This window comes from Streptomyces sp. NPDC006463 (assembly GCF_042870715.1).
Lineage (GTDB): Bacteria > Actinomycetota > Actinomycetes > Streptomycetales > Streptomycetaceae > Streptomyces.
Map to the genome: position 1 here is coordinate 440,749 of NZ_JBIAHP010000001.1, position 55,438 is coordinate 496,186.

Consider the following 55,438-nt stretch of genomic DNA (forward strand, 5'->3'; position numbering starts at 1 on the left):
GCGAAGGCCGAGGCGGACCCCGAGGCGAAGGCCGAGGCGGACCCCGAGGCGAAGGCCGAGGCGGACCCCGAGGCGAAGGCCGAGGCGGACCCCGAGGCGAAGGCCGAGGCGGACCCCGAGGCCGAGCCCGAGCCCCAACCCAAGGCGGACGCCGAGCCCGAGGCTGGGCCGGAGACGGACGCTGAGCCCGAGGCCGAACCCAAGGCAGAGACGGAGACGGAGGTCGTGTCCGAGGCCAAGCCCGAGGCGAAGGCCGAGCCTGAGGAAGACACCGAACCCGAGGTAGAGGCAGAGGCAGAGCCCGAGGCGGACCCCGAGCCCCAACCCAAGGCGGACGCCGAGCCCGAGGCCAAGCCCGAGCCCCAACCCGAGGCGGACCTCGAGTCCGTCGAGGTCGCACCCGCCGGTCCGGACGAGGCCGAGGACACCGCACCGGCGGCCGACAGCGCGGTCCCCGAGGACGCCGTCGTGCCCGACGAGGCGGACGTACCCGACGACGCTGACGACACGGCCGACGAGGCCCCAAAGACCGCCGGGGCTCCCGACGAGGTCGACGACGAGGCCGAGACCGACGCTCCGGAGGTCGAGACCGAGACCGAGACCGAAGCCGGGCCCGAGGAGAAGGACGACGCCGAGGCTGCGGGCCCGCCCGCGCGGGTGCCCTCCTGGGCGCGGGGGGCCGAGGGCGACTCCGAGAAGACCAGTCAGTTCGTCGCGCTCAAGCCGCTGGATACCCCGGCGCCCACCCCGTCCCCGACCAAGAGCGAGCCCTACCCGTGGCCCGAGGCCAAGGCGCCGACCGTCGCGGCCCCGCTGGCCCCGCTGGACCTGCTGGCCGAGCTCACCAACACCGCTCCCCCGCCGGAGACCCCCCGCCGGACCGTGGTCCGGCGCGTCAAGGTGTGGACCCCGATCCTGCTGCTCCTCGCAGGCGCGTTCACCGGCGCCCAGTTGCTGCGCCCACTGCCCGCCCCGGCGATCGTCGCGGCCGAGCCGGACCGCGCCCTCGACGGGCAGTTCTCCATCCCCTGGCCCGCCAAGGGGCAAGGGGCCGTCCGCGTCCCCGGGTCCGGTGACATCGGGACCTTCGGCGAGCAGAAGCCCGTCCCGACCGCCAGCGTCGCCAAGGTGATGACGGCCTACGTCATCCTCAAGAACCACCCGCTGCGCAAGACCGACCCCGGCCCCTCCATCGAGGTCGACGCGAAGGCCGTGGGGGACGGCACCTCCGAGCACGAGTCCCGCATCGAAGGACTCACCGCCGGTTCGAAGTTCAGCCAGCAGGACATGCTCAAGATGCTCATGATCCCCTCGGCCAACAACGTCGCCCGCCTGCTGGCGCGCTGGGACTCCGGCAGCGACTCGGAGACGGCGTTCGTCGAGAAGATGAACGCCGCCGCCAGGGAACTCGGCATGCGGAGCACCACGTACACCGACCCCAGCGGCCTGGACGCGGGGACCGTCAGCACCGCCGCCGATCAGCTCAAACTGGCCGAGGCCGTCATGAAGGACGAGGCGTTCCGAGCGATCGTCGCCCTGCCCAACGCCACCATCAAGGGGCTGTCAAAGCCCCTCCTCAACAACAACACCCTCCTCACGGCCCAGGGCCTGAGCATCAGGGGTATCAAGACCGGATCCAGCACCCCCGCCGGCGGAACCCTGATGTGGGCGGCGTACAAGTCGGTCGGCGACGAAACCCCGCTGATCCTGGGCACGCTGATGGACCAGCACGTGGACGGTCCGGACCCGGACGGCTCGAACAGCCTGGTCCTGGTGCAGGCGAACAGCAAGAAGATCATCGAAGCGGTACGGGAGGCACTCGCGTCGGCCCCGGTCGTCCGCAAGGGCCAGCAGGTGGGGTACGTGGACGACGGGCTCGGCGGCCGCACCCCGCTGGTCGCCACGAAGGACCTCAACGTGATCGGCGTACCGGGCCAGCGACTGAAGCTCACCCTCGAATCCGGGGCGACGCCGGTCCCGCACACCGCGAAGGCCGGGGCGGAGATCGGCGTGCTGACGGCGGGCGAAGGAGACGGGGCGAAGAGCGTGCCGGTCGCGGTCCAGGGTGCCCTGGCCGAGCCCTCGTTCGGCACCCGACTCACCCGGCTCGGCTAGGCCGTTCCCATCGGACCATGTGGCGGCGGTCCAGTCGTATCAAATGACCGGACCGCGCCACTGCTCTGGTACGCGCTCAGGGCCGGTATCGGCGTCCCCGCGGACACTGCCTGGCCCTCGCCGCCATCTTCGCCTGGTCAGCCAGGTGATCCGAAGGAACGGCCTGGTAGCGCCTGTCCGGCGGATCATGTGCTTACTAGGCTGCGACGATGGAACACGTAACCGATGAGCCTGAGAACTTCGCCGGGTCTGCAGGTCGGGACCAGGTGAATGACTACGACAGTTTCGCCGAGGCGTACTCGGCGGAGAACGAGAACAACCTGGTGAACGCGTACTACGAGCGGCCTGCGATGTTGGCCCTCGCCGGAGATGTGGCCGGCCGTCGGATCCTGGACGCCGGCTGCGGCTCGGGCCCCCTGTCCGCTGCACTACGCGACCGCGGTGCCGTCGTCACCGGAATCGACATCAGCGCCGGGATGCTGGCATTGGCAAGGCGGCGGCTCGGTGACGACGTAGACCTGCACGTGGTCGACCTGAGCGACCGCCTGCCGTTCCCCGACGGTGCGTTCGACGACGTGGTCGCGTCGCTGGTGCTGCACTATCTGGAGGACTGGGGGCCGGCGCTGGCCGAGTTGCGGCGGGTACTCAGGCCCGGCGGCCGGCTGATCGCGTCGGTGGACCACCCTTTCGTGGCCTACACGATCCAGGAACCGCGGCCCGACTACTTCGCGACCACCAGCTATGGCTTCGATTGGACGTTCAACGGGCGGTCCGTCCCGATGAGGTTCTGGCGCAAGCCACTGCACGCGATGACCGATGCCTTCACCACCGCAGGTTTCCGCCTTTCCGTCATCAGCGAGCCGCAGCCCGACCCGGCCGCCCGTGACCTGTTCCCCGACGAGTTCCATGACCTTTCGAGCAAGACCACCTTCCTGTTCTTCGTCGTCGAGGTTCCGCCGTCGGCAAGCGGCTCGGACGACTAGCGGGGCCTGTGACCTGTTGAGCGGGCTCAAGACAGATCCCGGCCCGGGAACCGGCCTGCGCCGGTAGGCGTCACTCGAGGAGTCCGCAAGATCGACTCCATCGGAGGACCCGCGCATGACTGGCACGGCCGCCCGCTACCTGTACCTCACCCGGCACGGCGAGGCCTCGTCTGACGAGAGCGAACTGACGGAGGCAGGCCGCCGCCAGGCCGCCCTGCTCGGTGAGCGGCTCCGGGGGGTCCCGCTGACCGCAGTCCATCACGGGCCACTCGCCCGGGCCGAACGGACCGCACGGCTGGTCGGTGAACAGCTCGACGACGTCCCCCTGCAGCTCAATGCCACGGCCGGCGACTACATCCCGTACCTTCCGGTGCGCGAGGAACTGCCGTCGGAGGCGGCGGACGCCATGCTGGGCTTCTTGAACCAGTTCCCGGCCGAGGAACGTGAGCAAGGGCCCGCGCTCGCGGCGGCGGCGCTCGCGGAGTTCACCGGCCCCGTCGTCGGCGACGAGCCGCGCCACGAACTCGTCGTCACCCACAACTTCCTCGTCGGCTGGCTCGTCCGTGCCGCCCTCGACGCCCCGAACTGGCGCTGGATGGGCATCAACCACGCCAATGCGGCGCTGACTGTCATCCGCTACGCGCCCGGCCGGCCCCCCGCAGTTCTCCTCTTCAACGACACCGGCCACCTCCCCGCCGAGCTCCGCTGGACAGGTTTTCCGCAGGAGCTCCACATCTGAGGTCCCAGAGCCCTCTCCCGGGTCACCTTGCGACCCGTAGGGCGGCGAGGTGGATGGTGGCGGCAACGACACTCCCCAAACAACGGGAACAGCCGCACTGCCCGCCCTCAGCTCCCGCCCTTCCTCCTGGTCAGCGGCGTCCATTGGGCCTTCCGCCGATGGAGTTCAGTGTCCGTGGTCGTGAAAGCCCATTGTGTACAGGGGTGTTGACGGATTGGATGCCAAGGTCAGGGCGGGGGGGTGTGACCGGTGAAGAAGGAAGCGAGTGACGTACATGCTCAACGGCTGCACGCCCTGGCCCGAGGAGTTCGTCGACCGTTACTGGGCGGCCGGGCACTGGCGCGGCAATGCGTTGGACAACCTGTTGCGTGGCTGGGCCCTGCAGTACGGGCCACGGACCGCGCTCGTGCACGCCGGCACCCGCATCCCGTACGCGGCCCTCAACCGGCGCGTGAGCCGCATGGCCGCCGGATTCCGGCTGCGCGGCCTCCGGCCAGGGCAGCGGGTCGTCGTCCAGCTGCCCAACGTTCCCGAGTTCGTCGTCACCGTGTTCGCGCTGATGCGCGCCGGCGCGGTCCCCGTGTTCTGCCCGGTCTCGTACCGCGCGTCCGAGGTGTCCCACCTCGTGCGGGTCGCGCAGGCCGTCGGCTACGTCGGCCCCTCGACGTACCAGGGCTTCGACCACACGGTGATGGCCGCGGACATCGCGGCCCGAGAGCCTTTCCTGCGGCGGGTGTTCACCCTTGAGGCGCCGGGCGTCCCGTCCCCGTACGGCGGCCTCACGACCGACCCGTCAGGTTGCCAGTACAGCCCGCTGGGCTCGATCGACGCCCCGCCCGAGCCGGCGCTCGCGCAGAGCGCCGACCAGGTGGCCTTCTTCCTGCTCTCCGGCGGTACCGGCGCGGCGCCCAACCTCGTTCCGCGCACCCACAACGACTACGCCTACCAGGCGCGGGCCGCCGCCGAGCTGGTGTCGCTCACCGAGAACGACGTGTATCTCGCCGCGCAGCCCGCCGAGTCCAACTTCGCCTTCGGCTGCCCCGGCATCGTCGGCACCCTCTCCGTCGGAGGCACCGTCGTCCTGGTCGAGAACCCGGGACCCGCCGAATGCCTTCCGGCCATCGAACGGGAGCGGGTCACCATCACCTCGGTGGTGCCCGCCGTCGCCCGGCTCTGGCTCGACGCACTCCCCACGGTCCGGGCCGGGCCGAGCAGTCTGCGTCTCGTGCAGATCGGCGGCGCCCTCCTGCACCGGACGACCGCCGAACGGATGGGCCCCGCACTGGGCTGTCGCCTGCAGCAGGTCTTCGGCATGGCCGAGGGGCTGCTCACCCGGGTGGCCGCGACGCTCGGCGCGGCCACGGAAACCATGCTGGGCCTGAAACTGCTGCGCGACTGCGCCGTCAACGCCCTGCCCTTCCGCCCCTGGCACTCGATGGTGCGCGGACGGCTGGGTACGGGGACCCGCCCGGTGACGAGCCTGCTGGCCGTGGACGGCCCGGACATCGATCTGACGATGCTGATGGGTGACACGCCGTCCATCGAGGAGGGGATCGACAACCTGCTGCGCGCATCGCCCGACCGGATACGGACCGAGCTCGAGCACATCGATTTCCACCCTTCACAGCTGTCGTGGGCACGGACCCTGGCGGAGGGCGACCTCGAAGCCCGCCGCCACTTCGCCGCGGGGCTCGCCGCCTGCAACGAGGCGATCATCGCTCCCTACTGGAGCCGGGCGAGGACCCATATGGAGGGGGTACGCAATACCTTCGCGCGGACGCTGCTCGACGGCGGGGTCGAACGGCTGCTGGAGGGGATGTGCGTTCCGCTGGTGCGGTGGCGGGCGCCCGTTCTGGAGATGCGCTACCACCGGAACGTCGAGGTCCGCCTCGGGGGACGGGGGCTCGTCATCGCTCCGACGGTCTTCCTGTGGCGGGACGCGGCGCTGCTGTGGGACCCGTTGGACGGCGACTCGGCGCCCACGCTCGCCATCCCCACCATCGGTGACGCCGAGGCCGGCGCGGCGCTGTGGGGTGCCGGGGAAGCCGCGGACCAGTCGCTGGGCGCACTGCTTGGGCGCACGCGGGCCGCCGCGCTGAGGGTGGCCACGGAGGGGTGCAGCACCACGGAGCTCGCGCGGCGCCTGAACGTCTCGGTGGCGGCGGCGAGCCAGCACGCGACGGTGTTGCGCAACGCCAATCTGATCACCACGAGCCGGCGTGGCAAGTCGGTCGTGCACACCATCACTCCGCTCGGCGCGGAACTCCTGGGAGGCGAAGCGGCCGGCGCATAGGGCCCGGGCACCGCCTCCCTCGTCCCTCGGCCGTCCTCCGTCGGCCGTCGCTACTGGCGCTCCTCCATCCGGATCGCCTTCTCCAGGTCCTCGTGGGCCTGGCCCGGCTCGCCCTGCTGCAGCTCAAGGAGGGCGGCCGCGATGGCGTCCAGCTTGCGCTGGATGGCGTGCTCGGCCCGGCGCTCGGAGTTCTTGAGCAGGGCCAGCAGGAGGAGGGCGACGGCTCCCATCGCGTCGCCCGCGAGGTGCTGCCATTCCATCGGCATGCGGGCCACGTGCACGGCGACGAAACCCGCGACGAGGGCCACGCACAGCATCGAGAAGAGAGCGGAACTCGTGAAGTTGGAGGCGAGCTCGGCCAGCCTCTCGAAGCGGCCGATCCCGCCGTCGTCCTTCTTCCCCTTCTCCGCGGGATGCTGGAAGCTCATGCTCGGCGTCTGCCCCGGCGAGGCCGGGGCATACCCGTCAAGCACATCAATCCACGCGGACGGCCGCAGCCCCGGGAGGAGTCCCCCGGGACCGCGGCCGCCTGCCGCGGCCGTCCGCCGCAGCCTGCTGTCAGGCGCGGGGCGGCACCCGGGACGGGCGGCCGGCGCCGCGCGTCAGGGAGTAGCCGAAGATGCCCGCCAGGGCGCCCAGGACCCCTCCTGCCGCCGTCCAGAGCCAGCGGTCCGACCACCAGCCGCCGGACCAGCCGTCCTCGGGCTCCCGCAGCGACCCGGTCACGGTGGCCGGAACCAGCGGCGTGGCGAGGGCGCCGTCCACGGCGTGGGCGCCGCCCGTCTCCTGTACGGAGGCCTCGACTGCCGCGCGTACCGGCAGGCCGAGGTCCTCCTCCGGCAGGTCGACGACGGTCAGGCGCACGTAGTAGCTGCCCGGCAGCGGGTCGTTGGCCCACTGCTCGGCCGAAGCGCGGACCGTACGCAGGGTGCAGGACAGCTCGACCGAGGCCGCGTCCTTGGCGGCGGCCCTGGTCTGCGTGCCGTAGGTGCACGCCTGCCTGCGGCGCAGCCCGTCGTACACGTCGAGCTGCCAGGTCGCGGCGCCGTGCCGGCTCGCGGATTCGGGCAGCGTGACCGTTGCCTTCACGGTCGCGCGCTGTTGCGCGTCGACGGGGAGGACCCAGTAGAGGTAGTCGCCGGTGGACGCGCCGGCCGTGGCCCGCTGGCCCGGACGCATCGCCGTGGCGGTACGGAAGCTCGTACCGGCCTCGGTCGGGGCGGCGGCCTCGCCCTGTCCTGACTTCGAGCCGGTAGCGGGGCTGGGACTGGCCGTCGCGGTGTCCGCCGCGGCCGTTCCCGCGGCCGTCCCCGCCACCGTGAGGGCGGCGGCCGCGGTCAGCAGGGCGGCGGTCAGTGTGCGTACGGTACGCATCAGTTGGTCCTCCAGACGGAGATGCGCCAGCGTGAGATCCATCCCCACACCACACCGGCCACCAGCCCGATGAGCACCAGGACGGCCAGCAGCCACCAGCCGCGGCCGAGGCCGAAGGAGGCGGCGTCGGACGCCTGGTCGGGTCCGTCGACCACGTCGATGGTCAGCTCGACGGGCATGCCCGGGGTGGTCTTGACGGAGGCGGGGGCGGCGAAGGAGTTGCTGACCTGGATGCAGACGGTCTCCGTCGCCTCCGCGGCCTCCTCGTCCACGCCGTCGATCTCCGCCTTCGGGTAGCGCAGGCCGGTGGAGAGGACGTCGGTACGCCCGTCACCCGCCTCCGAGCCCCGGACGATCTCGCGGCCGTGCACGGTGGTGGCGCGCAGCAGGACGCCGTAGTCGTTGTTGACGGCGCGGTCGGCGGCGATGCTCACCGAGGCGCGCAGCTCCTGGCCGGGACGGACGTCGACGCGGTACCAGCGGTGTTCGCCGAAGGTCTCGCGGTCGCTGTAGAGGCCGGGCTTCAGCTGGGGGGCGCCTGCGCACTGCTTCGCACCCTCGGTGGCCACGGGGTTGACGACCGGGTCGGCGGCCCGGTCTACCAACTGTTTGACCCTGCCGGAGAGTTCGGCGGTGTGCTGCACCGAGGTGTACGTACCGCCCGTGGCCTCGGCGATGCAGGTGAGCTGGGCCCGGGTCTTGGCGTCCGGGACCAGGCCGAGGGTGTCGATGACCAGGTGGATGCCCTTGGCGGCGATGTCGCGCGCCACTTCGCACGGGTCGAGCGGGGCGCAGGTGTCCTCGCCGTCGGTGATGAGCACGATCCGCTTGGTGGCGTCGCCGCCGTCCAGGTCCTGGGCCGCGGCGAGCAGGGCGGGGCCGATCGGCGTCCAGCCGGTGGGGGCGAGCGTCGCGACGGCGGTCTTCGCCTCCGTCCGGTCGAGCGGTCCGACCGGGTACAGCTGCTTGGTGTCCTTGCAGCCGAGCGCCTTGTCCTCACCCGGGTAAGTGGCGCCCAGGGTCCGTATGCCGAGCCGGACTTCGCCGGGGACCGCGTCGATGACCTCGTTGAAGGCCTGCTTCGCGGCGACCATCCGGGACTGGCCGTCGATGTCGGTGGCCCGCATGGAGCCGCTGACGTCGAGGACGAGGTCGACCTTCGGGGGTTCCTTCGCCGTCGGTCCGTCGGCGGCGGTGGCGCTCGCCGGGAAGAGCCCGACGGCCAGGGCGGCGAGCAGGCCGCACGCCCCGGCCGCCAGCCGTTTTGTTGTGATCATCGCCGGATCGTATTGAGGATCGTCCGTCAATCCAAAATGTGCTGCCGGTCCCGGCCTTCGGCCGATCCCCGGGCGCCGGGGTGGGCGCGTCGGCCTTCGCCGCGCGGAATATCCCGGTGCGGGGGACGAAAGGTGCGTTCTAGGGTGCGGGGATGAGCTCCCGCACTTTCCGCATCACCGTCCGTGGCTCCTTCGACGGCCTCACGGCCGACCAGCGGGCCGAGCTGACGGCCGCCGCTCCCGAACACGACGTGCTGCACTCGGCCTTCACCGCCGAGGGGCACCTCTCGTACGACGACGTCGCCGTCCGCCCCTCCTTCACCTTCCGCTTCCTGGACTCGGGCGAGGCGGAGCAGGACATCCTCGACGCGACGGCCCGGGCCGAACTCGCGGCGGAGACCTGGCTGACCGAGCGCGGGTACGGGTTCAAGCGGCTCAGGTCCACGGCCCAGGACCTCTCGCTGGCCCCGCTGGGCAAGCGCGGGCGCCGGGAGGCCGCCCGCAGGGACGGCCGGTCTTGACCGGTCAGTGGGTCTGCCCCTGATCCGTGGCGGCGAAGGTGCCCGCGAGGTGTGTGCGCAGTGCCTGTGCGGTGGGTGGGGAGAGGCGGGCGCCGAGGTAGCCGTCCGGGCGGATCAGGAAGGCCGTCGGCCGGTCGGCCGCGTAGAGGCGGGCGAACTCGCCGCCGGTGTCGCGGTAGGCGGGTGGGCCGGCCCGGCCGGCGGCGGCGGCCGGGGCGTCGGGTTCGAGCACCACGCAGGTCTCCACCCGGCCCCCGGACGACTCCCGTGCCGTCCGAGCGAGTTCGTCGGTCCACCGGCCGTCCTCGGTCCCGCCCGCGGACCCGTTCCCGCCCCCGTACAGCACGAGCAGGTGTCCGCGGTCGCGCAGGACGTCGTACAGGCGCAGCGGGTAGGCCGCGATCGGTGCGGTGAGGCCGGCGCAGTCCGGGGCCCGGTCGCCCGGCCGGGGTCCGGGGCCCTCGCCGGGCGGGTCTACGAGCGGGCTGCCACGGTAGCCGACGAGCAGTTGGGCCTCGCGCATCAACAGCGTCGCCTTGTCCTCCGGGTCGGCCTGCACTCCCTCGGCGGCGTGCCGCACGGTGCGGCTGACGACCTCCTCGCCCACGGGCCGGCGTTCGGCGTCGTAGCTCGCGAGCAGGTCGGGACGGGCGCCGCCGTCGATGGCCAGGGCAAGCTTCCAGGCCAGGTTCCAGGCGTCCTGGATACCGGTGTTCATGCCCTGGGCGCCGGTCGGCGGGTGGATGTGCGCCGCGTCCCCGGCGACGAAGACCCGGCCGTCGCCGTAGCGGTCCACGATCCGGTGGCTGATGCGGAACGCCGAGGTCCAGCGCAGGTTGGAGGCCGTGGTGGGGCGCGGCGAGAGCCGGTCCAGGACGGTCTGGATGTCGGCGAGTCCGGGGGCCCGGCCCCTCTCCAGGCCATGGGCGACACCGTCGGAGTCGGCCTCTTCCTGCCGCGCGGCCGAGAACTCGGGCGGCACCGTCATCGACACCCGGTACCTGCCGGGGCCGGGCAGCGGGATGCACACCAGCGCGTCGTCGATCGTGCCGTCCTCACCCCGGTGCATGGAGCGCACGCCGTACTCGTGCGGCAGGTCCCAGTCGAGTTCGACGTCGCCGAGCATGAACTCCTCGGGGAAGGCTCCGCCCTCGTAGCTGAGCCCCAGCCCCTTGCGGACGATGCTGTGCGCACCGTCGCAGCCGATCAGGAAGCGGGTCCGTACTTCATCCTCCGCGCCGGAAGGGGTGCGCAGTCGGCTGGTCACCCCGTCGGCGTCCTGGGTGAACGAGACCAGCTCGGTGCCGCGCTCGACCGCGGTGGCGAACCGGGCCAGGAACTCGTCGAGGATGCGCTCGGTCTCGTACTGCGGCAGCGCGGCGAACCCGTACGGAACCTCGGGCGGCAGGGCGAGCTCGATGCGCGCCTGCTCGGCGCCGTTGACGTACGCGAGCTGGCCGCGCATCGGGACGGCCGCGTCCAGTACGGTGCGGACCAGTCCCATGCGGTCCCAGAGCTCCAGGGTGCGCGGCTGGATGCCCACGGCCTTCGCGAACGGGAGGCGGGCGGGCAGCCGGTCGACGATCCGACAGGAGACTCCGCGTCTGCGGAGCTCCAGCGCCGCGGTCAGCCCGACCGGGCCGGCGCCGGCGACGAGCACATCGGTTGCGTACGTGTGCGCCATCGACGCCTCCTGGCGAGCGGCCCCGTACGAGTCGGTGTACGTCCATCGTGGCCGCCCGCCCGGCGTCCGGCATCTTTACTCGATCACGAGGTCCACGTCGATGTTGCCGCGCGTGGCACGGGAGTACGGGCAGACCTCGTGCGCCTGCTTGACCAGCAGGGTGCCCGTCTCGCCCGCCAGGGACTCGGGGAGCTCGACGCGCAGGACCACGCCCAGGCCGAAGCCGGCGCCGTCCTTGCCGATGGAGACCTCCGCCGTGACCGACACCTCGCTGGTGTCGACCTTGGCCTGGCGGCCGACCAGGCCGAGCGCGCTGGCGAAGCAGGCCGCGTAGCCGGCCGCGAACAGCTGCTCGGGGTTGGTGCCCTGCCCGTTGCCGCCGAGCGCCGGGGGCATGGCGAGGGCGAGGTCGAGCTGGCCGTCGGAGCTGACGGTGCGGCCCTCGCGGCCGTTGGCGGTGGCGACAGCGGTGTACAGCGCGTCCATCGGAGTTCCTCTCGCAGAAGTGAATCGTTGCGGGGCCGGCGGTCGACCTCGCTCCACCATTAGAGCACGCAATTGAGTTGTGCACAATTCAATGCCTCGCAAGTCCACCCGGGTACACTGGCCCTCATGACCGAGAAGCCGACCGCAACCCACGCCGACCAGGACTTCCTGCGCCTGGACGGCCAGATCTGCTTCGCGCTGAACGCGGCGAGCCGCGCCTTCGGCGGCCTCTACCGGGTGGTCCTCAAGGACCTGGGCCTGACCTACCCTCAGTACCTGGTCATGCTGGTGCTGTGGGAGCACGGCGAGCTGCCGGTCAAGGAGATCGGGCAGCACCTCCGGCTCGATTCCGGGACGCTGTCGCCGCTGCTCAAGCGGCTGGAGGCGGCCGGTCTGGTCCGCCGCGAGCGCAGCGCCGAGGACGAGCGCTCCGTGCACGCCCACCTCACCGAGGAGGGCGCCGCGCTGCGCGCCCGCGCGGCGGAGGTACCGCGGCGGATCGCGACCGCGACCGGCTTCGAGCTGGCCGAGATCCTCGATCTCCAGGCCCGTCTGAACCGCCTCACCGCCGCCCTCGACGCCGCGGTCCCGCAGGAGGCGTGACGCCCGTCCGGCGCGATCCCCGCCGCGTTGCCACACTGGGTCCAGGAGGTACGCGATGGACCCGGTGGCCGCGCTGGACCGGATCGCCTTCCTGCTGGAGCGCGCCCAGGCGCCCACCTACCGGGTGCGGGCCTTCCGGACGGCCGCGGCGGCCCTCCGGCGGATGGGCGAGGACGAGACCGCCGCACGCGTGACGGCCGGTTCCCTGGAAGCCGTGAAGGGCATCGGCCCCAAGACGGCCCAGGTGGTGCGCGAGGCCCTCGACGGGTCGGTGCCGGTGTACCTGCAGACACTGGAGGACGAGGCCGCCGCGCTTCCCGAGGGCCCGCCGACCACCGCGGCCGCCACCGCCCTGCGGGCGGCGCTGCGCGGGGACTGCCACGTGCACTCGGACTGGTCCGACGGGGGCAGCCCGATCGAGGAGATGGGCCGGGCGGCGGCCTCGCTGGGGCACGAGTACGCCGTGCTCACCGACCACTCGCCGCGGCTCACCGTCGCCCGCGGCCTCTCCCCGGAGCGGCTGCGGGAACAGCTGCGGGTGGTGGCGGAGCTCAACGAGACCTGGGCGCCGTTCAGGCTCCTGACGGGCATCGAGTGCGACATCCTCGACGACGGTTCGCTGGACCAGGAACCGGAGCTGCTGGAGCAGCTCGACCTGGTCGTCGGCTCCGTCCATTCGAAGCTGCGGATGGAGGCCCCCGCGATGACCCGGCGGCTGCTGGCTGCCGTGCGCAATCCCCTGCTGGACGTACTGGGCCACTGCACGGGACGGCTGGTGACCGGACGGACCCGGCCCGAGTCGCGGTTCGACGCCGAGGCCGTCTTCGCGGCCTGCGCCGACTCCGGTACCGCGGTGGAGATCAACAGCCGGCCCGAGCGGCTGGACCCGCCCCGACGGCTGCTGCGCCTCGCCGTCGACGCCGGGACCCTGTTCGCGATCGACACGGACGCGCACGCGCCGGGCCAGTTGGACTGGCAGATCCTCGGCTGCGAACGGGCCGTCGAGTGCGCGGTCCCGGCCGGGCGCGTCGTCAACACCTGGCCCGCGGAGCGGCTCCTCGCGTGGACCCGTACTAGGACCGTCTGAGCTGGACCACCAGCAGCAGGACGTCGGCTCCGGCGACGGCCATCACCGCGCGGAACGGGAGCCGGCCCGCCGGGCGCCGACCCGCCAGGAGCACCGTCGCCGTCGTGGCGGCCAGCAGGCCCCAGCCGTACGCCGTCACCCGGCCCGGCGGCCCCACGACCAGCACGGCGGCCGAGGCGAGCACGAGGAGCCCGGCGAGCACGGCCGAGGTCCGCGCCCCGAGCCGCTGGGGCAGCCCCAGGACCCCGGTGGCCAGGTCGTCGGCGATGTCGGGCAGGACGTTGGCGAAGTGCGCGCCCGCGCCCAGCAGGGCCGCGGCGGCCGTGAGCCACGGCGGCGGCCACGGCCCTCCGGGCAGGCCGAGTGTGACGAACGCGGGAAGCAGGCCGAAGGCCAGGGCGTACGGGAGCCATGAGACCGCCGTCCCCTTCAGCTTGAGGTTGTACACCCAGGCGGCCGCCACACACACGAGGTGGACCGCGCCCGCGAGCAGCCCGCCGGCCAGCGAGAGCGGGACGCACACCAGCAGCGCCAGGGCCGCCGCACGGGTCACGGCCGCGGGCCGCACCGTACCGGCCACCAGGGGTTTGTCCCGCCGCCCCGCGGCCAGGTCCCGCCGCAGGTCGGCCCGGTCGTTGCACCAGCCGACCGAGAGCTGCCCGGCGGCCACCGCGCCCACCGCGGCCGCCGCGCCCGGGAGGCTCCGCCCCGCGGCGGCCGCGAGCGCCGCGGTGAAGACGGTCACGGCCGCCGCCGGCAGGGGATGACAGGCCGCCAGCAGTCCCACGGCCGCGGTGCGCCACCGTACGGCGACGGCGTGGGCGACGGCGGGCCTGGGCTGCCGTCCGGTTTCTGCGGTTCGCGCGGGCACACCGCCACGCTATGCCGCGCCGCGCCCGGTTCGCCTGATTCATAACGATGTGTCAGTTGTTTCCTATGGTGAATCAATGACACGTGTCCTGGCAGTGAGCAGCGTGTTCCCGCCGCATCGCCATCCGCAGGCCGAGATCACGGCAGCGCTGGCCCGTTTCCTGCCGTCCGGCTCCGATGCGGCGCTGCTGCGCCGGGTCCACGCCTCGGTGCGCGTGGAGACCCGCCATCTCGCGCTCCCGCTGGAGCGGTACGGGCCGTCGAACGACTTCGGCACGACGAACGCCCTCTTCCTGGAAGCGGCCCTGGAGCTGGCCGGCCGGGCCGTCGAAGGCGCCCTCGCCGACGCCGGTCTCACGGCGCCGGAGATCGACTTCGTCATGTCGACCACGGTGACCGGGCTCGCGACACCCTCGCTGGAGGCCCGCCTCGCCTCGCACACCGCGCTGCGGCCCGACGTGAAGCGGGTACCGCTGTTCGGCCTCGGCTGCGCGGCCGGCGCCGCCGGAGTCGGCCATGTCCACGACTACCTGACGGGCCGGCCCGGCCACGCGGCCCTGCTGCTGTCCACCGAGCTCTGTTCGCTCACCCTGCAGCCCACGGACACCTCCATGGCGAACCTGGTGGCCGGAGCCCTCTTCGGCGACGGGGCGGGCGCACTCGTCGCGGTGGGCCGCGGCCATCCCCTGCACGCCACCGGCGCCGGACCCGCGGTGGTGGCCGCGCGCAGCCGCCTCTACCCGGGCACCGAGCACCTGCTCGGCTGGGACATCGGCCACTGGGGCCTGCGCATGGTCCTCGGCCGTGAAATCCCGGACCTGGTCAGGCTGCACGTGGCCGAGGAGGTCGAGACCTTCCTCGCCGCGCACGACCTCAAACCCGCCGACGTCGACTCGTGGATCTGCCACCCGGGCGGCCCGAAGATCCTCGACACGCTCGCGGACGCGCTGGGCCTGCCCGAGTCGGCGTTCGCGGCGAGCCGCCGTTCACTGGCGGCCGCCGGGAACCTCTCCTCCGCCTCGGTCCTGCACATCCTGGGCGGCTTCCAGACCGCGGGGCCGCCGCCCCCCGGATCGGTCGGTCTGATGCTGGCCTTCGGGCCGGGCTTCGCCTCCGAACTCGTCCTGCTCCGCTGGTGACCGCTGATTGGTGACTCCATGCCCATGTCCTCGTCCATGGCCCCGTCCATGACCCTGTACCTGCTGCTCATCGGCCTGATCGCGGCCGAACGCCTCGTCGAGCTGGTCACGGCCCGTCGCCACACGGCGTGGAGCCTGGCCCGGGGCGGCCGCGAGTACGGCCGCGGCCATTACCCGGCCATGGTCGCCCTGCACACCGCGCTGCTGGTGGGCTGCGCGGTGGAACCCCTGGCCGCCGACCGCCCGTTCATCCCCGTACTCGGCTGGTCCGCCCTCGCCCTCGTCCTGGCGGCGCAGGTCCTGCGCTGGTGCTGCATCGCCACTCTGGGACCGCGCTGGAACACCCGGGTGGTGGTGGTCCCCGGACTGCCACTGGTGGCGGCCGGCCCGTACCGGCTGCTGCGCCACCCCAACTACGTGGCCGTCGTGGTGGAGGGCTTCGCGCTGCCGCTGGTGCACACCGCCTGGCTGACCGCACTCGGCTTCACCGCGCTCAACCTGCTGCTGCTGCGCGTGCGGATCGGCTGCGAGGAGGCCGCACTGACGGACGGCGGACGCCTGCGCGCCCCCGCCTCCGTTCCCACGTCGGGCTCCCGCTCGTGATCGACCTGCTGATCGCGGGCGGCGGCCCGGCGGGCCTGGCGACGGCCATCCACGGCGCACTGGCCGGAATGGAAGTCGTGGTCGTGGAGCCGCGGCCCACCCCGATCGACAAGGCCTGCGGAGAGGGGCTGATGCCGGGGGCGGTGCGCCGGCTGCTTGAGCTGGGTGTGCCCGCGACCGGGCAGCCCTTCCGGGGCATCCGGTACGTCGACGCGGTGACCGGGCGGCACGCCGAGGGGCTGTTCCGCTCCGGACCCGGCCTCGGCATCCGGCGCACCTCGCTCCAGGCCGCGCTGGCCGAACGCGCCGCCCAGCTGGGCGTGCGCGTGGTCCGCCGGCGCGTCGAGGGGATCGGCCAGGACGGCGACAGCGTCAACGCGGCGGGCTTCACGGCCCGTTACCTCGTCGCGGCGGACGGCCTGCACTCCCCCGTCCGGCGCCGCCTCGGTCTGTGCGCGCCACCGGTGGCCGCCCGGCCGGCGCGCTACGGGCTGCGCCGCCACTACACCGCCGAGCCGTGGAGCGACCTCGTCGAGGTCCACTGGTCGGCCCGGTGCGAGGCGTACGTCACCCCGCTCGCGCCCGACCGGATCGGGGTGGCCCTGCTGACCGCGGAGCAGGCCCCGTTCGACGTACAGCTCGCCCGTTTCCCGCTGCTGGCGGCGCGGTTGCCCGCGTCCCCCGGCGCGGCGGTGCGCGGGGCGGGGCCGCTGCGCCAAGCGGCCCGCGTACGGGTGGCGGGGCGCGTGCTGTTCGTCGGTGACGCGGCGGGGTACGTGGACGCGCTGACCGGCGAGGGCTTGACACTGGCCGTGACGGCGGCCGGCGAGCTGGTCCGCTGCGTACGGGCGGGGCGGCCGCAGGCGTACGAGCAGGCCTGGCGGGAGCTGTCGCGCAGCTACCGCACCCTCACCGAGTCCCTGCTCTGGGCGCGCCACCGGCCGCGGCTCGCCCGGCAGATCGTCCCACTGGCGGCCCGGCTCCCGCGCGTGTTCACGGGGGCGGTGAACCTCCTGGCGTGAGCGCGCGCGGTCACGCGTGGAAGCGGCACCCCGCGCCGGGCACGGGGTGCCGCTCGTCCTCCCCACCGGCCCAGGCTGACCCGCCCACTGCCCCGGGTGAGGGCCACAGACGGTCACGTAAAACGCACCTTTGTTATATTTACTGGTAATTCCGCTCATTGCGCCGTTCGGGGCGGGCAGACGGGGGCCCACCCGGCCCACGGAGAAGGGGCGTAGAGCGTGCTCGACGTGCGGAAGTTCTGGCGCCGGCGCGTGCTGCCGCTGGCGCTGACGGTGCCCCTCCTACTGATCCCGGTGGCCGCGGCGGAGGGTTCGGAGCGACCCGTGGTGGACACCGACCGGGGGCAGGTACGCGGCCGGTCCCACGGGGCGTACACCACCTTCGAGGGCATCCCGTACGCCGCCGCCCCGACCGGCCCGCTGCGCTGGCGGCTTCCGGAGCCGGCGCCCCGGTGGGAGGGGGTCCGCGACGCGGGCGCCCCCGGCTCCCGCTGCGTGCAGTTACCGGCAATCGGGCCCGGCGGCCCGAGCGGCTCGGAGGACTGCCTGTACCTGAACGTCACCGCGCCCGCCGCGCCCGCCGGGGCCGCCGCCCGGGGCGCGCGGCGGCCCGTCATGGTCTGGTTCCACGGCGGGGGCTTCGTCAACGGCGCGGGCGACCTGTACCCGGCCGAACGGCTCGCCGTCCGGGGTGACGTCGTGGTCGTGACGGTCAACTACCGGCTGGGTGTCTTCGGCATGTTCGGCCACCCGGAGCTCGGCGGGGCCCCCGGCTTCGCCCTGGCCGACCAGCGGGCGGCGCTGCGCTGGGTACGGGGGAACGCGGAGCGCTTCGGCGCGGATCCACGCAATGTCACCGTGTTCGGCGAATCGGCGGGCGCCCTCAGCGTCTGCGCGCACCTCACCTCACCGGCGTCGACGGGCCTGTTCCACAAGGCGATCGTGCAGAGCGGATCGTGCTCGACCACGATGCCGCCGTGGTCCCTGCTGCCCACGCTCGGTGCGTACGAACCCTTCGTGCCCGAACGGCGCACGGTCGCGGACGGCGTGCTGGCGGCGGCCCGGCTCGGCTGCGGCGGTTCGGCGGCGGCGCTGGACTGCCTGCGCCGGCTGGACACCGGCACGCTCGTGACGCCGGAACTGACGCAGACCTTCTCCAGGGTCTCGTACGGCGGCTCCCAACTGCCCGTGGAACCCCGTCGGGCCCTGGAGGCCGGGCGGTTCCACCGGGTGCCGGTGATGCAGGGAACGACGCGGGACGAGATGCGGGTCTTCGTGGCGCAGTCCCTGGCGGTGTACCCGGTCGGCGACGAAGCCACGTACCGGGCCCGGCTGGAGCGGTCGTTCGGGGCCGGGGCGGCCCGCGCGGTCGAGGCGAGCTATCCGGTATCGGCCTACCCGACGCCGGCGGTGGCGTGGGCCACCCTGCTGTCCGACGCGTCGTTCACCTGCCCGGCCCTGCGGGACAGCGGTGCGCTGGCCCGCCGCGTGCCGACGTACGGCTACCGGTTCAGCGACGGCGACGCGCCGAACTTCACGGGCCTGCCGGAGGTGCCGGGGCTGCCGTACGGGGCCTCGCACGGCTTCGAACTGCCCTACCTGTTCCCGGTGGTGCCGCTGGCGGGCCCGCAGCAGGAGCTGGCCGACCGGATGAGCGGCTACTGGACGCGCTTCGCCCGCACCGGCGTGCCGGCGGCCGCGGGAGCGCCGCACTGGCCACGCTACCGCTCACCGGCCTCGGTACTGTCCCTGGCTCCGGGTGCGGGCGGGATCCGTACGGTGGACGCCCGGGCCGGACACCACTGCGCGCTGTGGGACGCGCGGTGGCCCCCGGTCACCACTTCTCGGTGACGACGACCCCGTCGGCGGTGCGGACCACGAGGTCGCCGCTGTCGCCGTAGACCTCGCGCCGCCAGTCGGCGAACACCTTGGCGATCTGGCGGGCGTCGTCCCCGCGGCCCTTGCCCACGGATCCGGTGCTGAAGGTGATCCTCGCCTCGCCGACGGTGCGGACCTTGCGGACGCGGGTCTCCTTGATGACGACGTCCTCGTAGTCGGCGCGGTGGCCGGCCCAGTAGGCGGTGAAGTCCCGGGTCATGTCGAACCAGTCCGCCGGGCCGCACGGGCCGCCGCCGTTGGTCATCGCCGCGTCGCCCGAGGGCGCGGCGCTGCCGGTCTGCTGATCGGTCGGCGGCCCTGCATAGCCGCCGGTCTCCTGGTCCGTGGGCGGACCGGCGTAGGCGCCCGTCTCCTGATCGGTCGGCGGACCCGCGTAACCGCCGGTCTCCTGATCGGTCGGCGGACCCGCGTAAGCGCCCGTCTCCTGATCGGTCGGCGGACCGGCGTAGCCGCCCGTCTCCTGGTCCGTCGGCGGCCCTGCGTAACCGCCGGTCTGCTCCTCCGTCGGCACGTCGAGCGCGCACTTCTGCGGCGTGAGGCTGGGTACGGGCGCGGGTCCCGCGGCCTGGCCCGCCCCCTTGGTCCCACAGGCCGCCAGTACGGCACACAGCAGTCCCGCCGCCAGCACCCGGCCGGCCGTCTTCGTCGTCATCGTCATCGTCATCGTCCCCCTCGCACCTCAAGAGGCGAATCCACCGGCGGAGGTTCCCTTGGCGCCGGATCGCGGGCTAGCGTGCTGTCATGACCGGCTCCGAGGCCCGCCCTCTGCTCTTCCTGGACGTCGACGGGCCGCTCATCCCCTTCGGCGCGGGCCCGTATCCGCAGGCGGACGACGCCCATCCCCTGCTCGCGAGGATCGACCCCGCGCTCGGGCCGCAGTTGACGGCCCTGCCGTGCGAGCTGGTGTGGGCCACGACCTGGATGGCGGACGCGAACGACTGCGTCGCGCCCCGGCTCGGCCTGCCGAAGCTGCCCGTGGTGGCGTGGCCGGAGTCCGGCGATGACGACGTGCGGGCCGGGATCCACTGGAAGACCCCCGCGCTCCTCGACCACGCGGCGGGCCGCCCCTTCATCTGGGTCGACGACGAGATCACCGACGCGGACCGGGCCTGGGTGGCCTCCCACCACCCCGGCCGGGCCCTGCTCCACCGGGTGGACGCGGGCCGGGGTCTGACCGCCGCCGACCTCGCCGTGCTGCGTGGCTGGCTGGACACCGGGATACCGGACACGGAGGCGGACCGAGGTGGTCATTTCTCCGCCTTCGGGGCCGTGGCCGGGGAGTAGAGGAACGAGAACCGCTCCATGACGTTGTGCCGCTGGGTGTTGTGGAAGGCCGCGATGCGCCAGGTGCCGTCGGTGTCGCGGACCAGGGTGTACGTCTGGACCTTGGACAGCTCGGCGGGGCTGGGCTTGCTGCCGCTGTAGTCGTCGCCCCGGCCCGTCAGGACGGCGGCGTCCTTCCCGAGGAAGCGCAGGTCGAGGTAGGAGGCGGCCAGTTTGGTGCCCTTGACGAAGTCCTCGAAGAGCGCCCGGTGGCCCTCGGTGATGTCGGAGCGGCCCTCGTAGTGGCTGCCGACGTAGGTGGTGTACGTGGCGTTCTCGGTGAACTGGCGGCCGTACGCGTCCGCGTCACCCCGGCCCCAGGCGGCGGTGAGGGCGCCGAGAGTGGCGCAGACGGCCTCGCCGTCCGCGCGGTTCGCGCCCGCCGGGATGACGTCGGCGCAGGCTTCCGTTCCGGGGCGCCGCACCTCGGAGGTGGTGTCGAGGTAGAGATACGCCCCGGCGGCGCCGAGCGTGAGGACGGCGGCGGTGGCGAGCGTGGCCCGCTTGACGGTCTTGACGGTCCTGGTGTTCACGGGATGCCTCTCGATCGGCGCGTGCGGATGGATGACGGCCGCCGCCATATTGATTACACTGAGGCAGCAACTGCACAGATGCAGTATCTGCACACGTGCAGATAAATGGCAAGGGGAGTGGTGTCGCGATGGCGGAGCAGGACGACCGGCGTGCGGTCTTTCGGGACTACATCGATGCCGTGGGGCTGCACGGCATGGCGGGCGCGGAGGCGGCCGGGCTCCAGGCGTCCGAGTGGTACGCCCTCAGCCGCATCACCCTGGCGGGCGGGCTCACTTCGGGCGAGCTCGCGGCCGGGACGGGGCTCACGACGGGGGCCACGACGCGGCTGATCGACCGGCTGGAGCGCGCGGGTTACGTACGCCGTACCGCCGACCCGGCGGACCGGCGCAAGGTCGTGGTCGAGGCCGTACCCGGCACGCTGGCGGAAGTCGAGGCGGCCGTGGGCCCGGCCCGGAGACGGATCGCCGACGTGCTGGCCGGGTACACGCCGGAGCAACTGGACCTGCTCTTCGACTACTTCACGCGCGCGGCCCCCGCGTTCCGTGAGGCGACGGAGGAGATCCGGGCGGCGACCCAGGAGCGCAGGGGCGGCCGCTAGCGTCGTGACCGGGAACGTTCGCCGGGTTGCTCGTCGCGCGGACGAGGGCACCGCCCTCTACGCGATCCACCGCTTCAGCGAGATCCGGCTCGCATGCCTCGATCCTCGGCGGACGGGCGCCCGTCCCCGCCTGCCGTTCCACCACAAGATCAGATAGTCTGCGCGGCCATGGGTGAGCTGATAGTGATCAGGCACGGCCAGACCGAGTGGAGCCTGTCGGGCCGGCATGCCGGCCGGACCGACGTGCAGCTGACCGACGCGGGTGAGGCGGCGGCCAGGGCTCTTGCCCCCAGGCTGGCCAGCCGTCCTCTGGTTGCCGTCTTCAGCAGTCCGCTGAGCCGCGCCATGCGTACGGCAGAGCTGGCCGGCCTGACCAGTGCCAAGCCCGATCCCGACCTGTTGGAATGGGATTACGGCGGCTACGAGGGCCTGACCACCGAGCAGATCAGAGAGTTGAAGCCGGGCTGGGACCTGTGGCGGGACGGCGTCGTTCCAGGCGACGCCGAACATCCCGGCGAGCAGCTCCAGCAGGTGGCCGCGCGCACGGACGCGGTGCTGGACCGCATCCGTCCGCTGCTGAGCGGCGGCGATGTCGCCGTCGTTGCGCATGGCCATCTCGCCCGCGTTCTCACCGTGCGCTGGCTCGGCCTCGACGCGTCCACGAGTCGACTGCTCGGACACCCACATCCGGGCACTCTCAGCTTCCTGGCCACCGAGGACGGGCAGCCGTTCGTCTCCGCCTGGAACGTCCCGTAGCGCAGGCCCGCTGCCTCACGACTGACGCGAGAGACGCCGGAAGCAGATGAGCGCCCCGGCCGAAGCCGGAGCCCGTCAGGTCCAGGACGCGGAGACCAGGGAGCGCTCCGCCGCGGCCAGATAGGCGGCGGCCGCCAGCCAGGCGCGGGCGTAGGCCTCGGCCGAGGAGTCGGCGAGCCGGCCGAACACGTCGCGTGGGCGGCGGTCCGCCTCGGCGGCGAGGGCGGTGGCCAGCTCCGCCGCCGCGGTGAGCCCGGCCCGGCGCAGCGGACCGTACGCGGCGAGGGGTTCGGTGCCCCGCGCTGCCTCGGCCACGGCGCGGCGGCCGCCCGCGACCCCGGTCTCCAGGAGGCGGCGCACGCGCCACAGCGGGGAGTCGGTCAGGGGGTCCGGTCCGATGGGAGCCGGCTCCGGGGCCGGGCAGGCGGTCCGCGGCGGGAAGTGGCCGCCCTGGAGCCGGTCGTAGCCGAGGTCCGCGCGGCCCAGCCATTCCTCGGGCAGCCGCAGCGTGTGCTCGGCGCCGGGCACCGGGCCGACGGCGAGGGGCCGCAGGGTCGCGGCCCGGTCCAGGTCGGGGCGGCCCAGGATCCGCAAGTACAGGCCGGGATACGAGGCGAGGCGGCGCAGGTTCTCCGTGTGCGGCAGTTCCGGGTGGGGGTGGGCGGGCCGCAGCCGGATCAGCGGTCCGCCGGGACGTACCTCGCGGACGAGTAGGTCTTCGCCCGCCGCGCCGACGACCGTGACGTCGCAGCCGAGCAGGGCGGGCTCGGCCACGTCCGCTTCGGCCAGCGCGCGGGCGACCGCCTCGGCCGCCGGCCGGACGAAGAGCGCCGCGGCGGGCCCTTCGCTCCAAGGCGTTCCGCGCAGCGGGGTCGCCTGGACCCCGCGTCCGGCGCCGAGCCTGCCCTCGGGGGAGACGGTCGCGCCGGTGATGCGCAGGCCGCCGCGGGCCAGCCCTGCGTGGTCGAGGGCGGCGCCGCCGAGGGCGACGGAGGCCGAACCCGCGCCGCGGGCCCGGGCCAGGCCGCCCGGGCGCACGTCGGAGATCGAGTAACCGGCGCCGTCGGGGGCAAGCAGGTGGGTGACCACTCCCCCGTACCCGGTGGCGGACAGGACGGGCTCCCGGCACAGGCCGTACACCTGGAGGCTGCCACCCGGCGCGTAGGCGCGGCGGGAGGTGCCGGTCAGGGCGGGGGCGGCGGATCCGGCGGCGAGCAGGGCGGCGGTGCGCAGGAGTTCGCGGAAGGCCGCGGTGAGGTCGCCGAGCCGCTGGGCGGCCCGGCGTTCCCGGGCGGCGCGCAAGCCGCGTACGACGCGCAGGGCGGCCGCCTCGGCGCGCGGCAGCCCCGCGAGGCGGGCGGTGTGCGCGGCGCGCAGCAGCTCGGCCTGGACGACGGCTCCCCCGGCGGTGACGCCGGCTGCGAGGGCCTCGGCGGCGGCCTGCCAGAGGGCGGCCGCCGCGTGCAGTTGCGCGTCGGGGAGCGTGGCCTCGGGCCGGGGCTCGGGCTCGCCCTCGGGCACGGAGACGGACACGGACGCGGCAGCGGGCTCGGATGTCGCCGTCGACCCCTCCGGTTCGGGCGGCGGCGGGACGGCGTCCGCCGACGGTTGTACGTCCGCCAGCGGGGCGGCGCCCAGGGCGGCTGCCCGGTGGAGGCAGCGCGGGGCCAGCAGGCAGGTGCACACGGCCTGTTCGGCGAGGGTGACCGCGCCCGTGGGACCGGGGCGCAGCGTGACCACGGCGTCCTCCCCGAAGCCGAGGACGACCCCGCCGTCCGCCGTCCGCTCGGCGAGGGCGGCGCAGCCCTCGGTGGCGGCGTCCAGCTTCTTGCGCAGCCGGGCGCTGAGCTGCTCCACGGCCTCGGCGAGCACCTCGGGTGCGACGGGCGGCAGTTGGGTGTCGGTGCTGGTCAACGGGATTCTCCACGGAGGCGGTCGCCGACCCAGCGGGCGAGGGCGAGCGGACTGAGGGCGGCCACCGGCATGCCGGCCGCGACGAGTTGCCGGGCGACCGGGACCGAGTACCGGGGCGTACCGGTGTCGTCGAGCGCGGCGCAGCCCAGCAGTTGGGCGCCGGAGGCGGCGAGCGCGCGGACCTCTCCGAGGAGCCCGCCGATCGGGGCGCCCTCCTCGAAGTCGCTGACCACGACGACGAGGGTGCGGCTCGGAACGGTGATCAGCGAGCGGGCGTGCGCGAGTCCGGCGGCGATGTGCGTGCCACCGCCGACACGGACCTCCAGCAGGAGCGACAGCGGGTCCTCGACCCTGTCGGTGAGGTCCACGACCTGGGTGGAGAAGGCGAGGAAGTGGGTGGAAAGGGTCGGTACGCCGCCCAGTACGGCCGCGGTGAGCGCCGACCAGATGACCGACGCCTCCATCGAGCCGGAGACGTCGACGACGAGGATGAGCCGCCAGTCGGTCTCGCGGTTCGCCCGGGTGCTGAAGACCGGCCGTTCCGGGACCACGACCACGCTTCCGTCGGGCCGCCGCCGGGTGTGCGCGAGGTTGGCGCGCAGGGTGCGGGCCAGGTCGAGCCTGCCGCCGGGGCGGCGGGTGGGGCGCGGGGTGGCGAGGCCGGAGAGGGTCGGGCGCAGCCGGGTGGCCAGCTCCTTGGCGAGTTCGTCGACCAGGCGCCTGACCAGGGGGCGCAGCCGGGCCAGTTGGGCTTCGGGCAGCCCGCCGGCGAGAGACAGGACGGAGCTGAGCAGTTCCACGGAGGGGCGTACGGTCGCCGGGTCGAGCTGGGCCAGTACGTCGGTGCGGCCCGCTCCGGCCGCTTCGCCCAGCACCTCCTCCCGTACGTCGGCGCCGAACAGCGCCTCCAGCTCCTGCGACCACTCGCGGGCGGTGGGGAACGAGGCCTCCTGGCCGCCCCCGCCACCGGGGCCGCCTTCGATGCCGGAGGCGCCTTCGCCGCGGCCGGCGCCGTACAGCTCGTCGAGGGCGTGGGCGTAGCGGCGGGCGCCCGCGGAGAGCCGGTCGCGTTCGCGGCCGAGCAGCAGCCGCCAGCGGTCGGCGGGGGTGAGCCGCAGGCCGGTGGGGGCGGGTGCGCGCGAGGCGTCGACAGCTTCGGCGGCTCCGACAGCTTCGAGGGCGACGGCGGCGTCGGCGGCCGTGGCGGTCTGCGGCACCGGGAGCGGCGGCGCGTCCGCGGCGGGCAGCGGGAGTTCCCCCAGAGCGGCGAGTCCGGCGGCGTCGGCGGCGGCCCACAGGGCGAGCAGCGCGGGCGGCGCGTCGAGCGCGAGGTCGATCCGGTCGCCGAGCCGCTCGGCCACCGTGTCCAGCAGCCGGTCGCGGGCGGCGGGGGAAAGGGCGTCGAAGCCGCCGCGCAGGGCGGGCAGGCGGTCGAGGAAGAGGCGGTCGGTGAGGTGCTCGACGCGGTCGAGGAGCGGGGCGAGGGCGGCCGGGGAGGACTGGAGCAGTGGTCCGGCGGCCGTGAGGAGTCCCGCGAGGCGGCGGGTCAGGGCGCGGCGGCCGTCGGCGGTGGCGGCGCCGTCGATCCAGCCGGCGGCGCGGTCGCCGAGCCGGGCGGCCGGATCGAGGTCGAGGAGGACCCGTACGGCCATGGCCGCACCCTGGATCAGCGGGGACGCGGAGGCGGCGAGTGCGGCGAGGGCCGCGTCGGTGCGCAGCCCGAGGTGGTGCGCGGCGGCGCGGTCGGCGAGGGCCACGAGCGCGGCCGCGTCGGCGGCGTCGTCGCTTCCGGCGAGGCCGGGCAGGGACCGGACCGCCGCTTCGAGCAGGTCGCCGCCGAGCGCGGCGGCGACGGTACGGGACTCCGCGCGGGTGCCGGGCAGATGGCCGCGTCGGAGGGACTCCAGGAGGTCGAGGGCGTCGAGGAGTTCGGGCAGGGCCGCGGTCTGCGGCAGGACGGTGGCCGCCTCCTGGAGCCGTACGTCGACCAGCTCGGGCAGGTCGCACCGCGCGGCGGCGGCCAGTCCGGCGAGGATCTGCGCCGGGGTCGGCCCGCCGTCGGCGGCGGCGCGGCGCGCCGTGTCACGCAGGGTTCCGGCGGCCGCCTGGGCCGCGGTGACGCCGCGGACTCCGGCGAGATCGAGGCGGGCCGGGACGGAAGGCGTCCAGGACAGCCGCCACTTGGTACCGAGGGCGGACCCGTCGCCGGTGGCGGCGACCGTGAGGGGTTCGCCGTAGGAGGCGCCGCAGACCAGGAGCCGCTGGAGGAGGACCTCGCGGCGGCCGTCGAGGGCGGAGCGCAGCGGGTCGAGGCGGACCTCACGGGGGGCCGGATCGTCCGGTGCGGGCAGCCGCAGCCGTGCCAGCTCGGCCTCGACGGAGGGGCCGAGGCCGGAGCGGGGCGCGTGCGGGGTGATCCGCCCGCGGGCGGTGCCGACGAGTACCGCCTCCAGCGCGCGGGCCAGCGCCCGGCCGCGGCCGAGGGGTTCGCCCTGGCCGAGGACGGTGGTGACGGCCTCCAGGAGCTCCCCGCGCCCGGGCGCGGGGAGTCCGCGCAGGGCGGCCAGGTCGCAGGCGAGCCGCAGGGTCTCGGCGGCCTCGCCCGTCCCGGCGGTGTGCCCGGCGCGGCGCAGTTCCCGGCAGAGCCCGGTGACGGCGACGGAGGCCGCGTCCCGCAGGCGCCCGGGGTCGCCTGCGGCCTCCAGAACGGCCTGCTGCCAGAGGGGATCCCGGATTCCGGCGGGATATCCGGAGCGGGAGTCGAGCAGGTCGAAGGAGTACGGCACGAACGAGGTGACGGCCGGGTCCGCGCACGCGTCGGCGCCGGTCCCGGTCTCGCCGGAGCGGGGACGGGGCACGGTGCCGGGGCCCAGGAGGGCCGGGGCGTGGAAGGCGCCGATCACCGCCGCCACCCGGTGGCCCGCGGCGGTGGCGGAACCGATGACGTCCCGCATGTGGGCCTCGCGGGCCAGGTCCGTCTCCGGTACGGCAGGCGCGTCCTGGCGCAGGGCCCATCCGACGCCGAGGGCCGCCCGCCGGACGGCCTCCGGGGAGCAGCCGGGTGCCAGGACCTCGACGGCGCGGTCCCACAGGTCGTCACCGTCCCGGCCCGTCCCGGCGGCGGTGAGGCCGTCACCGAAGGTACGGCCGGACCCCGCGGCCGGACCCGCGGGCGGGGTCGCGGCCGGGCCCGTCGCCGGGCCCGCGGGCGGGGTCGCGGCCGGGCCCGGGAGCAGGGCCGTGTCACGGCCCGGGGCGGCGTCCGGCGCGGTCCAGCCGCGGTCGGACAGCGGGAGGTCGCAGCAGACGACGGCCGCGCCGGACCCGCGGGCCCAGCGGATCGCGGCCAGTTCCGGGGAGAAGTCCGCGAAGGGGTAGAAGGCCAGGCGCCCGTCCCCGCCCGTGCCCGCGAGGGCGACCGGGGCGACCGTCTCCGGGTCCGCGAGGTGCTCCAGCCACGGCTGGAAGTCCGTCGGCAGTTCGACGCAGACCACGTCCGCGCCCGACGCGTCCAGCAGGGCGGGGACCATCGCGGCCAGCGCGGGGCTGTGGTGGCGTACCCCGATCAGGTACGGCTCGCCGGACGCGGCGAGGGCGTCCACCGCGGCCCGCGGATCGGTCTTCGTCACCGCAGGCTCCCGCGCAGGTCCCAGAGGCGGCGCCACATCGCCGAGCCGTCCTCGGCCCGGCGGCGCACCGGGCCGTCCCAGTACCCCAGCAGCCGCCCGTGGTCGGCCGGGTCGTCCTTGCGCACGACGCCCAGCAGGTGCCCCGGCAGCAGGTCCAGCACGTCCCCGCCCGGCAGGTACGCGGCCGAGACCCCCAGCGAGGCCGCCACCTGCACGGCTTCGGCGGTGGACATGACCGTACCGGGGCGCTCCACGTCCCAGCCCTCGGCGGAACGCCCGGAACGCAGGTCCCGGAAGACGGTGACGAGCGCGTCGAGCACCGCGTCGTCGACGGCGAAGGCGGCGCCGGCCCGCTTGACGGCGGCGACCGCCTGGCGGCGGATCAGCGTGGCCTCGGCGTCCGCGTCGGCGATCGGGGCGACGGTCTCGAAGTTGAAGCGCCGCTTGAGGGCGGCGGACATCTCGGAGACGCCGCGGTCGCGCAGGTTGGCGGTCGCGATGACCGTGAAGCCGGGCGCCGCGGAGACCACCGCGTCCTCGGTGGCGGTCAGTTCGGGCACGCTGACCCGCCGGTCGGACAGGATGGACACCAGCGCGTCCTGCACCTCGGGCAGGCAGCGGGTGATCTCCTCGACGCGGACCACCCGCCCCGTCCGCATCGCGGAGAGCACCGGCGAGTCGACGAGGGCTCCCGCGCTCGGCCCGCCGGCCAGCAGCAGCGCGTAGTTCCAGCCGTAGCGGAAGGCGTCCTCCGTGGTTCCGGCCGTTCCCTGCACCGTGAGGGCGCTGGTGCCGCAGACGGCGGCGGCCAGCAGCTCGCTGAGCATCGATTTGGCGGTGCCGGGCTCGCCGGTGAGCAGCAGCCCGCGTTCTCCGGCGAGGGTGACCACGCACCGCTCCACCAGGGCCCGTTCGCCGACGAACTTGGGGGCGATGGCGAGCTTGCCGCCGCCCTTGGGCAGGGTGAGCTCGCCGCCGTCGCTGCCGCAGACGAAGGTGACGACGGCGCGCGGGGTCAGCGCCCAGCCGGGCGGGCGGGGGCCGGGGTCCTGGGCGGCGAGGAAGGCGAGTTCGGCGGCGTACCGCTCCTCGGCGGGCAGCGCCTGCCGGGCGGGTACGGGCTGTTCGGTGACGGTCATACGGAGTCCTTGTTCTGGGGAAGTCGTGCGAGGGGTGTCAGCGGCGGCGGGCGCGGGTGCGCTTCACCTTGAGTTCCTCGAAGCGCGGTACGTCGCCTTCGCGGACCCGCTGCCAGGCCCGGCGGTAGAGCTCCGAGGCCGGTTCGGCGGGCAGCAGCATGCCCGGCAGGGGGTGGCCGTACATCGGGAGCTTCCACCGCTCCACGGGCAGCGCCGGGGATGCCATGTCCGCCCACCCACCGGGCAGGAACAGCGAGCGCCCGGCCCGGCTCCGGCCGGCCGACACCACGAGGTCGGTGGCGGCCAGCTCGGCGCGGGCGGCCTTGAGGCGGGCCGGCTTCCAGCCGGTCCAGCGGGCGGTGTTGCGGTCGGTGGGGTCGGGCATGGCGAGCAGCGCGAGGTACAGGGCGGCCGCGTCCGCGCCCAGCCCGTGCTCGGCGGCGACCTCGGCGACCAGGTCGGGGACCGACCGGCTCGGGTCCTGCGGCCACCACGTGCCGTCCTTGTCGACGTCGCCGGCCGCCGGGGCGCCCGGGTCGGCGAGCAGGGCGGCGAAGCGCGGGTCGTGCGCGGCTCGCAGCGCGGCCTCGACTCCCGAGATCCGCTGGTCGTCGCCGCGCAGCAGCGGCAGGTAGGGGTCGGAGCCGGTGGAGTCCAGCAGCGCCGGGCGCAGCGCGGGCTTGGGCTGCCCGTCGTGGGTGGCCATGACGACGGCGCCGTACCGCTCGTAGTCCTCGCCGGTCTCGGTGGGCGTGCCCGCCGCCTTCCGGAAGTCGGACAGGCTGGTGAAGTGCCCGACGCAGAGCAGCAGTCCGGGCGCGGCGAGCCGCTGCCGCACGGCGGTCAGGGCGGGCGGCAGGGCGGCGCGTACGGGATCACCCGCGGGCAGCCGGTGGGCCAGCCAGGCCGCCATGGCCATGGTCCCGGTCAGCACGGCCGAGTTGAAGGGCTCGGTGGCCGGCTGGACGGGCTCCGCGTGGTCGCCCCGCACCGTCCACTCCACGTCGGCGGAGAGCTCGCGCGACGCCGCCGGGTCGAGGACGGCGGGCAGGGCACGCTGGGCGGCCCAGCCGCCGCGCACGGCCCGTGTGGCCTCGGCGAGGAGCCAGTCGGGCACTCGCGTACGGCGGCCCACGCGCCGGTTCCACACCTCGGCCGCGGCGGCCGCGTCCGGTCCCTCGGTCCACAGCCGTGCCGGGTCGGCGGGCAGGAGCGCCGCGACCACGGCCCGCCGTACCCCGCCGTCGAGGCTCTTGAGCTCGTTGCGGGCGTGCGCGGCCTCGGTGGCCTTGACGCCGAGGGCGGTCCGCAGGTCGGCGGGCAGGAAGTTGCTCTCCCAGCTGTCGACGTGGGGCAGGCCGGCGATCACCAGCCGGGCCAGGGCGCCGGGGACTCCGGTGAGACGGGCGAACTCCTCGGCGGCCTCGGGAACGAACGGCGCGGGCCCGCGGCGGGCGGCCTCCTGGAGGAAGGCGGCCAGCCAGCCCGCGTCGCGCGACGGGTCACCGAGCGGAGCCTCGCCGCGCACGGAGTAGGGCCCGGGGACGGTGAAGCGGCCGGTGGGGTCGTGGAGCAGGGCGCCGAACTCATGCCCGTCGGGCACGGATTCGCTGTGCTCGGTCAGGGCGATGACGGCGCCGCCGCCGAGCGGGAGCACGCTGCGGTGGTAGAGGCTGCGTTCGATGCCGTCGGGGGTGCGCAGGTGGCGCTGGTCGAGGTGGAGCAGGACGCGGCGCCAGCGGTCGGCGGAGGCTCCGGCCGAGGCCAGGCCGAGGGCGTCGACCGCGCCGAGCAGGCCGAGGAGGGCCTCGCGCTGCTCGTCGGTGGCGCCGACGGCGACGGCCCGGTAGGCGACGGCGGCCGGCTGGTCGAGCAGCGGCGTCCACTGCAGGCTGGAGTACGGCAGCGCGGGCACGTCGAAGTGGAGCCGGCCGGGCACCTCGGCCGCGTCGGTCCGCGCGCGAGCGGCGGAGAGCTCGCGCAGGAGGCGGTGGGCGACATCGGAGTCCGCGCCGTTGCGGTAGTACGAGGTGCCCGTGAGTCCGCTCAGCGCCTCGTCGAGGATCCGGTCGGTGGGGCCCTGCACGGTCTCCTCGGCGGGGCCTGCCTCCGGGTGGAGCCGGGCGGCGACCGCGTCCAGGGACTTCTGCTGGGTGAGGGCGAAGCGCAGGACCTCGACGATGCCGCCGACCAGCCTGGGGGCGGTGACCCGGGGCAGGGCCGCACGCACCAGGTCGGGCAGGTCGGTGGCCTTGTCCGCCGCCGCGGCGGCCTTCAGGAGGGTGCCGATGGTCTCCCGGTCGGCCGTGCGCAGCGCGGCGGAGCCCTCCGGGTCGCGCGGGCGCAGGGCGTACCAGTGCGAGACCGGCGGGAGGTCCACGCTGCCGGTGGCGAAGGCCGCCTTGCGGTGGTCGCCCCGTGATTGGGCGGTGACCACGCCCTCCGGGTCGCTGATGCTCAGCTCGCGCCAGCGGTGCGACAGGGCGCGCGGACGGTCGTCGCCGGGGAAGGTGAGCGCGGCGATCGGGTAGTCGCCGCCTTCGGGCACGGTGACGGTGCGGCCCCCGGTGTCGGTCCCCTGCCAGCCGTGGCCGGGGATCTTGACGGCGCGCCAGCCGAGCAGGCCGTCGGCGGGCGCGCCGAGGACCGAGCCCTCGACTGTGGGCGCGGGCCGCAGCCAGCCGGAGTGGCCGGTGGCGACGTCGTCATCCGGGTGGGCGCGCAGCGCGTCGGAGAGGAATCCCGGCAGGGAGAACCGGCCCAGCGCGTTGCCGGCGGGGTCGTACTCACGCCATCCGCTTCCCGTGTTCTCGCCGGACCCGTCGCCTTCGGAGGACTGGTCGCGCCGTTGCCACACCCAGTACGAGGTGCCGTCGGACAGCACCGGCAGCTCGCTCGGCAGGGCGGTGTCCCCGCGGTGCAGGACGCCGCCGCCGGTGGTGCGGCCGCCGTCCGGGAGCGGCAGGGAGACGTGCTCGGTCCGCAGCGCCCAGTGGTTGCGGTCGGTGTCCACGGTGAAGACGGTGCCGGGCGAGGAGTGCCAGTAGCCCTCGGTCCGGTCGGCGCTCCACGCGGACCAGAAGACCAGCAGGTCGCCGTCGACGTAGTGGAATCCGTACCGGTAGTTGGACCCGGTGGGGACGCGCAGGTCGTGCGTGAGGACGGTGGTGTCGGCGTCGATGACGCGGACCTGGGTCTGGTTGGCGACGATCAGGTACGGCCAGGCCTCGACGACGGTCAGTCCCTGACGCCCCTGGCCGGGTGTCAGATCGGCGACCGCGCTCTCCCAGGCGGGCCAGACCAGCTCCTCGAAGAGACCGGTGCGCAGGGTGCGGGCGAGGGTCTCGCCGAGATCGGTGGCGGCCGCGGCGGTGACCTCTTCGGGAGCGAGTTCCAGGGCTTCGGCGGGCAGCCAGGTCAGCCGCTGGATGGCGTCGGGGACGCCGGGCAGGCCGGCCGCGGTGGAGGCGCGGGCGACCCCGCGCATCCACTCGGTCAGCAGCGGGCGGGTGCCGGGCGAGGCGGCGACGCGCCGGACGGCGGTGGTCCCGCCGGCGGCGTCGCCGAAGGCGTTCAGGGCACGGTGGAAGGCGGGGTGGAAGCGCGTGTCGGCGGCGACCGCGGCCAGGTCACGGCGCTGGTCGGCCATGGCCCAGTCGCGCAGGTTCAGCTGGTTGTGCTGGTACCGCTTGTCCTCGGGGTCCGGATCGGCGACCGGGACCTCCAGTGTGAGCAGCAGGTCGAGGAGGTCGGCGTCCTCGACGCCCACCCGCAGGCCCGCCTCCCGTCCGGGGCGGGCGAGTTCGGTGCGCAGCTGCGCCGCGCAGCGGGTGACGACGTCGAGCAGGGCGGGGGGTGTGGGGCGCGTGCCCCAGCCCGCGTGGCGGGCGGCGTGGAAGCGCTCCAGCCAGCCGGCGGTGCCGTCGGCGCACCGCTGCTCCGCGGGCAGGTCCTGCGATTCCAGCCCGGCGGTGGCGCCGGACTCCTGAAGGATGTCCAGCCACAGGCGGGTGAGTTCGACGCTGTCGCCGCCGCCGGGCGGGGTCAGGGTCAGGAGCGTGCCGCGTACGGAGGGAACGCGCCGGGCGAGCGCGACGAGCGCGCCGCGGTGGGCCTTCCACCAGCCGGTCGCGGCGCGCAGGGTGGCGGGCAGCGGCAGCAGTTCGGCGAGGTAGTCCTGCTCGGGCTCGGTCCCCGTAAGGCCGGCGGCGCGGGCCAGCCGGCGCAGCTCGGTGGCGGCCTGCGCGGAGGGCGGCAGCCCGCCCGCGGTGCGGCGCACGCACAGGCGGCGGAAGCGCTCGTGGGCCTCGGCGGGGCTGACGCGGACGGCCAGTTCCTTGCCGTAGCCGGTGAGCACCTTGACCGGCAGGGCGCCGGCCAGCGCGAATTCGAGGAAGACGGCGTCCAGGCGGTCCTCGTCGACGCTCAGCCCGTGCTGGGCCTCCGCGGTACGGGCGCGGCCGAACAGCTGGGCGGCGTACGTGGTGTTCTCGACGGCGAGGAAGATACGGGCGGCCTGCTCGTGGAAGACCGGCAGGAAGTGCGGGACGGCGGCGGCGAGCCGCCCGGCCAGCTCGTGGCAGGCGTCGAGGGCCGCCTTGGGCTTCGTCTTGGCCTGCCGGGCGATGCGGTCGAGTTCGGGCACGACGGCGAGGGCGTGGTGGCCGTCCTCGGGGTGGTGGACCAGGACCCATTCGGGGAAGCCGAGTGCCTGGCGGTGGCCGAGGCCGACGACGGGCGGCTCGCCCTCGTCGGGCACCAGGCCCAGGAAGCCGGCGGCGAGGTCCTCGGCCGGGCCCAGTTCGGCGGCGGCGAGCCGGACGACGACGCGGTCGTCGCCGAGGGCGGGGTGGCGGTAGGCACGCGCGGTCAGGTCGACGGCGGTGGGGCCCGCGCCCTCGGTGCCGTGCGGCAGTACCGCCCCGGCCTTGAGCAGCAGTTCGGCCTCGCTCACGGACACGCCGTCCTTCCCCATCGTGGTGCTGTCGGTGGTCATGGTGTTTTCGGTGCTGGTGTCGGTGGTGCTCACGCGTCCCCGCCCTCCTCGATCTTGCGCCCGGCGTACAGCGCCGCGGCCATCCGCATCCCCTCGGACCAGGCGACCGGTCCGACCTCGGCCAGGGGCACCGCCCGGCCGTCCTCGCCGTGCCAGGTCAGTGCGCCGGTGGTGGTCTCGTCGTCGTAGTAGGGCTCACCGATCCACACGGCGGCCTCCGTGCCCCGGCCGGTGTCGCGGACCTTGCAGGTGGCGTAGCCGCCGGAGACCCGGTAGCCGAGGCCGGTCGCCCGGGCGGCGAGGCCGAAGCGGGTGGGGAACACCCCGCCCGCGTAGTCGCGTACCTCGGTGGCGGTGGGCGCGAGCCCGGCGGGCTTGCGCCACGTGGCGCGGTGGATCTGCTCGACCCGCTGCACGATGCCCAGTTCGGCCGCGAAGTCCCGTACGTCCTCCAGGTCGGGCAGCAGCACCGGGTGCGGCAGGGTCACCGTGCGCGGGGACAGCCGTACGGTCTCGCCGTCGAGGTTGACCACCTTCAGCTCACCGGACTCGGTGGCGTCCCGCAGGAAGCCCACCTCGTCGGGGTCGTCGCCGACCACGGCCAGGTCGCGCAGGGCGCTCTGCCAGGCCTCGTCCGGCCACACGCGGGCGAGCAGTGCGGTAGGCACGGGCAGCGAGGACACCATCCAGGTGTCGACCTGGGCGACGCAGGCGGCCGCGTGCCGGTCGAGCCATTCGCCGAGCCTGCGCAGCCGGTCCACCTCGGGATGGTCCTTCAGTGCCTTGGGCAGGGTCTTCAGCTGCCGCCCCGCCGACCGGCCGGTGGTGGGCCGTGCCGCCACCCGCCCTTCCACCAGGGCGATCTCGTACCCCTCGCCTGCCGCCACCCATGCCATCAGCCCGCGTCCCTCCGCCTGTCCCGGCCATGTCCGCGCAGCCCTGACACGGGGGTCCAAGCCCCCTGAGCTGCGGTATGCCGGGAGACTAGCGAGCGGCACTGACAATGCCCGCCGGAGGGTGGGGGGTCGGTTCCATGTCCGGTTCTGGGTAGTGTTCAGAGGACATTGACGCGAGGTCGGTTCGGGGTGGGGCTCATGGTTCGTCAGATACGGGTGCCTGCCGCGGTCCTGCTGGCGTCGCTGCTGCTGACCGTGGCCGGCTGCTCCGGTTCGGCCCCGTCGGGGACTGGCCCGGACGCGAAGCCCTCCGCTCCACGCGTCACCCCCAAGGCCTCCGTGCCGGCCGACGGCAAGCCCGTCGGCGGGGACGTGCTGCCGGGCATGGTCACGACGGCGGTGGCCCGGACCCAGCTGGCCGCGCTGAAGGTGGCGCCTGCCGGGACCATGGCCGGGTACAGCCGCGACAAGTTCACGCACTGGGCGCAGCAGGGCGACAGGTGCGACACCCGTGAGGTGGTCCTCCAGCGGGACGGCACGGACGTGGCACGGGACTCCGAGTGCCGCGCCGTCTCCGGCACCTGGAAGAGCTTCTACGACGGGGTGGTCGTCACGGACGCGGCGAAGATGGACATCGACCACATGGTGCCGCTCGCCGAGGGCTGGCGCTCGGGCGCGGCCGGCTGGGACTCCGCCCGGCGCAAGGCCTTCGCCAACGACCTGACCCACCCCCAGCTGCTGGCCGTGACCGCGGCCTCGAACCGTTCAAAGGGCGACCAGAGCCCGGACCTGTGGCAGCCGCCGGACAAGGCCGCCTGGTGCCCGTACGGGCGGGCCTGGACCACCGTCAAATCCACCTACGCGCTGACCGTCACCGAACCGGAGAAGAAGATGCTCGCCACCATGCTGGACACCTGTACCTCATGACCGACGGACAGCAGTGGCAGGACCGGGTGCTCGCCGGGCCGGGCGGCGCGATGACCGACGAGGTCGGCGTCATCACCGGCCCGCTCACCCTGCGCACCACGGCGGCGCCCGGCGGCCTGGCCCGGTTCGACGTCCAGTACACCGACGCCGACGAGTGGTACACGCTCACCGGCAGCCCCCTCCCCCACCACGGCGCCCCCGCGGCCCTGCACGCCGCGGCCCTCACCGCGATCCGCGCGGGCCACGGTGCCCAGGCCCCGGGCACCGCCCCCGCCTGAGCGGCGGCGCGGCTCGGCGGCCGGGCGGCGGCGGTGCTACGGGAATCAGGCCTCGTACTCGGTCAGGTCGATGCTGTGGACCTGCAGGAGGTAGTGGTGCTCGGGTTCGGTCGTGTCGCGGTCCAGCACCATGCCGAGCTTGCGGATCACGTTCTCGGAATCGTCGTTGCCCGCCCGGTTGACCGCGATGACCCGGTCGAGTCCGCGGTCCTGGAGCGCGAACTCCAGCGTGGCCTGAGCGGCCTCGGACGCGTAGCCCTGGCCCCAGTACTGACGGCCGAGCCGCCAGCTGATGTCCACCGCGGGCATCACCTCGGGCAGGTACTCGGGCACCGAGAGGCCGACGACGCCGATGAGCTCGCCGGATCCGAGGAGCTCCACGGCGAAGAGCCCGAAGCCCTCCTCGTCCCATTCCTCTTCCCAGCGCTCGATGTCCTCGGCGGTCTGGTCCAGGTCGCGGGTGGAGCCGTCACCGATCCAGCGCATCACCTCCGGGTCGGCGTTGATCTCCGAGAGGGGGACGAGGTCGTCGTCGGTCCAGCGGCGGAGGAGGAGTCGGGGGGTGCGGATCTCGGTCATGCCCCACATCCTGCCGAAAGTCGGCGGACCAGCGGTAATCGGCCATTGGCGCCGCGGTGCGGATTCGTGGCGATCACGGTGGGAATGTCTTTCGCAGCTCGCCCCGGGCCCCCGCGGTCCGTGGGGAAACCGCGACCGAGGAGTGCCCCCGCCATGCCCTTCGACCCGTCGGACGAGAGCCGGTACGACCGCACGCGCCTGCGGCAGTGGGCGCGCGGCCACGCCCGCTCCGCCGGAGTGGACCGCCGGGACCTGCTCAGGCTGTTCGCGGCGGGGACCGCCGCCGGATCCCTGGGGCTGGGCGCGGCCGGCTCGGCCTCGGCCGCGACCGACGCCGCCGGCGCCACCGCCGCTGCCGATGCGGCCGCGTCGCCCGGGATCGTCAAGCCGCTGCCGCCCGAGCTGTTCACCATCCGCGGCACCAACGCGGAGACGAACTTCGCCGCCCTGCGCGGCACCGGCCCGCTCACTCCCGTCGACCGGTTCTTCGTACGGAACCACACCTCCACCCCGCTGATCGAGGCCGGCGGATGGAGGCTGAAGGTGTGGGGTGACGGGCTGGCGGGCGGCCCGGTCGAGTTCTCGTACGACCGGCTGCGCGCGCTGCCGGCGGTCGAGCGGACGCTGTTCATCGAGTGCGCGGGCAACGGCCGCAGCTTCTACGCCACCCAGCAGGGCCAGCCGGTCAGCGGCACCGCCTGGACCCTCGGCGGAATCGGTGTCGGCCACTGGCGCGGGGCGCGGTTGTCGGACGTACTGCGGCTGGCGGGGGTCACGCGCGGGGCGGTCGACGTACTGCCGCGCGGGCTGGACGACGAGGTGGTCACGAACGGGGTGAACCTCGGGCGGGTGCGGCGCCCGATGCCGGTCTCGAAGGCTCTGGACGACGTACTGCTCGCCTACGAGATGAACGGGCGGCCGCTGCCGCCCGACCACGGCGGCCCGGTCCGCCTCGTGGTGCCGGAGTGGACCGGGATCTCGTCGGTCAAGTGGGTCGGTGACATCGAGGTGAGCGGCCGGGCGCTGTACTCGCCGTGGAACACCGACACCTACCGGCTGTTCGGGCCCGGGTATCCGGCGGAGGGCGCGCCGTTCACCCGGCAGACCCTCAAGAGCGCCTTCGAGCTGGAGCTGGGAGCGACCGTTCCCGTGCACCGGACGCGGCTGCTGACCGGCCGCTCCTGGTCGGGCGCGGCCCCCGTGCAGCGCGTGGAGGTCAGCACCGACGGCGGGCTCCGCTGGCAGCGGGCCCGGTTGCACGACGCGCCGCGCCGGGGCAGTTGGGTGCGCTGGTCGCTGCCGTGGACGCCGCGGGCCACGGGCGCCACGGCGCTGCTGGCCCGGGCGACCGATGCCACCGGGCGCACGCAGCCCGCGACGGCCGCCCCCAACACGCAGGGCTACCTCTTCGACGCGGTCGTGCGGCACCCGGTGACGGTGGTCTGAGCGGGGGGCGGCTCACGGCGTGTGGACGCGGACCTCCGGTGCGTTGGCGGACGGGCCGTCCAGGACGGGCTGGGGCACGCCTCTCAGGTGCTGGTCGAAGAAGGCTCCGACGTAGCGCCGGGTCAGCTCGACGGAGCGGGCGCCGGACAGCGGGGCCTGGGGGTCGGGGAGGCCCAGCTGGTCGCCGAAGACCGGGAAGTCGCTGAAGGTGAAGTGGCCGGAGTCCGCGAAGGTGATCCAGCGCTTCCAGCCGTCGAGCTTCGGCCATTGGAGGTCCCAGTTCTGGTTGCCGCCGGGGCCCCGGTTCTGCGTGCCGAGCAGCATGAAGGGGCGCCCGCCGAGCCCGGTCTCGGGGACCGGCGTCGCGAATCCGCCGTCCATGTTGACGCCGGCGCGGACCCTCGGATCGGTCGCCATCGCGGCGGCCGCCGAGGCGCCGCCGATGGAGTGGCCCGCCATCGCGATGCGGCTCGCGTCGATGAGGCCGGCGTGGCGCCAGGCCGGGTCGCGTCCGGTGAGCCGGTCCAGGAGGAAGGAAACGTCGCGGGCACGGGTGTCGCTGACCGCCCGCATGCCGCCCGCCGCCTCCACCTTCTCGCAGGCCAGGCATTCCAGCACGCGCCCGCCGGGGAAGGCGGTCCCCGCGCTCTCGTACGCGTGGTCGACCGCGGCGACGACGTAGCCTCGCGAGGCCAGGTCCTCGGCCAGCGCGGTGAGGGTGGCGCGCGGGACGGTGAAGCCGGGTGAGAGCACGATCAGCGGATAGCGGCCCGCGACGGGACGGGCGTGGGACCGGGAGTGGGCCGCCGTACCGGCCAGGGTCTCGACCGGGATCGCCTTGTCCAGCTCCCGGTCGACCAGCAGCAGCCGGGCCTCCTCGCGGGTGAGGTAGCGCACGGGACCGCCGGTGCCGCGCTGCGCCGGATAGCGCATCGTCACCATCAGCTCGCGCGGGCCGGACTGCGACCAGGGGTCGGTCCGGCTGCGGTCCACGAGGTGGAGCGTCTCCTGTCCCACGGAGAAACGGCCGGTGGGGCGCGGGAGTTCCAGCGTGGTACGGCGGCTCTCGGCCGCGGACGGGGCATCGGCGGCCGCCGAGGTGCCCGCTGCGGCGAGCGGGAGCGGCATAAGAAGGGCGAGTAAGACGGCGGCGGATGCCGCTCGGCGTCGGTTCATTCATCGAACCTACTGAGCCGGACCTGTCGGATCGTCAACTCGCAGGAGGACGATCACCTCCCACCTGGGAAGGGCGCGGCTCACCCTGAAGTAGTAGTCCCCTCGGTGACGCTGATGGCGCGGAGCTTCTCCCGCAGGTAGGCGTGGGAGTCGACCGGGTCGTGCACCACGCGCCCTACGGGGGCGGGCAGCGACTCCACGCGGGTGTGCGGATCGCACTCGTAGAAGTAGACGAGCGAGATCAGCTCCTCGGCCGGCGCGTCGGCGGGCGGCGGCAGTACGCGGTGGCGGCCCGCTCGCCATCGGTCCCCCGTCCAACGGGCCATCAGGTCACCGATGTTGACCGTGAGTGCGGCCGGGTCGTACGGGGCGTCCTGCCAGCCGTCGGCGTCGGTGTGGATCTGCAGCCCGCCCGCGCCCTGCTGGCGGTCGAGGATCGTGACCGTGCCGAAGTCGGTGTGTGCCCCGATGCGGAACTGGCCCGGCAGCGGCCGGCCGACGACCTCGGTGCCCGGGTACCAGTTGAGGTTGAAACCCCAGGTGGGGTGGGAGGTGTGGCGTGTGAAGTGATCCTCGTCGAGGCCGAGGGCGGTGGCGAGCAGTTCCAGCAGCTCGTCGGAGAGGGCCCGCATCAGGCTCAGGTACTCGGTCACCAGCGGCCGCAGCGCGGGAACCTGTGCCGGCCAGGTGTTGGGGCGGAACCATTCGGCGTCCACGTCGGGCACACCGGTGGGTTCCTCCGCGGCCCAGGACCAGGACTCCTTCAGGTCGGGCGGCGATGCCGTTCCTTCCGCATAGCTGTTGGCCTCGGCGCCCGGGCCGAGCCAGCCCCGCCCGCCGACGGCGACCGCGTACGGCGCCTTCACCGGGGCGGGCAGCCGGAACAAGCCGCGCGCCGCCTCCCGGATGCGGGCGGGCAGCGCGGGGTCCACCCCGTGGCCGGTCACCAGCAGGAAGCCCGCCGCCCGCAGCGCCTCGTCGACGCGGGCCGCCGTACGCGCGCGGTCGTCGGGTCCGCCGGACCGCCACGGCCCGAGATCGATCACGGGAACCTGGGATTGCGCCACGGGAGACCTGCCTTCCGAGCCTGCGGGGGCGTCCGGATCAGAGGCTATCGCCCGGGCGGCCCCTCCGTCGCGAGGACGCCGGATCATCACGCTTACCGGTGGTGACGGCCGACACCCGCGGCGGTGACCACGTAGAACATCCCGAAAAGGACCAGAATGGGACGGGGACCGTAGGGCCGGAGCTCATGAGGGACGGAGCGAGTCGTGGAGATTTCGACGAAGGAGGTCTTCGGAGCTCCGTGCTGGGTGAGCCTGATGGCGCGCGACCTAGAGGCGGCGCAGCGCTTCTACGCCGCGGTCGCGGGCTGGAAGTTCCGGCGCGCCCGACTCGGCGACGCCTTCTCCGTCGCCGAGCTGGACGGCGTTCCGGTGGCGGGCATCGGAGCGCTCGCCTCCGACCTGGGGGTCGCCGTGGCGTGGACCCCGTACTTCGCCGTCGACGACGCCGACACCGCGGTGGACCGGATCCGGGAGCGCACCGGCACCATCGCGGTCGGCCCGGTCTCCTTCGTCTCCGGCGGCCGCGCGGCGCTCGCCGCCGACCCCGACGGCGCGGTCTTCGGCATCTGGCAGGGCTCCGTCTCCGCCCACTGGCGGGTGGGCAAGGGCCCCGCGCCGGCCTGGCTGGAGCTGCGGACCAGGAACGCCTTCGACGCGGCGATCTTCTACGGTGCGGTGCTGGAGTGGGCCACCGGCCGCTCCGGCTGCTGCGAGGTCTCCTACGAGGAGGACCAGGTCGTGCTGCGGCAGGGCGGGGAGCCCGTCGCCCGCCTCAACAGCGGACCGGTCGAGCTCGCCTCCTACTCCCCGCACACCAGGCCGCGCTGGCACGTGCACTTCCGTGTCCCCGCGCTCCGCCCCGCCATCGAGGCCGCCGAGGCATTGGGCGGGCGGGCCGTCTCGGACATCACGTCGGACGCCACGGAGCGCTGGGTGGCGCTCCGTGACCCCGACGGAGCCCTCTTCACCCTGACGACGTCCCTCGCGGCGGACCCCGGCTGACCCCGGCTGACCCCGCCGCGGGTCACGGTGGCGTCAGGGTCACGGTGGCGTCAGGGGGGCGCAGGAATCTCAGGGGAGCTCAGGGACGAAGGGGAGGTAGTCCTCTCCGTTGGCGGCGGGGATCACGGTGTAGCTGGCCTCTGGCAGCTCGTTCCACATCCCGGGGAGATTGCCCAGGGGCTCGGAGACCACGAGCCGCGTCGCGTCGGAGACCTCGCTGAGGAAGTCCAGCTCGGGGTGGAGGTGACGGACCGTATCGGCCCTGCTGCTGTAGAACAGCGATCTCGACTTCCCCTGGCTGGAATAGCGGAACGCCCACAGCCGCTCGCCGTCGCTCACCGCGACCGTCATCTGGAGGGGGTCGATCACACCGTGTTCCTTGCCTAGCCGCTCCACCAGGCCGACCACCTGGGCGACGGCCCCTGGAACGTCCTGGTCGAGGCCGTAGGTGACCGCCAGGTAGAACATCACCTCGGAGTCGGTGGAGCCCTCGATGCACGGGAAGAGGGCCGGGTCCACGGCCATGCAGAGGTCCCGTTGCAGGCGGTGGAAGTCGGCGATCGCCCCGTTGTGCATCCACAGCCACCGTCCGTGCCGGAAGGGGTGGCAGTTGGTCTGTTGGATCGCGGATCCGGTGGAGGCGCGGACATGGGCGAAGAACAGCGGCGAGCGGACGTGCCCGGCCAGCTCCCGCAGGTTGCGGTTGTTCCAGGCCGGCGCGATGTCCTTGAAGACGGCGGGTGTGCCGTCACCGCTGCCGTCCGCGCTGTACCAGCCGATGCCGAAGCCGTCACCGTTGGTCGACTCGACGCCCATCCGCGCGTTGAGGCTCTGATTGATGAGCGAGTGCTCCGGACGGTAGAGCACCGCGTCGAGCGTCAGGGGCGAACCCGAGTAGGCGAGCCAGCGACACATGGACACCATCCCCTTTTGAGCCTGGTCCGAGCCTAAGCCAGTCGGCGGGCCGGGGCGCGTCTGGCCGTCCGTACGGGTCACGCTCGGTGACGCTTCGAGATGCGGGCGCAGAGCACTGCTGGTTCGCTGAATCCGCCCGCTCTCCCCCACAGATCCAAGGAGCGATCAATGAGCGTTTCAGGCGAGTCCCGCGGCCGGTCCCAGCAGATGCGCGCGAAGGCCCAGGAGCTGAACGAGGCGGCCGACCGTTCGAAGGACGCGGAGGAGCGGCAGCGCCTTCGGGACAAGGCCCGCCGCCTCATGGAGCAGAGCCAGCAGGAGAGCGGGATGGAGGACCGGGGCATGGACCCCATGTAGCCCGTGCCTGCAGGCAGACCGGCCGGTGGCCGCCGCGATCCCCCATCGCCGCGGCCACCGGCCGGTGCGGCCTCAGGCTCCCGTCGGCACGGTCCAGTCGCGGTCGACCCCCCCGGACAGCTCCAGGCAGCTCCGGAGGCGCCGGCTCGGCGCGCGGCCGAGGCCGCCGGTGCCATCGACCACCTGGTCCTCGGCTCCGCCCTGAAGACCTTCACGGCGGGATTCACCCGCGCCGCGACCGGAGCCGGCCCGGCCGGGCCGGGCGACCACGGATTCGAGCTGTACGCGCGGCGAGCCCACGGGCATGGAGCGGCCCACCCCGGGTAGCCGCGTGTCATGACGGGCGGCGAACAGACACGCGAAGGTGTACGGCGCGAGGGTGCGGGGCGCCAGGGCGTACGCACCGCCGCCCAGGGCGGCATGGGCCGAGAGGTCGTGGCCCGGTGCGGACTGGTGACGCGCGGTGTGCTGTACGTGCTCGTCGGTGTGCTCGCCCTGCGCGTGGCGTTCGGTGACGGCGGTCGGGAGGCGGACCGCAAGGGCGCGCTCGAAGAGCTCACGGAGCAGCCCTTGGGCGGCGTCCTGGTGTGGGCCGTCGGAATCGGCCTGGTGTGCATGATGCTGTGGCGGCTGTCGGAGGCGGTGTTCGGCGCGGCGGGCCCCGACGGCGACAAGGCCACCAAGCGGCTGGCGTCGGCGGCGCGGACCGTCTTCTACGGGGCCGCCGCGTTCTCGGTGCTGTCCTTCGCGGCCGGGTCCGGCGGTCAGCGGTCCAGTGACGAGCAGTCGCGCGACGTGACGGCCAGGGCGATGGAGCTGCCGGGCGGCCCGTGGTGGGTCGGCGCGGCCGGTGCGGCGGTCGCGGTCGGGGGCGTGGTGATCGTCGTACAGGCGGCCCTGCGCACGTTCCGCGAACAGCTGGCGATGGACCGGACGCCCGAGGCGGTCCGCGACTCGGTCGAGTTCCTCGGCGTCACCGGCGGCGTGGCCCGCGGCGCCGTCTTCGCCGCGGCCGGCGCCTTCGTCGTGTACGCCGCGGTGCGCTACGACCCGGCGAAGGCGAAGGGCATCGACGACACCCTTCGCGCTTTCACCCAGACCCCGGCGGGACCGTGGCTCCTCGTGCTGGTCGCCGCCGGGCTGATGCTGTTCGGGCTGTTCTCCTGGGCGATGGCCGTCTGGTGCCGGGTCTGAGGGAGTCGGGTCTGAGGGAGTCGGACTCCCCCACTTCGACGACAGGACCTAGAGGCGGACCGTCCACTGCGCGGTGGAGCGCAGGGTGCGGGCGATCCTGGGGTCGCGCACCGAGGGTGTGCGGTCCTCCGCGGTCACCGACAGCCGGTGCGTGCGGAAATCGAACAGCCACAGGTCGGCCACCGCCACCTCGGTCCGGCCCTCGAACCTCTTCAGCTCCCTGCCGTCCAGGTACCACTTGACCACGAGCTGGCGCCCGTCCGCGCCGGCCAGCTTCGGCACGGCCGCCCTCGCGGTGTGGCGCGCCCGCAGGGTGCGGTCGGTCGGGGTGAGCGGCGCGACGGTCTTGGCGTGCTGGTAGAAGCCGCCGATCATCGCCTCGACACCGGGGAGGTTGAAGGGCTTGCCGAGGACCCGCATGATCGAGTTGTCCGTGGGCCGGTACAGGCCGGAGACGTAGTAGCCGCCGCCCTCGTACGTGCCGACCGTGCCGCCGTCCGGGGACGGCTCGCCGAGCCAGCGGTACCACTTGGCCCGCTGTCCGGCCATCGGGTCTGCGGCCAGGGTGGAGGTGTTGGAGTCGCCGGGCTCGGGGCCGGTGTACTTCTCGTAGCCCGGTACGCCCACGTAGAAGTACTCGTCGGCGAGCTTGCCGAGCGAGTGGCCGGTCTCGTGGATCGCGACCTGGCCGGACTTCGCGTGGCCGGCCGAGGCGGTCGAGATCCCCTCGTAGCCGAGGGTGGCGCTGCGCTCGTTGTAGCCCGCTCCGCCGTACTTGGTGCTGTTGGCCAGCACGATGACCAGGTCGGCGGCCGGCGCCTTGGCCACGTACGCGTCGACCTTGGGCTGGTCGATGCAGAGCAGCCGCTCGATCTCCTCGCACCAGAAGTACGAGCCGAGGGCGGTGTCGCGGACGGTGGCCGGGTCCGGGTCGCCGGAGACACCGGATTCGCGGGAAACGGCGTCGACGGTCCACACGTTGAAGAGGTTCCGGTAGGTGGTGTACGGCTCGACGGCCGTCACCTCGTCCCATTTCTGCCGCGCGTCGGCGTGGAAGCGCTCCAGTTCGGCGGCGGTGTAACCGTCGCCGATGACGACGACGTCGAGGCGGTCGGCGGTGGAGCCGTTGTCGATCATCTTGGTGACCTCGCCGTCGGCCTCCCGCTCGGCGGCCGAGAGCCCGCCCGCGCTCTTCGCCGCGGCACCGGCGGCCGGGACACGGGTGTGACCGGATCCGGCGTCGCCGCCGTGCTCCGGCCCCGGTATCTCGACCTCCACCCCCGTCCCCACCCCGGGCTTGGGCGGCGCGTCGGCCCCGCGCGCGGGGCCGGCAGCCAAGAGTACGGCGGTGGCGCAGGCCGCCGCGACGGCTCCGCGCAGAGCGGCGCGGACGGCCGGACGGCCGGACGGATGTCTGGCTGGACGCATGAAGTCATCCCCCTGGAAAGGAAATTAAGCAACTGGATAAGCCTGTTGAATCGGTTGCTTAAATTAGGTCGCGCGGGGGGCGTGCGCAATGGCCTGTTCCCGCTGAATACTTGGGAGTTCGAGCAACCAGGGGGAATCCATGGACGAACCGGCCCGTATCGGACTCAGGGTTCAGCGCATGCGCGGTGAACTCGGTCTGACCCAAAGACAGTTGGCGGAACCCAACTACACCCCTGCCTACATCTCCACGCTGGAGTCGGGCAGGGTCCGCCCCTCGGAGACCGCGCTGCGCTTCCTCGCCGGACGCCTGGGCACCACGTACGAGGAACTCACCACCGGCCGCCCCCCGCATCTGGCCACCGAGGTGCGGCTCGCCCTCGCCGAGGCCCAGCAGACGCTCGCGACCGGCGCCGCCGACGAGGCCGCCGTCCGCTACCGGCAGCTGCTCGGCGAAGCGGAGGAACTCGCGCTGGCCCCCGAGCAGGCGGAGGCGCTCCTCGGACTGGGCGACTGCGCCCTGGAATCCGGCGAGCTCCAGGCCGCGATCCGCCACTTCGAGGCGGCCGAGCGACTGCTGGCCGATGAGCCGCTGCCCCGCCGCGCCCGCCCCATCCGCGGCCGCGCCGTCGCGCACCTGCTCGCCGGGGAGCTGCGCTACGCCTGCTACCTGCTGGAGTCCACCATCGACGAGCTGAGCACGAGCGGACTGGCCGACCCCGAGGCCCTGGTCCTGCTCTACGCGGCGGCGATCGGGCCGTACATCGACATGGGCGCCCACGCCCGCGCCGCCCATGCGGCCGAGCTCGCCCTCGCGCTGGCCCCGCAGGTCAGCGATCCGGCGCTGGTGGCGGGGATGCACCGGCAGGTGGCTCGGACGTTCCTCGCGGAGGGGCGGGTGGCCGACGCCGACGCCTCACTGGCCAAGGCCCAGGCGATCTACGGGCAGCTGCGGCTGCGGACCGACATGGCGCACTGCCACTGGATGCGCGGCTACGTACAGGCCCAGAACGGTGAACTCGATTCGGCCGAGAGGGAGTTGCGTACGGCCCGGGAGATGCTGTCAGCCCGGCGGGCCGCCCTGTACACGGCGCAGGTGGAGGTGGAGCTGGCCGACGTACTGCGCCGGCTCGGCCGGTACGAGGAAGCCGCCGAGCTGCTGTCGGCGCTGCTGGAGCTGGGGGACAGTCACGGCGCCGTGCACGCGGGCGGCGCGCACCGGCTCCTCGGCCTGATGGCCGAGGAGCGAGGCGAGGCCGAATCCGCGGAGGAGCACTACGTGCAGGCGCTGGCGCTGCTGGAACGCAGCGGGGCCACGGGCGACCTGGCCGATCTGTGCCGGATGCTGGGCGACCTGCTGCGCCGGACCGGCCGGACGGAGGCCGCCCTGGACGCGTACCGCACGGGCCTGGGCCACCGGGCGGCGCCGGGCACGACCACCTTGGGCCCGGCGCCCGTGGCGCCCGCGTTCCGAGCGGCCCGGGTCAGTGGTTCTCGGTGGGCCGGAGATCACGCGGAATGAGCGACCAGGTCGTCACCGCGGCGGCGACCGCGAGGCCGCCGGCCATGAGGAACGCCGGGGTGATCGCGAGGGTGTAGGCGTGCGAGGCGGTGTCGAGCAGTGCCTGGCCGAGGGCGCCGCCCAGCCGTTCGGCGGTGTGGGCGGCCTCGCCGACGGAGTCCCGGACAGCGGCGGCGCTCGGGCCGTCCAGGTCGAGGGCGGGCAGGTTGCCCCGGTAGAGGGCGGCCGCGGTCGAGCCGAGGATGGCGACGCCCATGGCCGAGCCCAGCTCGTAGCAGGTCTCCTCGATGGCGGCGGCGCTGGAGACCTCGTCCGCGGGCGCCGCGGAGATCAGCGTGACCGAGGCGACCGTGGTCGCCGTGCCGGCGCCGAGGCCCATGACGGTCAGGGCTGCCGCGAAGGCGGGGTAGTCGAGTTCGGTGAACTGCTGCAGGGTCCAGGGCATGGCCATGCCCGCGGCCAGGACGACCAGACCGGCGCCCAGCACGTGCCGGATCGCGAAGCGCTGCATCAGGGCGGGGGCCACCATCGAGGCACAGATCAGGGCGAGCGGCGCGGGCAGCAGCCGAAGACCGGCCTCCAGCGGGGTGTAGCCCTGGCCGTACTGGAACCACTGGGTGACCAGGAACAGGATCGCGCCCATGCCCACCATGGGCAGGAAGATCGCGGTGGCCGCGACGCTGAAGGCGGGCTTGGCGAAGAGCCGCACCTGGAGCAGCGGGTTGTCCACGCGCAGCTGGCGGCGTACGAACACGGTGAGCGCGACGGCGGCGAGCAGGAGCAGCGCCCAGGGAAGCGGGTCACCGACGCCGCTCTTGCCGAGCTGCTTGATGCCTCCGGCGAGGGCGAGCATGCCGACGATGGACTGGCCGACGCCCCACCAGTCCCACGCGCCGGTGCTGCGCGGGGCGCGCGATTCGGGGAGGTAGCGCATACCGGCCGCCATGATCACGGCGGCGACGGGGAGGTTGAGGAGGAAGGCGGAGTGCCAGCCGTAGTCCTGGACCAGCAGTCCGCCGATGACCGGACCGAAGGCCATGCCGCCACCGAAGACGGCCGCCCAGACGGCGAGGGCGAAGGCGCGTTCCCTGGCGTCGGTGAAGACGCTGCGCAGGATCGACAGGGTGGCGGGCATGATCGCCGCGCCGCCGACTCCGAGGAGGGCGCGGGCCGCGATGACGTGCCAGGCCTCGGTGGACAGGACGGCTATGAGCGAGGCGAGCGAGAAGATGCCGAAGCCGGCCATGAGCAGCCGCTTGCGGCCCCAGCGGTCACCGAGCGCACCGGCGGTGACCAGCATGCCGGACAGGGCGAGGGCGTAGACGTCGATGATCCACAGCTGCTGTACGGCGGACGGCCGGAGGTCGCCGACGAGCGAGGGGAAGGCCACGTTGAGGATCGTGGTGTCCATGGAGATGAGCAGGAGACTGCCGGAGAGGATCGCCAGGACGATCCACCGGCGGGGGTCCTGCGAGGGGGTGTGCATGGGGTTCCGATCAGGGTTGCGCGGTGTGCGGGGGCGCGGTGAACCGCGTCCCGCTGAGGAAGGACGTCAGGACCAGGTGGCCGATCTGCCGGGGGGCGAGGTGCCCGTCGCGAACGCCCTCGGCGGCCGCGTCGAGCAGACCCCAGAGCGAGTACCAGATCCAGTACGGCGGCAGGTCGGTGCGCAGCCGCCCGAGCCGCTGGCCGAGGGCGAGGAAGGCCAGCGCCCGCCGGTCCTGCCGGTCGACACCGGCACGGAACTCGGGGTCGGCGAGCACGGTGGCGTCCCGCGAGGTGAAGCCGTACAGGTGCGCCGCGGGCATCAGGGCGATGACCAGCTCCTCCAGTGCCGCGTCGAAGGCGGCGTCGTCGGCGGTCTCCGGCAGGTCTGCGGGGGTCAGACACTCGTCGACCACCTGGATCGCCCGCACCGCTACCGCCTTCAGCAGGGCCTCGCGGGTCGCGTAGCGCCGGCTGAGCGTGGCGCGGCTGGTCCCGATCCCGGCGGCGATCTGCACCATCGAGGCGCTGTGATCTCCGGCGAGGACGCGCGCCGCGCCGTCCAGCAGTTCGTTCTCATGCACGATAGTGAGCCTCCTTCGCCTCGAACGATACAAAATTGTCTCACGCGAGGCAAACGTGACCCACTTCGGGCGAACGGCATGGCTGCACAGCGCCCGGGTAGGCGACCCCACGGGCACACCCATCGGGAGACCGCATGCGCGACGACGGCAAGGACGTCGAACGGGGCGACGGCAGGAACGAGACCGAACAGGAACGGGCGGACCGGCAGTGGCAGGAGTTGGTGCAGGAGATCCGGGTCGCCCAGACCGGCGTGCAGATCCTCTTCGGCTTCCTCCTGACGGTGGCGTTCACCCCGCAGTTCCAAGGCCTGGCCCAGACCGAGAAGACGATCTACATCGTCACCGTCGTCCTCGGGTCCCTGGCGACCGGCGCGCTCATCGGGCCGGTCGCCTTCCACCGCATCGTCTCGGGCCGCCGCATCAAGCCCCAGGCCGTCGTCTGGGCCTCACGGCTCACCTTCACTGGCCTCGTCCTGCTGCTGGCCACCCTCACGACCGCGCTCTTCCTGATCCTTCGGGTGGCCACGGACAACACGGTCGTGCCGTGGCTGGTCGCCGGTGTGCTGGCCTGGTACCTGCTGTGCTGGTTCGTCCTGCCGCTGTGGGCGCGCAGCCGCTACACCAGCGAGCACTGACGCCCGGCCCCGCTCTCCGCCCGGTCCTGGTCGGCGCCCGGTCCTCGGCCCGTCCCTGGTCGGCCGGTCCTAGTCGCCGGTGGTGCGGGCCCGCGCGCCCGAGCGGGTACGCCCGGCGGTCTGGGCCCGCTGCGGGTGGCGGCGTACGTACTCGCGCTCCAGCTCGTTCATCCGCTGCGTGTGGGTGACCAGAGCGTCGTCCGACCCGTGCAGCAGGGTCTCGTGGCGCGTGCGGTGGATGGCCTCCAGCTCCTTGAGCAGTCGGCCTTCCTCCAGTTTCCGCGCCGACGGACCGCCGTCGTGCTCCGTCATGGCACGCACACCTCCTCCGCGCTCGGGTCGGCCCTCACCGAAGCGGCCCTCCGCTTCCATCATCACCCGCGCCGCGCCCCACGGCCCGGCCGACCGGTTTCCGGTATTCCCCGCTCCTGCCCCGGCCGGCTCAGCAGATGCGCGGCAGCTGCTCCCCGATCGGCAGGTCGACCACCCGGGTGCCGCCGAGGCCCGTGCGGGCCACGACGAGGCCGGGGTGTGCGCTGACCGCCTCGCCGATCACCGCCGCGTGACGGCCCAGCGGGTGGGCGCGCATGGCGTCGAGGACCGCTTCGGCGTGCTCGCGCGGGACGAAGGCCACCAGCTTGCCCTCGTTGGCCACGTACAGCGGGTCGAGGCCGAGGATCGCGCAGGCGTTGGCGACGGCGGCGGGGATCGGGACACGGCCCTCGTGGATGACGACACCAGTGCCGGAGGCGGCGGCGATCTCGTTGAGGGAGGCCGCCAGACCGCCGCGGGTGGGGTCGCGCAGGACGTGCAGGTCCGCAGTGACGGCGAGCATCGTCCGGACGAGACCGCCCAGGGCCGCGCAGTCGCTCTCGACGTCCACGCCGAACTCCAGGCCCTCCCGGACGCTCATGATCGCCACCCCGTGGAGGCCGATCTCGCCGCTGACGATCACGACGTCGCCGGGGACGACGCGCTGGGGCCGCAGGTCCACCCCGTCGGGGATCAGCCCGATGCCCGCCGTGTTGATGTACACCCCGTCGCCGTGGCCCGACTCGACGACCTTGGTGTCGCCGGTCGCCACCTCCACCCCGGCCGCGCGCGCGGCGGCTCCCAGGGCTTCGGCCACCCGCGCAACGACGGAGACCTCGACGCCCTCTTCGAGGATGAACCCGCAGGACAGGTAGGCGGCCCCGGCTCCGCTCATGGCCAGGTCGTTGACCGTGCCGTTGACCGCCAGATCGCCGATGCTGCCGCCGGGGAAGAACAGCGGCCGCACGACGTAGGAGTCGGTGGAGAAGGCCAGCCGGAGCCCGCCGAGCGAAAGGGCGGCGGAGTCCCCTAGCTGGGCCAGTACCTCACCTCCGAACGCGGGGGCGAAGAGGTGCTCGACGAGTTCGGCCGAGAGCGCGCCGCCGCCGCCGTGGCCCATCACCACGCGGGGCCGGTCGCGCAGGGGGGCCGGGCAGGTCCAGCCGGTGATGTCGAGCGGGGCCTTGGACCGTACGGTCTCGGGCCGTGCGCTCGCGGGCAGTGCAGTCTCAGGCAACGGGGCTCGCCTCCGGCGATACGGCGGTCGTGGCGGGAGTGAGCTCCAGCCGTCGGTACAGGTAGTACGCGGCGCACGCGCCCTCGCTGGAGACCATCGTGGCGCCGAGCGGGCTGCGCGGGGTGCACAGCGTGCCGAAGGCCTCGCACTCGTGCGGCTTGAGCAGCCCCTGGAGCACTTCGCCGCTGCGGCACTCGGCCGGCTCCAGGGTGTTGATCCCGGTCACCGAGAAGCGGTGCTCGGCGTCGTACTCCCGGTAGCGGGCCGACAGCCGCCAGCCGCTGTCCGGGATGACGCCGATGCCGCGCCAGGCGCGGTCGGTGACCTCGAAGACGTCCTCCAGCATGGCCAGGGCCGCCGGGTTCCCCTCCGGGCGCACGGCGCGCGCGTAGGCGTTGTCGACGGTGTGCTCACCGCGCTCCAGCTGCCGTACGGCCCGGCGGACGCCTTCGAGGATGTCCAGCGGCTCGAAACCGGTCACGACGATCGGAACGCGGTGGCGGGCCGCCAGCTCGGGGTACTCCCCCACGCCCATCACGCTGCACACGTGGCCGGCCGCCAGGAAGCCCTGGACCCGGCAGCTCGGCGACCGCATGATCGCCTCGATGGCCGGGGGGACGCGGACGTGCGAGACCAGCAGGCTGAAGTTGCGGATGCCCAGCTTCTTCGCCTGGTACACCGTCATGGCGTTGGGCGGTGCGGTGGTCTCGAAGCCGATGCCGAAGAACACCACCTCGCGCCCCGGATTGTCCTGCGCGATCCGAAGCGCGTCGAGCGGGGAGTAGACGACCCGTACGTCGCCCCCCTCGCTCCTCACCTGGAAGAGGTCGCGGCCGGTGCCGGGGACGCGCAGCATGTCGCCGAAGGAGCAGAAGATCACGTCCGGACGGGAGGCGATCTCCAGAGCCTTGTCGATGACCTCCAGCGGGGTGACGCACACCGGGCAGCCCGGACCGTGGATCAGTTCCACCTGCTCCGGGAGCAGCTGGTCGATGCCGTGCCGGATGATGGTGTGTGTCTGGCCGCCGCAGACCTCCATCAGGGCCCAGGGGCGGGTCACGGTGGCGTGGATGTCGTCGAGCAGCCGGCGGGCGAGCTCGGGGTCCTGGAACTCGTCGATGTACTTCACTTGCGGATCTCCTCCTGCCGGACCTCGCCGTGCGGTGCCGCTCCGGCCGGAACGTCAAGGCCGTCCGGTTCGTCGGCGAAGGGCCAGGGGGCACCTCCGGCCGCTGCGGCCGCCTCCCAGGGATCGCCGAACTCCTCCTGCAGCATGCCGAGTTGGGCGAAGAGTTCGAGGGTCTGCTTGGCCGACTCCTCGTCGAGGCGCTGAAGGGCGAACCCCACGTGGACGATGGCGTACTCGCCGACCTGGAGGTCCGGCAGGTACTCCAGGCAGACCTCCTTCTGCACGCCGCCGAAGTCGACGGTCGCCATGCGGGTGCCGTCCCTCTCCCCGATGTCAAGCACTCGGCCGGGTACCGCCAGGCACATGGGCTTCTCCTTCGCTAGGGGTGGTGTTCCGTGGGGTGGACCGCTGCCGCCACCATGAGCTGGCCGAGGGACAGTCCGCCGTCGTTCGGCGGGACGCGGGTGTGCCGCAGGACGGTGAAGCCCTGCTCGCGCAGGGTGCGGGCGCACGCCGAGGAGAGCAGGGTGTTGGCGAAGACGCCGCCGCTGAGGGCGACGGTGTCCAGGCCGTGCCGCTCGCGGGCGAGCCCGCAGACCTCGCCGACGAGGGCGGCCACGGAGGCGTGGAAGCGGTGGGCGATCACCGCCGTGGGCACGCCCGCCCGTCCGTCGGCCGCGACGGCGGCGAGCACGGGCGCCGGGTCGGCGGTGACGGGAGCGGCGGGAGCGGCGGCGGTCGCCCCGCCCTCGCCGTCCTCGGGATCGCGCAGGCCGAAGGCGTACGCGCCTCCGGCGGGCGCACCGGAGGCGGCGAGCGCCGCGGACTCCAGCTCGATCGCGGCCTGCGCCTCGTAGCCCGAGCGGTGGCACACACCCGCCAGGGAGGAGACGGCATCGAAGAGCCGTCCCATGCTGGAGGTGGGCACGCAGTTCAGATTGCGCTCCAGCTGCCCGCGCAGTACGCGCAGTTCATCCTGCGGGCAGGCGGCGACACAGGGCAGGTCCGGCGCCCAGTCGATGCCCGCGGCGCGCAGATGGGACAGGGCCATGCGGTACGGGCGGTGCACGGCGGCGTCTGCGCCCGGCAGAGGAACGTAGGCGAGGTGGGCGAAGCGCGTGTACCCGGCGTAGTCGGCCAGGAGGAACTCGCCGCCCCACACCGCACCGTCGTCGCCGTAGCCGGTGCCGTCGAAGGCGACGCCGATGACCTTCCGGCCGGCGCCCCGGCCGTGTTCGGCCATCGCGGACGCGATGTGCGCGTGGTGGTGCTGTACGCGGATGAGCGGCCGGCCGGTGGCGGCACGCCGGGCCCACTGGCCGGAGCGGTAGCCGGGGTGCCGGTCGGCGGCGAGCAGGGCGGGCGTGACGCCGGTGATGGACTCCAGCTGCCGCTCGGCCCGCTCGAAGGCGTACTGGGTGGCGAGGTCGTCCATGTCGCCGATGTGCGCGGACAGCCAGGCCCGGCGCCCTTCGCCGAGGCAGAAGGTGTTCTTCAGGTCTCCTCCGGCGGCGAGGGCCGCCGGGACCGGCAGCGGGAGCGGCACGGGCAGCGGGGCGTGGCCTCGGGAACGCCGCAGGGTCAGCGGCTCGCCGTCGCAGACGCGCACGACCGAGTCGTCGCAGGGCACATGGATCGGGCGGTCGTGCGTGAGCCAGGCGTCGGCCAGGTGGGCGAGCCGGTCCAGGGCCTCGTCGTCGTCGGTGACGATGGGCTCGCCGGAGAGGTTCCCACTGGTCATGACGAGCACGCGGGGGCCCGGCGGGTCGCCGGGCAGGCCGAGCAGCAGGTGGTGCACGGGCGTGTACGGGAGCATGACGCCGAGGTCGGGGCAGCGCGGGGCCACTTTCTCGGCCAAGGCGTCCAGGGCGCGCGGAGCGTCGCCGGCCCGGCGGCGCAGCAGCACGATCGGCCTGACCGCGCCGGTCAGCAGGGCCCGTTCCTCCGGGCCGATGTGGGCGAGGGGCTCGATGTCGGTGAGCTCCCGGGCCATGAGCGCGAACGGCTTGTCCCCGCGGTCCTTGCGGCGGCGCAGCTCCGCCACTGCGTCGGCGTGGGTGGCATCGCAGGCGAGGTGGTAGCCCCCGAGTCCCTTCACCGCGAGGATCGCCCCGTCGGCCAGCAGCCGGCGGGCCCCGGCGACCGGGTCGGCTCCGGTCACCTCGCGGGGCGGGTGTCCCGCCAGGAGTCGCAGCCGGGGCCCGCAGGCCGGGCAGGCGACCGGCTGGGCGTGGAAGCGGCGGTCGGCGGGGTCGGCGTACTCGCGGGCGCAGTCGGGGCACATCGGGAAGCCCGCCATGGTGGTGTGGGCGCGGTCGTAGGGCAGGCCGGTGACGATGGTGAAGCGCGGCCCGCAGTGCGTGCAGGTGATGAACGGGTGGCGGTGGCGGCGGTCGGCCGGATCGGCGAGTTCGGCGAGGCAGTCCGCGCAGGTGGCCACGTCCGGGGAGACCAGGGTGCGGGCGGGGCCGCCGGTCCGGGAGGCGACGATGGTGAACCCGGCGCCGCCGGCCACGGGCACCTCGCAGTGCTCTACGGCGTCCACCACGGCCAGCGGGGGCGCGTCCGCCGCGAGCCGCTCGCAGAACTGCGAGACCGCGTCCGCCGCGCCCTCGACCTCCGCGACGACGCCGTCAGGGGTGTTGGTGACGTGCCCGGCGAGGCCGAGGCCGGTGGCACGGGTGTACACGTACGGGCGGAAGCCGACGCCCTGGACCACGCCCCGGACGATGATCCGGCGGCGCTGGACGGCCTCCATCAGCGGGTCTGCACCACGGGCTGCGGGGTCCCGTGCCGGTGCCCGTGCCCATGCCCGTCGCCGTGATCATGATCGTGCCCGTCGCCATGACCGTGCCCATGCCCATGTCCATGCCCATGTCCATGCCCATCTCCATGTCCATGTGCGTGCGGATCGCGCGCCATGACCGGCGTGTGCGCCGCGGCGCCCGCGCCGACCGCCAGCGCCCGGTCGAGCAGCACGCCCACGCCCTCCCCCGCGCGGGCGGACGTCAGCGCCACTTCCACGCCGGGATTGACGCGCTGGACGTTCGCGCGGAAGGCCGCCTCGTCGAACTCGACGGCCTGCGCGATGTCGGTCTTCGTCACCACCACCAGCTGGGCCAGTCCGAAGGCGGTCGGATACTTCAGCGGCTTGTCCTCGCCCTCGGTGACCGAGGCGAGGACCACGCGCAGGGACTCGCCGAGGTCGTAGGAGGCCGGGCAGACGAGGTTGCCGACGTTCTCCACGAAGAGGATCCGGGTGTCCTCGGGCAGCCACCCGTCCAGGTGCCAGCCGAGCATCCCCGCCTCCAGGTGGCACAGCCCGTCGGTCAGCACCTGCTTGACCGGTACGCCGGAACGGGCCAGGCGTACCGCGTCGTTCTCGGTGGCGAGGTCGGCGGTCAGCGCGGCCACCGGCACCCCCCGCTCCCGGGCGAGCAGCAGTTCGCGCTCCAGCAGCGCGGTCTTCCCGCTGCCCGGGCTGGAGAGCAGGTTGACGACCGCGGTTCCGCGCGCGGTGAGTTCGGCGCGCAGGGTGCCCGCCACCTCGTCGTTCTTGGCGAGCACCGCCTGCCGTAGATCGACCACTCGGCACATGGTTCAGGCCTCCTCGGAGATCGGTTCGCGGGTACGGGCACAGGGCGGGCCGTCCTCCCAGTCCACGCTGACGATCTGCAGCTCACGACCG

Annotated in this window: 50 protein-coding genes (1 of these 50 cut by a window edge); 22 read left to right on the plus strand and 28 right to left on the minus strand. The window is 73.8% G+C overall.

Features of this window, described 5'->3' with window-relative positions; genetic code table 11:
* The 4 genes from ACFYOB_RS02190 to ACFYOB_RS02205 all read left to right on the plus strand — a co-directional run.
* Window positions 1–2,115, plus strand: a 2,115-nt coding sequence (locus tag ACFYOB_RS02190; protein WP_388553242.1) for a serine hydrolase, incomplete at its 5' end; no start/stop codon positions are given.
* 209 nt (window positions 2,116–2,324) lie between these two features.
* Window positions 2,325–3,098 (plus strand): class I SAM-dependent methyltransferase, encoded by a 774-nt coding sequence (locus tag ACFYOB_RS02195; RefSeq protein WP_388553246.1) that lies wholly within the window; start codon window positions 2,325–2,327, stop codon window positions 3,096–3,098.
* Window positions 3,099–3,213: 115 nt separating this feature from the next.
* Window positions 3,214–3,837: a histidine phosphatase family protein gene (locus ACFYOB_RS02200; protein WP_388553248.1), complete on the plus strand. Its 624-nt coding sequence runs from the start codon at window positions 3,214–3,216 to the stop codon at window positions 3,835–3,837.
* A 274-nt stretch (window positions 3,838–4,111) separates the two neighbouring features.
* Window positions 4,112–6,130, plus strand: a complete 2,019-nt coding sequence (locus ACFYOB_RS02205) for an AMP-binding protein (RefSeq protein WP_388554008.1) — start codon at window positions 4,112–4,114, stop codon at window positions 6,128–6,130.
* Window positions 6,131–6,180: 50 nt separating this feature from the next.
* On the opposite strand, the gene ACFYOB_RS02210 is transcribed toward ACFYOB_RS02205, so the two are convergent.
* The 3 genes from ACFYOB_RS02210 to ACFYOB_RS02220 all read right to left on the minus strand — a co-directional run bounded on the left by ACFYOB_RS02210 (window position 6,181) and on the right by ACFYOB_RS02220 (window position 8,781).
* Window positions 6,181–6,558: a hypothetical protein gene (locus ACFYOB_RS02210; RefSeq protein WP_388553250.1), complete on the minus strand. Its 378-nt coding sequence runs from the start codon at window positions 6,556–6,558 to the stop codon at window positions 6,181–6,183.
* Window positions 6,559–6,688: 130 nt separating this feature from the next.
* Window positions 6,689–7,504: a hypothetical protein gene (locus ACFYOB_RS02215; protein WP_388553252.1), complete on the minus strand. Its 816-nt coding sequence runs from the start codon at window positions 7,502–7,504 to the stop codon at window positions 6,689–6,691.
* Entirely contained in the window at window positions 7,504–8,781 is a 1,278-nt protein-coding gene (locus ACFYOB_RS02220; RefSeq protein ID WP_388553254.1) for a VWA domain-containing protein, read from the minus strand. Before ACFYOB_RS02220 ends, ACFYOB_RS02215 begins: the two co-directional genes overlap by 1 nt.
* 152 nt (window positions 8,782–8,933) lie before the next feature.
* Here ACFYOB_RS02220 and ACFYOB_RS02225 point away from each other — a divergent pair, with 152 nt between their 5' ends.
* The gene (locus ACFYOB_RS02225; protein ID WP_388553257.1) at window positions 8,934–9,302 is read left to right on the plus strand and encodes a DUF6204 family protein; all 369 of its coding nucleotides are present in this window, start codon (window positions 8,934–8,936) and stop codon (window positions 9,300–9,302) included.
* A 4-nt stretch (window positions 9,303–9,306) separates the two neighbouring features.
* Here the strand turns inward: ACFYOB_RS02225 and ACFYOB_RS02230 are convergent, their stop codons facing one another.
* The gene (locus tag ACFYOB_RS02230; protein ID WP_388553259.1) at window positions 9,307–10,986 is read right to left on the minus strand and encodes an FAD-dependent monooxygenase; all 1,680 of its coding nucleotides are present in this window, start codon (window positions 10,984–10,986) and stop codon (window positions 9,307–9,309) included.
* A gap of 75 nt (window positions 10,987–11,061) precedes the next feature.
* Entirely contained in the window at window positions 11,062–11,472 is a 411-nt protein-coding gene (locus ACFYOB_RS02235; RefSeq protein ID WP_388553262.1) for an organic hydroperoxide resistance protein, read from the minus strand.
* Between the two features lie 126 nt (window positions 11,473–11,598).
* On the opposite strand from ACFYOB_RS02235, the gene ACFYOB_RS02240 reads away from it, so the two are divergent.
* Both ACFYOB_RS02240 and ACFYOB_RS02245 read left to right on the plus strand, forming a co-directional pair.
* A complete protein-coding gene (locus ACFYOB_RS02240; protein ID WP_388553265.1) occupies window positions 11,599–12,075 on the plus strand; it encodes a MarR family winged helix-turn-helix transcriptional regulator in 477 nt (158 codons plus the stop codon).
* Window positions 12,076–12,130: 55 nt separating this feature from the next.
* Window positions 12,131–13,162: a PHP domain-containing protein gene (locus tag ACFYOB_RS02245; RefSeq protein WP_388553268.1), complete on the plus strand. Its 1,032-nt coding sequence runs from the start codon at window positions 12,131–12,133 to the stop codon at window positions 13,160–13,162.
* Here ACFYOB_RS02245 and ACFYOB_RS02250 read toward each other — a convergent pair.
* Window positions 13,149–14,033 carry a UbiA family prenyltransferase gene (locus ACFYOB_RS02250; RefSeq protein WP_388553271.1) on the minus strand — a complete coding sequence of 295 codons (885 nt, stop codon included), beginning with the start codon at window positions 14,031–14,033 and terminating at the stop codon, window positions 13,149–13,151. The two genes, ACFYOB_RS02245 and ACFYOB_RS02250, sit on opposite strands and share 14 nt — an antisense overlap.
* 76 nt (window positions 14,034–14,109) lie before the next feature.
* Here ACFYOB_RS02250 and ACFYOB_RS02255 point away from each other — a divergent pair, with 76 nt between their 5' ends.
* From ACFYOB_RS02255 to ACFYOB_RS02270, 4 genes are all read left to right on the plus strand, one after another.
* Complete coding sequence (locus tag ACFYOB_RS02255) at window positions 14,110–15,171, plus strand: type III polyketide synthase (protein ID WP_388553274.1); 1,062 nt, start codon at window positions 14,110–14,112, stop codon at window positions 15,169–15,171.
* 48 nt (window positions 15,172–15,219) lie between these two features.
* Entirely contained in the window at window positions 15,220–15,774 is a 555-nt protein-coding gene (locus tag ACFYOB_RS02260) for an isoprenylcysteine carboxyl methyltransferase family protein (protein ID WP_388554010.1), read from the plus strand.
* Window positions 15,771–16,796: an NAD(P)/FAD-dependent oxidoreductase gene (locus tag ACFYOB_RS02265; RefSeq protein ID WP_388553276.1), complete on the plus strand. Its 1,026-nt coding sequence runs from the start codon at window positions 15,771–15,773 to the stop codon at window positions 16,794–16,796. Before ACFYOB_RS02260 ends, ACFYOB_RS02265 begins: the two co-directional genes overlap by 4 nt.
* Before the next feature lie 219 nt (window positions 16,797–17,015).
* A complete protein-coding gene (locus tag ACFYOB_RS02270; protein ID WP_388553278.1) occupies window positions 17,016–18,647 on the plus strand; it encodes a carboxylesterase/lipase family protein in 1,632 nt (543 codons plus the stop codon).
* Here ACFYOB_RS02270 and ACFYOB_RS02275 read toward each other — a convergent pair.
* Window positions 18,631–19,359, minus strand: a complete 729-nt coding sequence (locus tag ACFYOB_RS02275; protein ID WP_388553280.1) for a hypothetical protein — start codon at window positions 19,357–19,359, stop codon at window positions 18,631–18,633. The genes ACFYOB_RS02270 and ACFYOB_RS02275 overlap by 17 nt on opposite strands.
* Window positions 19,360–19,436: 77 nt before the next feature.
* Here ACFYOB_RS02275 and ACFYOB_RS02280 point away from each other — a divergent pair, with 77 nt between their 5' ends.
* Window positions 19,437–19,979, plus strand: coding sequence for an HAD domain-containing protein (locus tag ACFYOB_RS02280; protein ID WP_388553282.1), 543 nt, complete (start codon window positions 19,437–19,439; stop codon window positions 19,977–19,979).
* Here the strand turns inward: ACFYOB_RS02280 and ACFYOB_RS02285 are convergent.
* Complete coding sequence (locus ACFYOB_RS02285; RefSeq protein WP_388553284.1) at window positions 19,943–20,551, minus strand: SgcJ/EcaC family oxidoreductase; 609 nt, start codon at window positions 20,549–20,551, stop codon at window positions 19,943–19,945. The genes ACFYOB_RS02280 and ACFYOB_RS02285 overlap by 37 nt on opposite strands.
* A gap of 128 nt (window positions 20,552–20,679) precedes the next feature.
* On the opposite strand from ACFYOB_RS02285, the gene ACFYOB_RS02290 reads away from it, so the two are divergent.
* Together ACFYOB_RS02290 and ACFYOB_RS02295 are read left to right on the plus strand one after the other, a co-directional pair.
* Window positions 20,680–21,150, plus strand: coding sequence for a MarR family winged helix-turn-helix transcriptional regulator (locus ACFYOB_RS02290; protein WP_388553286.1), 471 nt, complete (start codon window positions 20,680–20,682; stop codon window positions 21,148–21,150).
* A 168-nt stretch (window positions 21,151–21,318) separates the two neighbouring features.
* Window positions 21,319–21,906 carry a histidine phosphatase family protein gene (locus ACFYOB_RS02295; protein ID WP_388553289.1) on the plus strand — a complete coding sequence of 196 codons (588 nt, stop codon included), beginning with the start codon at window positions 21,319–21,321 and terminating at the stop codon, window positions 21,904–21,906.
* A 75-nt stretch (window positions 21,907–21,981) separates the two neighbouring features.
* Here the strand turns inward: ACFYOB_RS02295 and ACFYOB_RS02300 are convergent, their stop codons facing one another.
* The 5 genes from ACFYOB_RS02300 to ACFYOB_RS02320 are packed head-to-tail and all read right to left on the minus strand — an operon-like array spanning window position 21,982 to window position 34,480.
* Window positions 21,982–23,826 (minus strand): hypothetical protein, encoded by a 1,845-nt coding sequence (locus tag ACFYOB_RS02300; protein WP_388554012.1) that lies wholly within the window; start codon window positions 23,824–23,826, stop codon window positions 21,982–21,984.
* A complete protein-coding gene (locus ACFYOB_RS02305) occupies window positions 23,817–27,449 on the minus strand; it encodes a DUF5682 family protein (RefSeq protein ID WP_388553292.1) in 3,633 nt (1,210 codons plus the stop codon). The genes ACFYOB_RS02300 and ACFYOB_RS02305 overlap by 10 nt, the downstream gene beginning before the upstream one ends.
* Window positions 27,446–28,588, minus strand: a complete 1,143-nt coding sequence (locus ACFYOB_RS02310) for an AAA family ATPase (protein WP_388553294.1) — start codon at window positions 28,586–28,588, stop codon at window positions 27,446–27,448. Before ACFYOB_RS02310 ends, ACFYOB_RS02305 begins: the two co-directional genes overlap by 4 nt.
* A gap of 37 nt (window positions 28,589–28,625) precedes the next feature.
* A complete protein-coding gene (locus tag ACFYOB_RS02315) occupies window positions 28,626–33,563 on the minus strand; it encodes a DNA-binding protein (protein WP_388554015.1) in 4,938 nt (1,645 codons plus the stop codon).
* Window positions 33,564–33,613: 50 nt separating this feature from the next.
* Complete coding sequence (locus ACFYOB_RS02320) at window positions 33,614–34,480, minus strand: DUF4132 domain-containing protein (RefSeq protein ID WP_388553297.1); 867 nt, start codon at window positions 34,478–34,480, stop codon at window positions 33,614–33,616.
* Between the two features lie 198 nt (window positions 34,481–34,678).
* On the opposite strand from ACFYOB_RS02320, the gene ACFYOB_RS02325 reads away from it, so the two are divergent.
* Complete coding sequence (locus tag ACFYOB_RS02325) at window positions 34,679–35,407, plus strand: DUF1524 domain-containing protein (RefSeq protein ID WP_388553299.1); 729 nt, start codon at window positions 34,679–34,681, stop codon at window positions 35,405–35,407.
* Complete coding sequence (locus tag ACFYOB_RS02330; RefSeq protein ID WP_388553301.1) at window positions 35,404–35,685, plus strand: hypothetical protein; 282 nt, start codon at window positions 35,404–35,406, stop codon at window positions 35,683–35,685. The genes ACFYOB_RS02325 and ACFYOB_RS02330 overlap by 4 nt, the downstream gene beginning before the upstream one ends.
* A gap of 45 nt (window positions 35,686–35,730) precedes the next feature.
* On the opposite strand, the gene ACFYOB_RS02335 is transcribed toward ACFYOB_RS02330, so the two are convergent.
* Entirely contained in the window at window positions 35,731–36,264 is a 534-nt protein-coding gene (locus ACFYOB_RS02335; RefSeq protein WP_388553303.1) for a GNAT family N-acetyltransferase, read from the minus strand.
* Window positions 36,265–36,417: 153 nt separating this feature from the next.
* Here ACFYOB_RS02335 and ACFYOB_RS02340 point away from each other — a divergent pair, with 153 nt between their 5' ends.
* Window positions 36,418–37,710: a sulfite oxidase gene (locus ACFYOB_RS02340; RefSeq protein ID WP_388553305.1), complete on the plus strand. Its 1,293-nt coding sequence runs from the start codon at window positions 36,418–36,420 to the stop codon at window positions 37,708–37,710.
* Window positions 37,711–37,722: 12 nt separating this feature from the next.
* On the opposite strand, the gene ACFYOB_RS02345 is transcribed toward ACFYOB_RS02340, so the two are convergent.
* Window positions 37,723–38,886 carry an alpha/beta hydrolase family protein gene (locus ACFYOB_RS02345; RefSeq protein ID WP_388553308.1) on the minus strand — a complete coding sequence of 388 codons (1,164 nt, stop codon included), beginning with the start codon at window positions 38,884–38,886 and terminating at the stop codon, window positions 37,723–37,725.
* A gap of 80 nt (window positions 38,887–38,966) precedes the next feature.
* Window positions 38,967–39,953, minus strand: a complete 987-nt coding sequence (locus ACFYOB_RS02350) for an isopenicillin N synthase family dioxygenase (RefSeq protein ID WP_388553310.1) — start codon at window positions 39,951–39,953, stop codon at window positions 38,967–38,969.
* A 255-nt stretch (window positions 39,954–40,208) separates the two neighbouring features.
* Here ACFYOB_RS02350 and ACFYOB_RS02355 point away from each other — a divergent pair, with 255 nt between their 5' ends.
* Window positions 40,209–40,955, plus strand: coding sequence for a VOC family protein (locus tag ACFYOB_RS02355; protein WP_388554018.1), 747 nt, complete (start codon window positions 40,209–40,211; stop codon window positions 40,953–40,955).
* 69 nt (window positions 40,956–41,024) lie between these two features.
* On the opposite strand, the gene ACFYOB_RS02360 is transcribed toward ACFYOB_RS02355, so the two are convergent.
* Window positions 41,025–41,870 (minus strand): class II glutamine amidotransferase, encoded by an 846-nt coding sequence (locus ACFYOB_RS02360; protein WP_388553313.1) that lies wholly within the window; start codon window positions 41,868–41,870, stop codon window positions 41,025–41,027.
* A gap of 168 nt (window positions 41,871–42,038) precedes the next feature.
* Here ACFYOB_RS02360 and ACFYOB_RS02365 point away from each other — a divergent pair, with 168 nt between their 5' ends.
* The gene (locus ACFYOB_RS02365) at window positions 42,039–42,227 is read left to right on the plus strand and encodes a DUF6381 family protein (RefSeq protein WP_388553317.1); all 189 of its coding nucleotides are present in this window, start codon (window positions 42,039–42,041) and stop codon (window positions 42,225–42,227) included.
* Window positions 42,228–42,299: 72 nt separating this feature from the next.
* Here the strand turns inward: ACFYOB_RS02365 and ACFYOB_RS02370 are convergent, their stop codons facing one another.
* A complete protein-coding gene (locus ACFYOB_RS02370; protein ID WP_388553319.1) occupies window positions 42,300–42,533 on the minus strand; it encodes a hypothetical protein in 234 nt (77 codons plus the stop codon).
* A 30-nt stretch (window positions 42,534–42,563) separates the two neighbouring features.
* Between ACFYOB_RS02370 and ACFYOB_RS02375 the strand changes: the two genes are divergently transcribed.
* Window positions 42,564–43,421, plus strand: a complete 858-nt coding sequence (locus tag ACFYOB_RS02375; protein WP_388553321.1) for a DUF1206 domain-containing protein — start codon at window positions 42,564–42,566, stop codon at window positions 43,419–43,421.
* Window positions 43,422–43,469: 48 nt separating this feature from the next.
* On the opposite strand, the gene ACFYOB_RS02380 is transcribed toward ACFYOB_RS02375, so the two are convergent.
* Window positions 43,470–44,849, minus strand: coding sequence for a M64 family metallopeptidase (locus ACFYOB_RS02380; RefSeq protein WP_388553323.1), 1,380 nt, complete (start codon window positions 44,847–44,849; stop codon window positions 43,470–43,472).
* A gap of 139 nt (window positions 44,850–44,988) precedes the next feature.
* Between ACFYOB_RS02380 and ACFYOB_RS02385 the strand changes: the two genes are divergently transcribed.
* Window positions 44,989–46,368, plus strand: a complete 1,380-nt coding sequence (locus ACFYOB_RS02385; RefSeq protein ID WP_388553325.1) for a tetratricopeptide repeat protein — start codon at window positions 44,989–44,991, stop codon at window positions 46,366–46,368.
* Here the strand turns inward: ACFYOB_RS02385 and ACFYOB_RS02390 are convergent.
* Entirely contained in the window at window positions 46,331–47,854 is a 1,524-nt protein-coding gene (locus ACFYOB_RS02390; RefSeq protein WP_388553327.1) for an MFS transporter, read from the minus strand. The genes ACFYOB_RS02385 and ACFYOB_RS02390 overlap by 38 nt on opposite strands.
* Before the next feature lie 10 nt (window positions 47,855–47,864).
* Window positions 47,865–48,437 carry a TetR/AcrR family transcriptional regulator gene (locus ACFYOB_RS02395; protein ID WP_388553330.1) on the minus strand — a complete coding sequence of 191 codons (573 nt, stop codon included), beginning with the start codon at window positions 48,435–48,437 and terminating at the stop codon, window positions 47,865–47,867.
* 134 nt (window positions 48,438–48,571) lie between these two features.
* On the opposite strand from ACFYOB_RS02395, the gene ACFYOB_RS02400 reads away from it, so the two are divergent.
* Entirely contained in the window at window positions 48,572–49,072 is a 501-nt protein-coding gene (locus ACFYOB_RS02400) for a DUF6328 family protein (RefSeq protein ID WP_388553333.1), read from the plus strand.
* 69 nt (window positions 49,073–49,141) lie between these two features.
* Here ACFYOB_RS02400 and ACFYOB_RS02405 read toward each other — a convergent pair whose 3' ends face one another.
* The 7 genes from ACFYOB_RS02405 to ACFYOB_RS02435 form a co-directional block, all read right to left on the minus strand.
* On the minus strand, window positions 49,142–49,384 hold the full coding sequence (locus ACFYOB_RS02405; RefSeq protein WP_388553335.1) for a DUF6158 family protein: 243 nt from the start codon (window positions 49,382–49,384) through the stop codon (window positions 49,142–49,144).
* Window positions 49,385–49,514: 130 nt separating this feature from the next.
* Window positions 49,515–50,606 (minus strand): hydrogenase expression/formation protein HypE, encoded by a 1,092-nt coding sequence (gene hypE, locus ACFYOB_RS02410; RefSeq protein WP_388554021.1) that lies wholly within the window; start codon window positions 50,604–50,606, stop codon window positions 49,515–49,517.
* 7 nt (window positions 50,607–50,613) lie between these two features.
* Window positions 50,614–51,750, minus strand: coding sequence for a hydrogenase formation protein HypD (hypD, locus tag ACFYOB_RS02415; protein WP_388553337.1), 1,137 nt, complete (start codon window positions 51,748–51,750; stop codon window positions 50,614–50,616).
* Window positions 51,747–52,115 (minus strand): HypC/HybG/HupF family hydrogenase formation chaperone, encoded by a 369-nt coding sequence (locus tag ACFYOB_RS02420; RefSeq protein ID WP_388553339.1) that lies wholly within the window; start codon window positions 52,113–52,115, stop codon window positions 51,747–51,749. Before ACFYOB_RS02420 ends, hypD begins: the two co-directional genes overlap by 4 nt.
* A 14-nt stretch (window positions 52,116–52,129) precedes the next feature.
* Window positions 52,130–54,508: a carbamoyltransferase HypF gene (hypF, locus tag ACFYOB_RS02425; protein ID WP_388553342.1), complete on the minus strand. Its 2,379-nt coding sequence runs from the start codon at window positions 54,506–54,508 to the stop codon at window positions 52,130–52,132.
* Window positions 54,508–55,347, minus strand: a complete 840-nt coding sequence (gene hypB, locus ACFYOB_RS02430; RefSeq protein ID WP_388553344.1) for a hydrogenase nickel incorporation protein HypB — start codon at window positions 55,345–55,347, stop codon at window positions 54,508–54,510. Before hypB ends, hypF begins: the two co-directional genes overlap by 1 nt.
* Before the next feature lie 3 nt (window positions 55,348–55,350).
* Window positions 55,351–55,438, minus strand: partial view of a hydrogenase maturation nickel metallochaperone HypA gene (locus ACFYOB_RS02435; protein WP_388553347.1) — the 3' portion only. 308 nt of this gene lie beyond the right edge of the window; only the last 88 of its 396 coding nucleotides appear in the window; its start codon lies off the right edge, out of view — the gene reads right to left on this strand; its stop codon occupies window positions 55,351–55,353.

Bases quoted from the DNA above. Each gene is read 5' to 3' on its own strand.
- ACFYOB_RS02380 (WP_388553323.1), bottom strand. From the start codon at position 44,849: ATGCGTCCAGCCAGACATCCGTCCGGCCGTCCGGCCGTCCGCGCCGCT.
- ACFYOB_RS02275 (WP_388553280.1), bottom strand. From the start codon at position 19,359: ATGACGATGACGATGACGACGAAGACGGCCGGCCGGGTGCTGGCGGCG.
- ACFYOB_RS02290 (WP_388553286.1), top strand. From the start codon at position 20,680: ATGGCGGAGCAGGACGACCGGCGTGCGGTCTTTCGGGACTACATCGAT.
- ACFYOB_RS02230 (WP_388553259.1), bottom strand. From the start codon at position 10,986: ATGGCGCACACGTACGCAACCGATGTGCTCGTCGCCGGCGCCGGCCCG.
- ACFYOB_RS02215 (WP_388553252.1), bottom strand. From the start codon at position 7,504: ATGCGTACCGTACGCACACTGACCGCCGCCCTGCTGACCGCGGCCGCC.
- ACFYOB_RS02220 (WP_388553254.1), bottom strand. From the start codon at position 8,781: ATGATCACAACAAAACGGCTGGCGGCCGGGGCGTGCGGCCTGCTCGCC.
- ACFYOB_RS02365 (WP_388553317.1), top strand. From the start codon at position 42,039: ATGAGCGTTTCAGGCGAGTCCCGCGGCCGGTCCCAGCAGATGCGCGCG.
- ACFYOB_RS02345 (WP_388553308.1), bottom strand. From the start codon at position 38,886: ATGAACCGACGCCGAGCGGCATCCGCCGCCGTCTTACTCGCCCTTCTT.
- ACFYOB_RS02340 (WP_388553305.1), top strand. From the start codon at position 36,418: ATGCCCTTCGACCCGTCGGACGAGAGCCGGTACGACCGCACGCGCCTG.
- ACFYOB_RS02385 (WP_388553325.1), top strand. From the start codon at position 44,989: ATGGACGAACCGGCCCGTATCGGACTCAGGGTTCAGCGCATGCGCGGT.
- ACFYOB_RS02235 (WP_388553262.1), bottom strand. From the start codon at position 11,472: ATGGACGCGCTGTACACCGCTGTCGCCACCGCCAACGGCCGCGAGGGC.
- ACFYOB_RS02245 (WP_388553268.1), top strand. From the start codon at position 12,131: ATGGACCCGGTGGCCGCGCTGGACCGGATCGCCTTCCTGCTGGAGCGC.
- ACFYOB_RS02210 (WP_388553250.1), bottom strand. From the start codon at position 6,558: ATGAGCTTCCAGCATCCCGCGGAGAAGGGGAAGAAGGACGACGGCGGG.
- ACFYOB_RS02370 (WP_388553319.1), bottom strand. From the start codon at position 42,533: ATGCCCGTGGGCTCGCCGCGCGTACAGCTCGAATCCGTGGTCGCCCGG.
- ACFYOB_RS02310 (WP_388553294.1), bottom strand. From the start codon at position 28,588: ATGACCGTCACCGAACAGCCCGTACCCGCCCGGCAGGCGCTGCCCGCC.
- ACFYOB_RS02280 (WP_388553282.1), top strand. From the start codon at position 19,437: ATGACCGGCTCCGAGGCCCGCCCTCTGCTCTTCCTGGACGTCGACGGG.
- ACFYOB_RS02400 (WP_388553333.1), top strand. From the start codon at position 48,572: ATGCGCGACGACGGCAAGGACGTCGAACGGGGCGACGGCAGGAACGAG.
- ACFYOB_RS02255 (WP_388553274.1), top strand. From the start codon at position 14,110: ATGACACGTGTCCTGGCAGTGAGCAGCGTGTTCCCGCCGCATCGCCAT.
- ACFYOB_RS02205 (WP_388554008.1), top strand. From the start codon at position 4,112: ATGCTCAACGGCTGCACGCCCTGGCCCGAGGAGTTCGTCGACCGTTAC.
- ACFYOB_RS02225 (WP_388553257.1), top strand. From the start codon at position 8,934: ATGAGCTCCCGCACTTTCCGCATCACCGTCCGTGGCTCCTTCGACGGC.
- ACFYOB_RS02200 (WP_388553248.1), top strand. From the start codon at position 3,214: ATGACTGGCACGGCCGCCCGCTACCTGTACCTCACCCGGCACGGCGAG.
- ACFYOB_RS02295 (WP_388553289.1), top strand. From the start codon at position 21,319: ATGGGTGAGCTGATAGTGATCAGGCACGGCCAGACCGAGTGGAGCCTG.
- hypF (WP_388553342.1), bottom strand. From the start codon at position 54,508: ATGGAGGCCGTCCAGCGCCGCCGGATCATCGTCCGGGGCGTGGTCCAG.
- ACFYOB_RS02405 (WP_388553335.1), bottom strand. From the start codon at position 49,384: ATGACGGAGCACGACGGCGGTCCGTCGGCGCGGAAACTGGAGGAAGGC.
- ACFYOB_RS02335 (WP_388553303.1), bottom strand. From the start codon at position 36,264: ATGACCGAGATCCGCACCCCCCGACTCCTCCTCCGCCGCTGGACCGAC.
- ACFYOB_RS02320 (WP_388553297.1), bottom strand. From the start codon at position 34,480: ATGGCATGGGTGGCGGCAGGCGAGGGGTACGAGATCGCCCTGGTGGAA.
- ACFYOB_RS02375 (WP_388553321.1), top strand. From the start codon at position 42,564: ATGACGGGCGGCGAACAGACACGCGAAGGTGTACGGCGCGAGGGTGCG.
- ACFYOB_RS02330 (WP_388553301.1), top strand. From the start codon at position 35,404: ATGACCGACGGACAGCAGTGGCAGGACCGGGTGCTCGCCGGGCCGGGC.
- ACFYOB_RS02355 (WP_388554018.1), top strand. From the start codon at position 40,209: ATGGCGCGCGACCTAGAGGCGGCGCAGCGCTTCTACGCCGCGGTCGCG.
- hypB (WP_388553344.1), bottom strand. From the start codon at position 55,347: ATGTGCCGAGTGGTCGATCTACGGCAGGCGGTGCTCGCCAAGAACGAC.
- ACFYOB_RS02420 (WP_388553339.1), bottom strand. From the start codon at position 52,115: ATGTGCCTGGCGGTACCCGGCCGAGTGCTTGACATCGGGGAGAGGGAC.
- ACFYOB_RS02195 (WP_388553246.1), top strand. From the start codon at position 2,325: ATGGAACACGTAACCGATGAGCCTGAGAACTTCGCCGGGTCTGCAGGT.
- ACFYOB_RS02360 (WP_388553313.1), bottom strand. From the start codon at position 41,870: ATGTGTCGCTGGCTCGCCTACTCGGGTTCGCCCCTGACGCTCGACGCG.
- ACFYOB_RS02260 (WP_388554010.1), top strand. From the start codon at position 15,220: ATGACCCTGTACCTGCTGCTCATCGGCCTGATCGCGGCCGAACGCCTC.
- ACFYOB_RS02390 (WP_388553327.1), bottom strand. From the start codon at position 47,854: ATGCACACCCCCTCGCAGGACCCCCGCCGGTGGATCGTCCTGGCGATC.
- ACFYOB_RS02240 (WP_388553265.1), top strand. From the start codon at position 11,599: ATGACCGAGAAGCCGACCGCAACCCACGCCGACCAGGACTTCCTGCGC.
- ACFYOB_RS02315 (WP_388554015.1), bottom strand. From the start codon at position 33,563: ATGGGGAAGGACGGCGTGTCCGTGAGCGAGGCCGAACTGCTGCTCAAG.
- ACFYOB_RS02325 (WP_388553299.1), top strand. From the start codon at position 34,679: ATGGTTCGTCAGATACGGGTGCCTGCCGCGGTCCTGCTGGCGTCGCTG.